The organism is Campylobacter sp. CFSAN093233 (assembly GCF_011068165.1).
In the GTDB taxonomy this organism is placed as follows: domain Bacteria; phylum Campylobacterota; class Campylobacteria; order Campylobacterales; family Campylobacteraceae; genus Campylobacter_D; species Campylobacter_D jejuni.
Genome location: NZ_JAAMWY010000007.1, coordinates 113104 through 169570 on the forward strand (window position 1 = coordinate 113104; position 56467 = coordinate 169570).

Sequence of the window (56467 nt, forward strand, 5' to 3'; positions counted from 1 at the left end):
TATCTCTCAACCTATCGTTAGACAAATGGGTCTTGTAGATGCTTTTTTAATATGGTCAATAGTAATTTTTATAGTGTGCATTGTGTTTTTATTTTTAAAGCAAAAACCTAGAATAAATTAGCAAGAAAAATCTTGCTAATTTTATTTATTACAAACCTACCGCACTTAAAGTTTGGTATTTACTCATATAAATTTGAGCTTCAATTTTTCTCATCGTATCAAGTGCTACTTGAACTACAATAAGTACAGAAGTGCCGCCAAAATGAAAAGGCACACCCATAAATTTCACCAAAACCCAAGGTAAGGTTGCAACAAGCCCTAAATAAATAGAACCTGATAAAGTTAAACGAGAAGCCACTTCGTTAAGATAACTTGAAGTTCCTTCACCTGGACGAATTCCAGGGATAAAACCGCCTTGTTTTTTCAAATTTTCTGCTATGTCTTTAGCGTTAAATACGATAGAAGCATAAAAATAAGCAAAGAAAATTACAAACAAGAAAGTTAGAACATGAAACAAATAACCATTTGGATTTAAAAAGTCATTAATGGCTTGTAGATAAGGATTTGTACTAGTTTGTAAAATTGTTGTTGGAAACATCAAAATCGCACTAGCAAAAATCGGTGGAATAACCCCACTAAGATTGAGTTTAATAGGAATATAATTCATAATGCGTTTGTTTTGATTTTGCATTACAACTTTACGAGAATAAGAAATAGGAATTCTTCTTTCTCCAAGTTCTATATAAATAATCACCCCTATGGTGATTAAAATCAAAGCAAAAATTGCAAAAGCGGTTAAGAAATTCATCTCGCCTGAATTGATTTGTCCTACAGTTCCTGAAATCGCTCTTGGAATACCTGAAACAATACCTGCAAAAATGATTAAAGAAATACCATTTCCTATACCTCTTTGTGTGATTTGTTCGCCAAGCCACATTAAAAGCATAGTTCCAGCAAGCATAGAAATAGCACAAAGTGCGATAAACATATTTAAATCTTCCACCATTATAGCCCCTGCACCACCACGACCGTGCAAGCTTTGCAAACCTATAGCAACGCCTATACTTTGAACCAAAGTAATCACAATAGTCGCATAACGGATAATTTGCATATATTTTTGCATACTATCACGCTCTTTTTTCATCTTACCAATATTTGGAAAAGTTGCTGCAAGAAGCTCCATAATAATAGAAGTAGTAATATAAGGCATAATACCTAAAGAAATGATAGAAAAGCGTTCAGCCGCTCCACCACTAAAAACATTAAATAAACCCAAAGCATTGTTTTGATTGTTATTAAAAAATTCCGCAATCACATCAGCATTGACGCCAGGAACTGGCACATAAGCCAGAACCCTATAAGCAAATAAAAATGCTAAGGTGATTAAAATCTTATTCGTCAATGCTCTATTCATTATTTTGATCCGGTGACGCTAATATTCTCGTCTTTGATTTTTGGTACTAAGTCTTTTGCACTTGCACCAATTAATTTGATTTTATTCACAGATTTTGAAATTTTGTGAACACTTTTAATGCTCTCAAATGTAATTTCACTAAGCTCTTTTACAGCTGTGATTTTTTCAACATTGATCACATAAGGTTTTTGAATTTTAGAAGTAAAACCTACTTTTGGTAGTCTTCTTTGAAGTGGTTGTTGACCCCCTTCAAAACCTCTTTTTTCATTATAACCTTTTCTAGCAGTTTGACCTTTACCCCCTTTAGTAGCAGTCTTACCCATGCCAGAACCTTGACCACGGCCAATTCTTTTAGTTTTACGCGTTGAACCCGCTGCTTTTGTTAAATTCATCTTCTTATCCTTTTAACATTGTTAAAGCTTTGATTGTAGCACGAACCACATTAGCTGAATTATTTGAACCCAAAGACTTGGTTAAGATGTCTTTAATACCTGCAAGTTCCACGATAGGGCGTGTAGAACCACCTGCGATAACTCCTGTACCTTCGCTAGCTGGTTTAAGTAAAATTCTACTTGCGTTGTATTTCACCTCTACATCGTGAGCGATAGTTGAGCCTTTAGTTTTAACTTCAACGATATTTTTAAACGCATCGTCAACAGCTTTACGGATGGCATCTGGAACTTCCTTAGCCTTACCATAACCAACACCTACTAAACCTTTGCGGTTTCCAACGATAACTAAAGCAGTAAATCTAAATCTTCTACCACCTTTAACAACCTTAGTAACTCTGCCGATATCGACGATTACTTCTTCAAATTCTTCTCTATTATATTTTTCCATCGATTTACCCCTTATAGCCTAATGCCATTTTCTCTTAAAGATTCAGCCAATGCTGCGATAACACCATGATATACATAACCATTTCTATCAAAAACAGCTTGTTCTATCTTTTTAGCTTTTAAAGTTTTAGCAAATTCAGCAGCGATTTTTTTAGCACCTTCTTTATTTGCTTTAACGCCAAGTTTGCGTCCATCAACTGCTGCTAAAGTTACAGCTTTTACATCATCAATCGCTTGGATATATAGAGTTCTGTTTGATTTAAATACAGAAATTCTTGGAAAATTTTCACAACCTGAAATTTTCGCTCTAATTCTTTTTTTTCTTTTGATTCTTAAAGTTAGTTTTCTTTTTAATACATTTGCTCTCATATTCTACCCTTACTTCTTAGATGTCTTACCAGCTTTGCGGATAATGCGTTCATCAGAATACTTAACGCCTTTTCCTTTATATGGCTCTGGTGGTCTAAATTCACGAATTTGAGCAGCAACTTGACCTACAACTTGTTTATCACTTCCTTTAACTGCAATAGTATTTTTATCCACTACAATTTCAATTCCTTCTGGAATATCATAATTAATAGGATGAGAAAAACCAAGGCTTAGTTCTAAAACTTTACCTTTTAAAGCTGCTTTATAACCAACTCCATTGATTTCAAGAGTTTTTGAAAAACCTTGAGTTAAACCTACAACGATATTGTAAGCTAAAGCTCTGTAAGTTCCCCAATAAGCTCTACTTTGTCTGTCTTCACCTTTTGGAGAAAAAAGAATATTATTATCTTTAATCTCAACATTTACATTTGCTTTAGTATCAAGTTCTTTTGCTAAATTTCCTTTTTTAAATTTAAGCAAATTTCCTTCTAATTTTACTTCTACTCCTGCTGGAATAGCAATCGGTTGTTTACCTATACGAGACATATTTTTCCTTTTTATTTGTCTAGGATATTTCTACTTTTTTAAAAGAATGGATACCCAATGCCATAAAAAGCAGATTTTTTACCAAATGGTACATAAAATTTCGCCGCCAACACCTGCTTTATAAGCTTCATCATTAGCTAAAACGCCATGACTTGTGCTAACTACGATAGTACCATAACCATTTTTAAAACGCTTGATTTCATCTTTACCTTTATAAACACGACGACCAGGCTTAGAAATTCTTTTAAGCTCATTGATAACACTCTTACCTTTTTCATCGTATTTTAAAACTACATTGATAAATTTCTTTTTATCTTCTTCAATAACATTAAAACTCTCAATATAGCCCTTAGCTTGAAAAATTCCAACTAAAGCTTCTACAACTTTAGAATGTAAAAGCTTGGTTGTTTCAAGCTTTCTCATTCCTGCATTTCTGATACGAGTGAGTGAATCTGAAATAATATCATTTATCATATTTTATCCTTACCAACTTGCTTTCTTAAGACCTGGAATCAAACCTTCGTTGCCCATTTTTCTTAAGCAAACTCTGCAAATTCCAAAATCTCTATAAACCGAATGCGGACGCCCACAAATTTGGCATCTTGTATAAGCTCTAACTTTAAATTTAGGCTTGCGTGCCGCTTTTGCAATCATTGATTTTTTAGCCATCTTACTTTCCTTTTGTAAATGGCACACCGATAAGTTCTAATAACTTTTGTGCCTGTTTGTCATTTTGTGCTGTTGTAACTATAGAAATGTTCATACCATGAGTTCTTAAAATTTTATCATACTCCACTTCTGGGAACATCAACTGCTCATCAAGACCGAAGTTATAGTTTCCGCGTCCATCAAAACCATCTCTACTTAAACCTCTAAAGTCTTTCACCCTTGGCAAAGCAATAGAAATTAATTTATCAAGAAAAGCATACATATTTTCTTTTCTTAAAGTTACCATTACACCCACAGGAAAACCTTCGCGAACTTTAAATCCTGCAACTGATTTTTTAGCTTTAGTAATCACAGCCTTTTGTCCTGCAATTAAAGAAATAGTATCTGCAACATTTTGCAATACTTTTTGATCTTTAGCCAACTCACCAGCACCTACGCTGATAACTACTTTTTCGATCACAGGGATAAGCATAGGATTTTTAATATCAAATTCTTTAACCAATGCAGGTTTAATGCTTTGATTATATTTTTCTTTTAATCTCATCATCGCTTACTCCTGAACTTTTGCCACATTGGAAATATCCATTGGCATTTCTTTATTGATAAAACCACCATTTGGGTTTTTCTCACTCGGCTTAATAGCTTTTTTAGCGATTTTACATCCTTCAACTACCACTTTAAGTGTTTTTGGATATACCGCTAAAACTTTACCTGTTTTACCTTTATCATCGCCTGTGATAACCTTAACGCTATCACCTTTTTTGATTTTTAATTTAACCGCCATTATAATACCTCCGGTGCTAGTGAAACGATTTTCATAAAGCCACCATATCTAACTTCTCTGCCCACTGGCCCAAAGATACGAGTTCCGATAGGCTCTCTTTTGTTGTCAAGAATAACCGCAGCATTTTCATCAAAACGAATCAAAGAACCATTATCTCTATGAATTTCTTTTTTAGTTCTAACGATAACCGCTTTTACCACTTGACCTTTTTTAACTTTTCCATTTGGTAAAGCTTTTTTAACAGATGCAACGATTACATCACCTACGGTAGCGTATCTTCTTTTGCTACCCCCTAAAACCTTGATACACATTAATTCTTTTGCACCGCTATTATCAGCAACTGCAAGTCTTGTAAAACTTTGAATCATTACTCAACTCCTGTAGCTAATACAGATTTTAAGCGAAATGATTTTCTTTTTGAAAGTGGTCTGCATTCTACTGCAACAACAGTATCACCCACTTTAACTTCATTTCTCTCATCATGAATTAGATATTTTTTAAAGCGTTTAACAATTTTTCTATATCTTGGATGAACCACTTTTCTTTCAACCAAAACACTTGCGGTTTTTTCACCAGCGATTTTAACAACAACGCCTTGAATTTCTCTTTTAAATGCCATTTTCTATCCTTATCTTAAAGCGTTAATTGCTGTATTTATTCTAGCAATGTCTTTTTTTACTTGGCTAATCTCTTTTGGATTAGTAAGTTGCATTGTTTTTAGCTTTTGTTTTAAAGTGAATAAAAGCACCTTTTTTTCTTTTAGCATTGTTGCAAGCTCAGCTGCTGTTTTATCTTTAATCTCAGTATATTTCATTTTGGCTCTCTCTTGTAACAAACTTAGTTTTAAATGGAAGTTTATGCATAGCTAAAGTCAATGCTTCTCTTGCCATTTCTTCGCTTACTCCTGCCATTTCATAAATAATACGACCTGGCTTGATATTCATTACCCATTCTTCAACAGCACCTTTACCTTTACCCATACGAGTTTCTAAAGGTTTTTTTGTCAAAGGCTTATCTGGGAAAACTCTAATCCAAGTTTTTCCTTGTCTTTTAACAAAACGAGTTAAAGCGATACGCGCTGCTTCGATTTGGCGTGAGTTAATGCGTCCTGCTTCAGTTGCTTTTAATGCAAATTCACCAAAAGTAAATTCTGTTCCACGATTAGCATAACCTCTGTTACGCCCTTTCATCATTTTGCGATATTTAGTTCTTTTTGGCATTAACATGATTATTTACCCCTTCTTGTGCGTCTTGGCTTTTTAGCTGGAGCACTTTCTTCAGTTTTTTCAGGTTGCATACCTTTGTGCAATACTTCACCTTTAAAGATCCATACTTTAACCCCTATGTTTCCATAAGTAGTTCTAGCTTCTGCAAAACCATAATCAATTTTTGCTCTTAAAGTATGAAGTGGAACGCGTCCTTCAAGATACCATTCTGTTCTTGCCATTTCAGCACCGCCTAAACGACCAGAAACTGAAACTTTAATCCCTTTAGCACCTGCTTTTTGCGCACCTTGAATTACTTTTTTCATCGCTCTTCTAAAAGCAATTCTTTTTTCAAGTTGAGTTGCAACACTTTCAGCAGCAAGTTGAGCTGAAGCTCCTGCTTTTCTTTCTTCTTTGATATTGATATTTACATCTTTACCGATTAAATCTTGCAATTCTTTTCTTAAATTATCAACATCACTACCTTTTTTACCGATGATGATACCTGGTCTTGCGGCAACTACAGTAACGCGAAGTTTTTTAGCAGTTCTTTCTACTAAAATTTGACTGATTCCTGCGTAATAAAGTTTTCTTTTTAAGAAAGCTCTGATTTTGTAATCTTCACCGATATTTTCTACTAAATTTGCTTTAGTCGGAAACCATCTTGATTCCCAATTTCTATTGATTCCTAGTCTTAGACCAATTGGATTAACTTTTTGTCCCATTAGCTTTCCTTTTTCGCTGTTGCTTTTTTAGTGCTTGTTGTTTTTTTAGCTGGAGCTTTTGTTGTAGTAGTCTTTTTAGCTGCTGGAGCTTTTTTAGCTACTGTTTTTTTCTCTTCAGCTTTCACTTCTGCTTTTGCCACTTCTACTAAAATATGTGAAGTTGGTTTTCTAATACGACTTGCACTTCCTCTAGCTCTTGGTCTAAATCTTTTTAATACCGCAGCTGCGTCAACACGACAACTTTTTACAACCACTTCGTTTGCTTCAAAGCCACCATTTGCTACTGCACTTGAAATTGCATTTGCGATGTATTTTGCACCTTTATTTGGCATAAATTTTAAACTAGCCATAGCTAATTCTGCATTCATCCCCTGAACTTCTCTAGCAATCAATCTTGCTTTAGTTGGAGATAATCTTATGAATTTAATTAATGCTTTACTCATATCTTATCCCTTACTTACCAATTTTCTTTTGCACAGAGCCTTTATGCCCTTTGAATGTGCGTGTTGGAGCAAATTCACCAAGTTTATAACCGATGTGATTTTCAGTAATATAAACCGGAATGAAGCTTTTACCATTATGAACATTAAATGTAAGTCCTATCATATCAGGAGTAATTGTGCTTCTTCTTGACCAAGTTTTAATTGGTTTATTATCATTAGCCTTTTTAGCAGCGATGACTTTTTTCATTACATGATCATCAACAAAAGGACCTTTTTTTAGTGATCTAGCCATCTTACTTTCCTTTTCTTCTTGAAATTATTAGCTTATCGCTAGCCTTTTTACGACGAGTTTTCGCACCTTTGGTTGGTTTACCCCACGGAGTTACTGGATGACGGCCTGAATTTTTCTTACCTTCACCCCCACCGTGCGGGTGATCTACTGGGTTCATTGCAGAACCACGAGTTTGCGGGCGTATACCTCTATGGCGATTTCTACCTGCTTTACCGATAGTTACATTAGCCCATTCTTCATTTCCAACTTCGCCGATACTTGCCATACATTCAGCTAAAACTTGTCTCATTTCGCCACTTGCAAGTCTTAAAATAACATATTTTTCTTCTTTACCCATAAGTTGTGCATAAGCACCTGCGGAACGGATCATTTGACCGCCTTTACCTGGTTTTAACTCAACATTATGAACAATAGTACCCACAGGAATGTTTTTAAGTTTCATTGCATTGCCTGGTTTAATATCAAGTCCGCTTTCAGCAGCTGAAACTATATCACCAACGCTTAATCCACGTGGTTGAAGAATATATCTTTTTTCCCCATCTTTATAAGCAATCAAAGCAATTCTACAATTTCTATATGGATCATACTCGATTGCTTCTACTTTGCCTTCTATACCGAATTTACGACGTTTAAAATCAATAATTCTGTAAAGTTTTTTAGCACCCGCTTCTTTATGACGACTTGTAATTCTTCCATAGCTGTTACGACCCGCGTGTGCTGGAAGTTTAACAAGTAGTGAGCGTACACTTGGTTTAGCTGTAATATCTTCAGAACTTAAACCTGTGATATATCTTCTACTTGGAGTATATGGTTTATAAGTTTTAATTGCCATCTTAAGCCTCCGTATTTTCTAAGCTAACACCTTCAGGTAGCTTAACATAGAATTTTTTGTAATCGTTTCTTTGACCTAAACGACCTCTAAAACGCTTAACTTTTCCATCCATTCTTAATGAATTGATGCTTTTTGGAGTTACACCAAAATACTCTTTTAAAACCGCTTTTAAGCCTGTTTTAGTCATCTTTGGTGAAGTTTGAATAACTACGACACCTTGCTCTTGCAAATTCAAACTTTTTTCTGTGTAAAGTATAGTCTTTATATCAGTAATATCTGCCATAATTATCCCTCTTTTGTAATAGATTCTAACGCTGATTTTTCTATGATAACAGCATTAAATACAGATACTAAATAAGCATTTACTTCAGTTACATCAACTACATAGCAATTTGCTAAATTTCTGTAAGCTAAAAGTGTTTTTTCATCTAGTAAATCTTTAACGATTAAAGCATCTTTGACGCCAAGTTTTTTAATCACAGCGTTTGCATCTTTTGTTTTACCACTTTCAATAGCCAAAGAATCAGCAGTAAATAACGCTCCCTTAGCTGCTTTATCTGCTAAAGCTCTTTCAAGCGCCAATCTTTTTTGTTTTTTATTTACTTTTTGGAAGTAGTTTCTTTCATTTGTTGGACCAAAAGCAACCGCACCGCCTACCCAAACGTTAGTTCTTGTTGAACCCGCTCTAGCACCGCCACGACCTTTTTGTCTCCAAGGTTTTTTACCACCACCACTTACATCACTTCTACCTTTAGTATGAGCTGTATTTGCTCTTAAACTTGCAAGGTAAGATTTTACATATAAGTAAAGATTGTGTGGATTTACTTCCGCATATTTTGAAGGTAAATCAAGTTCACCTGCTTTTTCTAATTTATCATTTAAAACAACTACTTTACTCATTTTGCAATCCTTATTTTACCCATAGCACCATTATAACCTGGTACTGCACCTTTAACTACTAAAATTTTGTTTTCAGCATCATAAGATACAACTTCGTTTTTAACGGTCACTTTAGTATTTCCATAGTGTCCTGCCATTTTCATACCTGGTTGAACACGACCTGGCCATTCTCTATTGCCAATAGATCCGTGGCGTCTGTGAAATCTAGAACCGTGACTTGCTGGACCCCCTGCGAAGTTATGTCTTTTCATAACACCGCTATAACCTCTACCTTTAGTGTTAAAGCTTACTTTTAAAATTTTTGCTTCATTTAATGGAGTTTCATCTAAATCTCCTGCTTCAGTATTTGCTACTTCTAAAGTCGCAAATCTATTGTATTCTGCAGAAAGATTATACTTTTTTTGTTGTCCTGCGACACATTTATTACTTGCTTTACCTTTTGGATATGCTACTAAAGCCTTTCCGCCTTCAACTTCACATACTTTTGCATTTACAACTCTTAGTAAAGTTACAGCGATACTTGGATTAGTAATTGTTCTGCTCATTCCGATTTTTTCTACAATATATTCCATATCTTATCCTTACTTACCCATAGCTCTTACTTCAACGCTTACTTCTGGCGCTAAATCAAGCTTAGTTAAAGAATCAACTGTATCTGGAGTCGCTGCTACTATATCTAGCATACGTGCGTGAATTCTTATTTCAAACTGCTCACGAGAATCTTTGTTAATGTGTGGAGATTTTAAAACTGTATAGCGTTTGATTTTAGTAGGCATTGGTATCGGACCTCTGATATCCGCACCTGTTCTTTTAACAGCTTCTACGATTGCTGCAACTGTTCTGTCTAGTACTCGATGGTCATAAGCTTTTAGCTTAAGCCTAATTCTTTCCATAATATTTCCTTTAAAAAGAACTCGTTAGTTAAAAACTAACCAATTTATAAAAATTGAAATGAGAGTATATAAAATCTTGTTTTCAAAGTCAAGGAATTTGATGAAATTTTTCTATTATTTTCCTTTTAAAAAGGATAAAAATAGAATTTTTAGAATTTAAAAATTATCATTATTTTTTAAATTTTTGCATATAATGGTCAATATCTTATTTCATTAAATTTCAAAAAATCTCTTAATTTTTCATATTCTCCATTTTCCAAATAGCGATGTTTTCCCGCCTTTAACATACCAAGATCTAAAGCCCCAAAAGCAACACGCTTAAGATCCATGACTTCAAGATCAAAATGTCCAAAAAAGCGTCTAAGCTCTCTATTTTTACCTTCATTTATAACCACTCTAAGCTTAGTATAACCTCCACTTGATCCAAAAATTTCAAAGTCTATAAAAGGAGCAAAACTCATAGAGGTGATTTTGGTTTTTGCGTGTGCGCCTTTTTTTTCATTTTTAATCTCAAGCCCATTTTGCATGGCTTCGATGACTTGTTTGCTCACCGTACCTTTAACTTTAAGGTAGTATTCTCTTTCTAAATCGCTATGCATTAAAGCATCAGCAATCACAGGAGAATCTGTAAGCAAAAGCAAGCCCTCGCTTGCATAATCCAGCCTACCTACGCTAAGCCAAGTACTAAATTGTCTTGGCAAGGTATCGTATATAGTTTTTCTTCCACGATCGTCTTTTTTACTGACAATTTCACCTTTTTGTTTATGGTAGATTATCACGCTAAATTGCGTTCTTTTTTGCACTCTTTTGCCCTTAACAAAGACTTTATCATCAAATTGAACTTCATCGCTTAAAAGGGCAATTTTGTTGTTTATTTTTACTAAGCCTTGTTTGATAAGTTCATCAGCTTCACGGCGTGAATAACGAGTGTTATGGGATATAAATTTATTAATTCTCATTTGATCTTCCTTAAAAGGGCGTTTTTGCCCTTTTTTACATTACAAAAATAGTTGGAACTATGGTTGGGTATTTTTTAATCTTTCTAAAGATATGTTTTCTTAAGACTTGGCGGATTTGATTTTCTAAAAATCTTGGATCATTGAGTACTTCATCTTTAACATTGATGAAAAATTGTCCTAAAACTTCAGCCATATCTTTGCTAAAAGCATGATCGTGTTTGTCAGCTACTAACCCATAGCTAAATACTCTTGGTTTATTGATCAGTGTTTTTGTGGCTTTGTCAATTTGTGCGATAATAACCACTATGCCACTATCTGCAAGTTTTTGGCGATCTATAACTACATCATCGGCGATTTGTTTGTTGATTTGATTATCTACAAAAACTTTACCTGTTTTTACGGTTTTTATGCGTTTGACATATTTTTGGCAAAGTTCTACTTGATCGCCATCACTCATAAGATAAATATTTCTTTCAGGGATACCGCACTTCATCGCTGTTTCTTTGTGTTTAGTGATGTGATTGTATTCTCCATGAACCGGTAAGAAAAATTTAGGTTTGGTAAGGGTTAGCATAAGTTTTTGCTCTTCTATACTAGCGTGTCCGCTTACATGAATTTCACTAAATTCTTGATACGCTACTTTAGCTCCTGCTTTTAAAAGATAGTCAAGCACCGCAGAAACACTTGCTTCATTTCCTGGTATGGCTTTAGCTGAAATAATCACTTGATCTGTAGGTTTGATTTTTATAAATTTATGCTCATCAGTTGCCATTCTATAAAGCGCACTCATGGTTTCGCCTTGACTTCCTGTAGTTACGATAAGCACTTCATTGTCTTTATATTTGCTTACTTCATCAGCATCGATGAAAATTTTTCTATCAAGTTTGATGTAGCCTAATTCCATAGTGGTATAAAGATTTCTTTCCATAGAACGACCGATCACACAAACTTTTCTGCCGTATTTTAAACCATAAGTGATAGCCTGATAAACACGGTGGATATTAGAACTAAAAGTACTCATGATCACCCTGCCTTTGGTACGTGCAAAAATTTGATCAAAAGTTGGCCCTACAGAGCTTTCACTTTTTGTATAACCTTCTTTGTACGAATTTGTACTATCGCTTAAAAGACATAAAACCCCTTCTTCTCCATAATGTGCCAAACGTCCTAAGTCTGTTGGATAGCCATCGATTGGGGTTTGATCAATTTTAAAATCACCTGTGTGGATAATAGTTCCTGCTTTTGTTTTGATCGCAAGTGCTGAAGCATCAATGATAGAATGTGTGATATGAATCCACTCTATATCAAATTCGCCTATCTCATAAACACGGCGTTTTTCTACAGGGCGAAACCATTTGCGTTCTGCTTTTAAGCCATGTTCTTCAAATTTGTTTGAAATCATTCCTAAAGCCAAAGGTGTAGCGTAGATAGGAAATTGGAATTCTTTAAAGAAATAAGGCACTGCACCGATATGATCTTCGTGTGCATGAGTGATCACTATACCACGAATTTTATCTTTAATTTTTCTTACATAGTCAAAATCAGGGATGATAATATCTACCCCATGCATAGTTCCATCAGGAAAACTCATACCTATATCTACTATAATTGCATCTTTATTGGTTTCAAAAACACTGATATTTCCACCAATTTCTCCTAAACCTCCTAAAGGAGTGATGCGGATTTTATGCTCGCTAGAATTATTATATTTTAAAGGGTGTAAGCGGTTTTCATGTGAAACACGGTTAGCTTCTATGCATTCTGCAAGAGCGATTTGCCAATCTTCATTACCTGTGAGTTTTGAAGGAAGATTGCGATTTTTCTTCTTTTTTTTCTCAGTTTTATTTTCTGAGTTTTCAGAATTTTCCTTGTTGGAATTTTGATCAATTTTTGGAGTATCATTTTCATTTTGCAAAGAATCAGCTAATTTTTTTCTACGATTTTTATATTTATAGCGTTTATTGTTTTTTGAATTTGAGTTCGGATTTTGTTCGTTTTTATTTATCTCTTTGTTTTCGTCCATATTCATCCTTTAATTTGTCATAAATTTTAAGGTATAAATCAACGCAAATTTCATGTGGTCTGATGTTTTCTTTTAAGCCAAGAGTGCTTAAAACTTCTAAAACTTTTGCTTTATATGTTTTTAAATTTCCTAAGAGTTGTTTTCTAGGAGCTTTAAAACAATCTTTTAGAAAATTTTTGAAATTTTCTATTTCGCAAAGTTCATCAAAATCCTTAGTTTTAATCAAACTCATCACCGCTGACATAACTTTTGGTGGAGGATTAAAACATTGTGGATCAACATCAAAAAGTATTTTTCTTTCGCAAATCATTGCACTTAAAACACCTAAGGAAGAAAACTCACTATTTCCTTCTTTAGCGCAGAATTTTTCAGCCATTTCCCTTTGTACCATTACAATAAGCCCTAGACAATTTTTATCTTCTAAAGCTTTTAATATAATGTGACTTGCAACATAATAAGGCAAATTTGCAACCAAAAAATATGGTTTTTCATCAAGACTAGGATTAAAAGCTTCGCTTGCGTCTTGATGGATCAAGTTAAATTTTCCACATTCAAGTTCTTTTTGAAATTTCTTTTTTAAAATAGGTATGAGATCATTATCGATTTCATAAGCTTTTACTTGAGAAATTTTTAAAAGTTCTTGCGTTAAATCACCTAAGCCAGGCCCAATCTCAATGATATTGTTCATCTCTTTGGGTATGGCTTGGATGATTTTTGCTAATACGCTTTTATCGATTAAAAAATTTTGTCCGTATTGTTTTTTTGCTTTAACCATAAGAAATAATTTTATCTAAAAATTCTTAATTAAGTCTTTTTAGGTAGAATTATTTTTGTAAAATTTCATAAGGATCAAAATGATTGTTTGTGCGGGTGGAAATGAAAATTTTTCTTTTGCAAAAGCTATAGGCATAGGTTTGGTTGAGTCAGCTTTTCATTTGAGTCAACTTTACTTCAAAGAAAAACCATCAAAACTTATATTTATAGGAACTTGTGGGCTTTATGATAAGGGAGAGATTTTAGAAATTTATAGAAGTTCGCACGCTTTTAATGTAGAATTTTCTAAAATTTCACATGCATTTTATACTCCTGCAAAATATGAAATTTGCTTAGAAAAAGAAAATGTTTCTCGTGAAACAATAAAAATCAATTCTTCAAATTATATTTGTCAAAATTCAAAAGCAGCAAAAGAATTTTCAAAATTAGGTTTTTTTGCAGAAAATATGGAAGCCTTTTCTGTTTTGAGCGTAGCTAAAAATTTAAATATTGATGCAGAGTGTATTTTGTGTGCAACAAATTTTTGCAATGAAAACGCTCACGAAGATTTTATAAAAAATCATCAAAAGGCAAAAGAAAAATTAGAAGAATACTTAAAAAAATATCATTATATTTAAAAATTCAAAAAAGGAAAATAATTTTGAAAGAGCTTGTTAATATTTTAGATTTTTTACCTGAAGAATTAGGAGAAAAAATCAAACCGATGTTTCGCGTGAAACAAATTTATCAATGGATTTATCAAAAATACGCCAATAATTTTTCCGATATGTCAAATTTACCAAAAGATCTACGTTTAGAACTTGCGCAAAATTTTCATTTCTCTCCCGTAAAATGTGTTAAAAATGAGCAAAGTAAAGATGGAAGTATAAAATATCTTTTTGAACTCGTTGATGGTTTAAGGATAGAAAGTGTGCTTTTGCCTATGAAAGAAGAAAAAATAGACGCAGAAGGCAAAAGAATTTCTCATGCGAGATATACTATCTGTGTTTCTTCTCAAGTAGGTTGTAAAAGTGGATGTAGTTTTTGTCTTACTGCCAAGGGTGGTTTGAAAAGAAATTTAAGTGCAGGTGAGATAGTCGGACAAATTTTATGGATCAAAAAACAAAACAATATCCCTTATGAACGCCGTGTAAATATAGTATATATGGGTATGGGCGAGCCTTTGGATAATCTTAAAAATGTTTCTAAAGCGGTAAAAATTTTAGCGCAAAATGAGGGACTTGCTATAAGTCCTCGCCGTCAAACCATCAGTACTAGCGGTTTGGCAAAACAAATCAAAGAATTAGGTCAAATGAATTTAGGTGTTTTACTTGCTATATCATTGCATGCGGTTAATGATGAGCTTCGAACCGAACTTATGTCTATCAATAAAGCTTATAATATCGCTGCGATTATGGATGCGGTGCGTGAATTTCCTATAGATCAAAGAAAAAGAGTGATGTTTGAATATCTTTTAATTGATGGTATCAATGATAAGCTTGAACACGCTAAAGAATTAGTCAAGCTTTTAAATGGTATTAAAGCCAAAGTGAATTTAATACTCTTTAATCCACATGAAGGAGGTTTATATAAACGCCCTAGTTTAGAAAACGCGATTAAATTTCAAGATTTACTCAGCAATAAAGGTGTAACTTGTACTATAAGAGAAAGTAAAGGGCTTGATATCTCAGCTGCTTGTGGACAGCTTAAAGAAAGGGCAAAAGAACAATGACAATGCTAGATATTTTTGAAATCATTTTTATAACAGCTGTTGTAATTATAGGTTTTGGTGGAATTGTTTTTGTAGTAACAAAAGAAAAAAAATAATTATTACACTTAATGGTGTCAAGGGGGAGACTTGAACTCCCGACCTCCGGCTTATGAGACCAGCGCTCTAACCAGCTGAGCTACCCTGACTAAAAATAAAAATATAATTATACTACTTTTTACTAAAAATTTTCTGATTTTTAAAAAAATAATTTTATTTTCAATATTTAAAAAATTTCTTTATTTTTAAAGCTTTTATAGATATAATAAACGCTTTATTTCATAGACAGGTGTCCGAGCGGTTGAAGGAGCACGCCTGGAACGCGTGTAAAGTGCAAGCTTTCGAGGGTTCAAATCCCTTCCTGTCTGCCATTCTTATTTTTAATATTTAAAATACTATTGTTTTGTCAAAAGTTATTTTATTGTTTATAAATTCTTAAATTTTTGATAAAATATTAAAAATTTTATTTATTAGGTTTTTTATAATGCTACAATCAAGACTTTTGATGAATTTAAGAGGAATAGGAATATCTTTTATACCAAGATATTTTTTTCAAATAAATTTAGATAAAATTTTTAATGATATTTTAAAATACAATATTAAAGACTTAGAAGAAATACAAACTCGAGTTAAATATTATAATCAAATAAATGAATTTTTTACACCTACAGCAAAGGAAAAAATAGGAAAATTTCCTTTTAAAAGCACCTCTTATGCTTTTGATGCTTATGAAATCAGTAAATACTTTAAAGATGAATTTTTATGGAATAAAGAATTTGGCGATGTAAGACATACTTTTAAAGAAGCAACTATTTGCAAATCGAGATCTTTGGAAAATAATATAAATAATATTTTATTAAAACTTGATAAAAATAGGCACTTTTGCTTTTTAAAAGATAACATAAACTATGAAAATAAAAAGGATATAGCAATATTTAGAGGAGCAGTATATCAAAATCATCGAAAAGAATTTTTTGATTCTTATTTTGGTAGAACTTTTTGCGATATAGGAGATACTTCAAAACAACCTAGCCAATGGAAAAAAAACTTTTTAAACAAAAAAGAACAAATGAAATATAAATTTATAATTTCTTTAGAGGGTAACGATGTAGCAAGCAACTTAAAATGGGCTATGAATTCTAATTCTTTAGTTTTAGCTCCAAAAATAACTTGCGAAACTTGGTTTATGGAAGGAACTTTAAAACCAAATTATCACTTTGCTTTGATTGATAATGAGAATTTGTCAGCAGTAATTGAATATTTTAAAAGTCGCCCAAAAGATGCATTGGAAATTATTAATAATGCTCATCAATATATTAAGAAATTTTTAGATAAGAAAAAAGAATTCCATATAGGAATTTTGGTTTTGACCAAATATTTTTATTATTCTAGACAACTTGAACTTAACAAAAAAAGAGATATTTTAGAATTAATCAAATAGTAAAATTACTCTCATTAATTCTCTAATTTTTCATAAAAAATAAATCTTTTTATACATATATTACATCATAAATTAAAAATTTGATTTTAGTTTTCAGCCAAAAACAAGTAATATTGCGATAAAATCTCAGACTTATAAAGGGGCATTAGCTCAGCTGGGAGAGCACAACGCTGGCAGCGTTGGGGTCAGCGGTTCGAACCCGCTATGCTCCACCATATGGTTCCGTAGCTCAGCTGGTAGAGCACTACCTTGACATGGTAGTGGCCGTTGGTTCAAGTCCAATCGGAGCCACCATCACCCTTCCTTATACAAAGGATTATCATGCAAAACACTATCATACAAAAAGCCGTCAATAAAGATTTAAATTCTATACTTGAAATCACAAAAGATGCTTTAAATGCTATGAAAACTATGAATTTTCACCAATGGGATGAGAATTATCCCAATGAAATAGTTTTTCAAGAAGATATACAAGCACAAGAACTTTATGTGTTTAAAGAAAATGATGAAATTTTAGGCTTTATCTGTATCAATGAAAAATTTGAACCTGAATTTTACAAACAAGTTATTTTTAACAAAAATTATGATGATAAAGCCTTTTATCTACACCGTTTAGCTGTCAAACAAAAGGCAAAAGGCAAAGGCGTGGCACAAAAACTTTTAAATTTTTGCGAAAATTTTGCCTTGGAAAATCACAAGGCAAGTTTAAGAGCAGATACTCATAGTAAAAATTTTCCTATGAATTCGCTTTTTAAAAAGCTTGATTTTAATTTTTGTGGAAACTTTGACATACCTAATTACCAAGATCCTTTTTTAGCTTATGAAAAAATTCTAAACCAAAAAGCTTTTTGAGTTTTTTTCATAGGCTTTGATTTGTGCTTCATGTTTTAAAGTTAAAGCTATATTATCAAGCCCTTCCAAAAGACAAATTCTGTGAAAATCATCTAAATCAAAAGAAAAAATCTTATCTTTAAAAAATACTCTTTTTTCCAACAAAGAAATTTCTATATTTTTATCTTGGGATTTTTTTAACTCATCAACTATTTCCAAAACCTCATCTTTAGCAAGTTCTATAGTGAGCAAACCGTTTCCTAAGGCATTGTTTTTAAAAATATCCGCAAAAGAAGGTGCGATAATAGCTCTAATACCATAATCAACCAAAGCCCAAGGCGCATGCTCTCTTGAAGAGCCACTACCAAAATTTTCAAAACTCACCAAAATAGAGCTATTTTGATATTCTTTTTTATTGAGATTAAAATCCATATTTAAAACACTTTCTTTATCATCTAAATAACGCAAATCATGGAACAAATGCTTGCCAAAACCTTGCTTAGACACTGCAAGTAAAAATTGCTTAGGTATAATTTGATCTGTGTCTATATTGGCATATTCTAAAGGACAAGCTATACCTTTATGTATAATAAATTTTTGCATATTAAACTCCTAAATACTTTCTATTATCACAAATAACACCTTCTATGGCACAAGCTGCCGCACTTGCAGGACTCATCAAATGAGTGATAGAACCTTTACCTTGTCTGCCTACAAAGTTACGATTTGAAGTTGAAGCAACTCTTTGACCTGAATTTGCTTTGTCATCATTCATACCAAGACACATAGAACACCCTGCATATCTCCACTCACACCCTGCCTCGATAAAAATCTTATCGAGTCCTAAATTTTCAGCTTCTTTTCTTACTTGCATTGAACCAGGCACGATTAAAGCTTTAACATTTTTATGAATTTTGCGCCCTTTTAAGATATCAGCGGCTATTTTAAGATCTTCTAAACGCCCATTTGTGCAAGATCCTATAAATACAATGTCGATTTTTACCCCTTCTATAACTTGATCTTGCTCTAAATTTACATAAGATAAAGCATCAAGCAAAGATTTTTGCTCACTTTGATTTTTAAAATCACTTATTTTTGGAATTTTTTCATCTATACCAATCACTTGCGAAGGGTTTGTTCCATAGCTAATTTGTGGTTTTATCTTGCTTACATCTAGAGTAATACTCTCATCATATTTTGCTCCTTCATCGCTTCTTAAACTCTTCCAATACTCGCAATACTTTTGAAATTCTTCTCCTTTAGGTGCAAATTCCTTTCCCTTAATATACTCAAAAGTGATCTCATCAGGAGCTATCATACCTACTTTAGCTCCAAATTCTATAGCCATATTACAAAGAGTCATTCTAGCTTCCATGCTTAAATTTTTTATAAGTTCTCCACAAAATTCTATAGCATAACCTGTGCCTTTTGCTGTGCCGTATTGTGCGATCAAATACAAAATCAAATCCTTAGCATAAACGCCTTTTTGAAACTGCCCTTTACATTCGATTTTCATAGTTTTAAGTTTGGCTTGTTTTAAAGTTTGCGTTGCCATGACATGCTCTACTTCACTCGTGCCTATACCAAAGGCTAAAGCTCCAAAAGCCCCATGTGTTGCCGTATGAGAATCCCCACAAACTAAAGTAACCCCAGGTAAAGTAAAGCCAAGCTCAGGACCTACTATATGAACTATGCCTTGATTTTTATCTCCAAGTCCTAAAAGCCTTACTCCAAATTCCTTAGTATTTTGCATCAAAGTTGTAATTTGCTCTTTTGCCATATCAGAACAAGCATTTAAATCCACGCTTTTAGTTGAAACATCATGATCTATGGTAGCCAAAGTTAAATCCGCTCTTGCCATTCTACGCTTAGCCATTTTAAGCCCTGAAAATGCTTGAGGGCTTGTTACTTCATGGATTAAATGTCTATCGATATAAAGTATAGGAAGTTCGTTTTTGCCTTCATAAACCACATGAGCATCAAAGACTTTCTCATATAAAGTTTTAGCCATTATTATTCTCCTTTAAAATTTCTAAAATACAATCCCCCATTTCATCAGTATTTAAATACGACTTAGCATTTAAATCCTTAGTCATTTTTCCTTGTGCCAATGCCAAAGATATAGCATTTTCTATATCCTGTGCGGCTTGTTCTTCTTTGAAACTATACTTTAACATCAAAGCCGCACTTAAAATTTGAGCTATGGGATTAGCTATATTTAAATGAGCTATATCAGGTGCACTTCCACCTGCTGGCTCATAAAATCCAAAACCTTTATCGTTTAAACTTGCTGAACTTAACAAACCCAAAGATCCATTAATGGCAGCTAACTCATCGCTCAAAATATCACCAAAAAGATTTGAACAAAGCATAACATCAAAAATGCTAGGATTTTTTACAATCTGCATCGCAGCATTATCCACATACATGTACTCTAAGTTTATATCTTGATAATCTTTTGCAACATTTGCCACCACTTCTCGCCACAAAATAGAACTTGCTAAAACATTTGCTTTGTCGATTAAATGCACTTTTTTCTTTCTTATTCTTGCACTTTCAAAAGCGATATGAGTTATCCTTTCTATCTCTTTTTTAGTGTAAATTTCAGTATCATACGCACTTTCTTTGCCTAAATCTTGCTTACCAAAATAAATCCCACCTGTAAGCTCTCTAACACATAAAATATCCACTCCTTTTTGGATAATCTCATTTTTTAAAGGTGAAGCATGAGTTAAACTTTCATAAATTTTACAAGGACGCAAATTTGCAAACAAATTAAAATGCTTTCTTAAAGGCAAAAGCGAGGCTCTTTCAGGTCTTTGATCTATGGGCAAATTATCCCATTTAGGCCCACCCACAGAACCAAATAAAATCGCATCACTTTGCTCACAAAGCTTTAAAGTTTCATCACTTAAAGCCACTCCATAAGCATCTATACTTGCACCGCCTATTTTAGCTTCATTAAATTCAAAACTAAAATTGTATTTTTGTGAGATAAAAGTTAAAATTTTTAAAGCCTCTTTCATTACCAAAGGCCCTATACCATCTCCTGCTAAGACAGCTACTTTATAAGTTTTCATGCCATTTTCCTTTCTTCTACTTTTAAAGAGCGATAAATCGCATTGTAAGCACTCACAAAAGCTTGTGCTGAAGCTTCTATAACATCTGTTGAAAGTCCTTTTCCATGGAATTTTCTCCCTTTAAATTCCAAATCCACATCCACTTGCCCTTGAGCATCTACTCCTGAACTTTTTGCATTGATACTATAAGCTTTTAACACAGGCTTTAAATTTGTTATCCTAGCAATGCAGTTAAAAACTGCTTCAACAGGACCATTTCCTGTGCAAGCTTCAGTTTTTAACTCTTCTTTAATACGCATACAAACACAAGCAGTTGGGATATTGCCACTAATCACGCTTAATTTTTCAATCACAAATTCATTTTCTTCTTCATTTTCATAGCTTAAAAACATCAAAGCTTCCAAATCATAATCATATACTTGACCCTTTTTATCCGCAAGGCGTAAAAAACGCTCATAAACATCATCTAAATTATAAGTATTTTCATCATAGCCTAAATTTTCAAGGCAAGTTTTTATCATAGCCCTTCCACTTCTTGCCGTCATTAACATACGATTGTCATGAATTCCTATGGCACTAGGGCTTATGATCTCGTAAATTTGCCTATTTTTAAGCACTCCATCTTGATGAATGCCTGAACTATGAGAAAACGCATTGCTACCCACTATAGCTTTATGCGAAGGTATGCTTTCATTAGTGATAGCTGAAACTAATTTTGAAGTTTTAAAGATATTTTCACATTTAATATCAGTATAAAAACCTTTTAAATAATCTTTCCTAGTTTTTATCGCCATAACCACTTCTTCTAAAGCACAATTGCCCGCCCTTTCGCCAAGTCCATTTATAGTGCACTCTATCTGTCTTGCACCTTGTAAAATAGCACTTAAGCTATTGCCCGTTGCCATACCTAAGTCATTGTGACAATGCACAGAAATGATAGCTTTGTCTATATTTGGCACTTTGTTAAATAAAATTTTGATGATATTAGCAAATTCACTTGGCAAGGTATAGCCTACGGTATCTGGGATATTTATAGTTTTAGCGCCTGCTTTTATCGCATTTTCCACCATAAAACAAAGATTATCTATCAGAGTTCTTCCTGCATCTTCGCATGAGAATTCTACATCATCAGTATAAGATCTTGCTCTTATAATCGCTCTTTTTGCCATAGACAAAATTTCATCAAAATCTTTTTTTAATTTATCTTGCATATGCAAAGTCGAAGTGGCTATAAAAGTATGAATTCTAAAATGCTTTGCCACTTTTAAAGCTTCATAAGCCATATCTATATCTTTATCCAATGCTCTAGAAAGTGCACAAATAGTTGAGTTTTTAACCTTAGAAGCGATCTTTTGCACCGCTTTAAAATCCCCTTGTGAAGATACCGGAAAACCTGCTTCTATAACGTCTACGCCTAAATTTTCAAGCGCTAAAGCGATTTGTAATTTTTGATTGATACCCAAAGAACTGCCTAAAGCTTGTTCTCCATCTCGCAAAGTGGTATCAAAGATTATGATTTTATTATCTTTCATGATTTAATCCTTTAAAACCAAACAGACTGAATGAATTAAAAATTCAAAAACTTAACAACAATGATAAAAAATTAAAAATGTAAAAAATGATTAAAAATAAAATTGAGTTTTAGAGTGAGAGTTGCAGTAGCAGATTAAAAGTATTGTCTTTACTTTTTTGTTGGACTGAATTTGAAATTTCAAAAATTTGTTTCATCTTTTCCTCCTTTGTTAAAATTAATACTTAATGTATCATATTTTTAGTAAATGTGTTTGTAAAATTCTTAAATTAAGAAAATTATTGATATAATTGTAATTTTAAGTAACAAAAAGGAAGTTGATGTTAAAAGAACTCTTAGAGATTAAAAAAGAAATGGAACCTGTTATCCACGAAGCCAATGTGAAATTAAATGTCCTAGCTCGTGAAGTCATAGTCCGAAAAAAAGAATACGAAATTTATGGGCCTATGGTAGATCGTGTTTATCTTGATAATGCCATTTATGTTAAAGTTATGTCAAGTGGACGCGATGTAAAAACAGACAATGTGACTATAAAAAATGGTTTTTATATGGTTTTTGTTGCCCCTGAAAAAGAAAGTACAAAAGATATCAAAAATAAACTCAAAGTAGCTTATGAAGGACTTGATAACAAATTTATCGCTACACTTATACGATCTTGCCAACGCTTTAAAGAGATCATAAACAAAACCCAAGCTACACTTGCTAAAGCTTCTAAAATGAATGTAGTAGTAAAAACGAATTTAGGTGAAGCAAGTGCTGCTCTAAAATTTAACATCACTATAGAATATACTAAAGAGAATCAAAAACTCACTCGTGAAAATTCAAAATCAGCAGGAAGTTTCAGAGATACTAAAACTTATATCAATCTTGTAGTAGAAAAAAATACAGATTCTCAAATTTGTGAAAAACTACTTGATGATGTTGAAAAATACTTTATCGGTGGAGGTTGATTTCATTAATGCAAGTTATAAAAACTTGCATTAGATTAAAATTTATAATTATATCCTAAATATACACCATAATTTGTTTGTTTAGGATCGTAAAAGTTTGAACCCACTTTATTTTGATAAAAATTTCTAGAATTATAATGAATTTGCTCTGCTTTAAAGCCTAATTCTATTTCATTATGTGGTGTCAAATCATATAAAGCACCTATTTTCGCTCCATAAAAATAACCGTCAAAATTTTGCGACAAAGATAAAAAGCTTGTTTTTAAGGTAAGATCTGTTCTTGCATATCCTCCATACACACCTAAAACAGCTCTGGTTTTTTCAAAAAGCTTAGGAGTAAAATCATAACCTGTTAAAAATTTATGTGTAGTAAAATCACCTTCGATTTGAATTTTAGGAGTTTTGATAAAATCACTAAATTCATCAGAATAATTATAACCAGCATAAATTCTATGATTTTCATTTAAACGATATCCAAGTTTTAGACCAAACGATGGTATATTACCTGAAATATCTCCATTAAAATTTTGCTTTGTATTCTTATGTTTTAACTCACTTTTTACTTGAGCATGCATCCAAGCTGCATCAGCACCTATAAAAAAACCAGAATTCTCATCTGCTAAAGCCAAATTTGAAAACAAAGTAGTACTTGCGATAATGCTTAATAATTTTTTATTCATAACCTAACTCCTTATAATAAAATTCGATCTAAAAAATTTAGATCTTTTTATATTATATATTCTTCAAAGATTAAATAAGAATTTTTGATAAAATACTTAATCTTTGCATAAAAATATGTTAATATTTTACTCAAATATTATTTTGGCACTACCATATCGCTACGACATTCTATCACCGTATGTACATTTCCACGCGGGTTAAAATCCCCCACAACTTTAATCCATTTTGGTTTTAATTTATCTTTTAAAGTATTGTAAATTTCATTGATACTTGCTTCATGTGAAACATTTCTATACATAAAAGTATTGATATAAAGTTTTATCGCCTTAAGCTCAACCACAAATTTATCAGGCATATACTCAAGATAAATCGTCGCAAAGTCAGGATAACCCGAACGCGGACAACAACACATAAATTCAGGTAAAGTGATTTTAATGATATAGTCATTTTTCGCATCATTTGGCCAAATTTCCATATTTTCTACATCAAATTCTTTGATTTCTTTTTCACCATAACGCATAGATTTTCCTTAAATTTAAATTCAAGCAAAAATTATAACAAAATAAGTTTTTAAAACGATTATGATACAGATAAGAAAATGCAATTTTATTGCAACTCACCCCTAGCAAGAGTGAGTTAGCAATAAATTGAAGGCAGTTCAAGCCTAAGCCTAGTATTACAAGACTACCAAGATAGGCTTGTAAAGCAAGGCTTGCTCCCTTAAAGGGAGCAAAAAACAATATTTTATAGAATACTAAGCTTAAATTATTGTTTAAGCTGGATTAGAGTTTGAAGCATTTGATCACTCGTTGAAATGGTTTTTGAATTTGCTTGATAACCTCTTTGAATGATAATAAGCTCTGTTAAAGAACGACTTAAATCCACATTTGACATTTCAAGAGCTGAGGTTTTCATTTCACCACGACCTCCTGTTCCTGCTTCGCCTACTACGATATTACCACTATTTGCAGTGACTTTAAAAAGATTTCCACCAATTTCCTCAAGACCTGAGTTATTTGCCACTGAAGCCATTGCTATTTTTGCTACAGCAAAGGTTTTGCCATTAGTAAATTCACCTAAGATATTACCTTTGTCATCCACACGGATAGCATCAGGTTTTAAGTTACCTGAAGTATAACCATCAGTTGCCTGTCCTGTTAGAGTTGAAGCAGAATTTGAGCTTACAAGGCCATCATTGCTTCCACTTGTTCCAAAGGAAAGTTTGATTTGTTGATTTGGTGCAGCACCGTTATTTGGTGAAAAATTTATCGTTTTTGGTGTATAATTAGCTAAAGATCCATCATTATTAAATCTTGCTGTTCCTACGATGATATTTGTAGGACCTTCACCTGTAGTGTTAATCTCTGCAGGTTCTGGTACACGGATGATCATTTGCCATTCATTACCCCCATCTTGAGTGGTGCTTTGCTTAACAAACTGCACTTCTAAAGTGTGTTTTGAACCTAAGGAATCGTAAATTTCAAGTCCTGCTGAAAAAGCAGAAAGCTTAAGTTGTTCGCTTTCTTTGATCTGACCTCCGACTGTTAAAACTCCGTCAAAAGCTTTAAAAATTTTAGTAAAGGCATCATTGGTACTTACAGTTCCTTGTTTATTACTATAAGCAGTTATATTAAAACTCATATTTTTTGGATTTGTTGTAGCAGCACCAGCACCAGCACCAGCATTAGCTGGTATAGTAGAAGTTTCATTTGCGTTAGAAATAGCAAAATTACCATTTTCAGTTACCACTACTTTTACAGCTTGATTGATATCATTAGCATCATATCCTGAACTTCCATTTCCATCATAGTCTACTCCATATCTAGCATCTCTTTGCAAAAGCTCTCTTAAATCTTCTGTGGTTCTAAAAGTTCTTTCAGTAGCATTTTTTAAACTTCCTTGTATAGCATCCCAATAATTAGCAGAAGCAGGATCTGTAGGTCTTTGATTACCATTAGCAATAAAATTTGGACCACCATCTGGATTATACATAGGAGGAATATCAACTGGGGTAGAGCTATAAATATATTTATGAGCCGTTATTATTTGTATGCTCTCTGCGTTACCATTCACATTAGCTGCTGTTGGAATCCATACAGAGTTAGCATTGTTTTTAGCACTTGTTGCTGTAAAATTATTATTTCCGGCATTCCAAGTGATTGCATGTCTTTCCCCTGCAGTATTAGCTTGATTAACAGTTAAATTAATATTTTTCATATTGTCAGTAGTACCATCGGCATTATCGTTGACAAATTCTATACCTGAACCATCTGCTTTTTTTACAGCTTTAACTCCTGTTCCATCTCTTGTATCCGTTGGTGCAGTAAAGGTATTGATATAAGCTATAGCTTCATCTAAACTTCTAATATTTGCATTTTGTATATTTACACCATTTAAGGTAATATCCAAAATTACAGCATTATCTTTATCACCCCAAAAAATAGATCCATTTTGATTAGTATGGTTATTAGGATCAAAAACATTAACATTAGCTGGCTTATCTGTAGTAAATTTTGCATCCGCATAAGACACCCAAATTCCTTGACCTTCTCTTAAATTTAAACCCTGTCCATTAGCATTAAAAAGTGATCCCGCATCCACACCCTTTTCCGTCACTTCTACAGCATTCTTAGAAGTCGTGTAAAACTGAGTAGTTCCTGTATCATTTTCATCTTCTGCTCTTTGGGTTTTAGTATTCCATCCATGAACAGAATCAAGTGCATAAAGATTTCTACTTGAAGTTCCTATATTTAAACCACTATTTAAATTCGCTTTGATGGCTACTTCTGTGGATTTTGCTGCAGGGATATGCATACCTGGATCGATAAAAATATTTTGTGGAGTTCTTGAACTATCTATAGTTTGATCATCCCAGTTGATATTCCACCCTTGAACTACAAAGCCGGCATTATTGACAAAATTTCCATAAGCATCAAGTTTAAAATCCCCGCTCCTTGTAAGATAGTTTGTAAGCCCCCCATCATCACTCACCATAAAAAAACCATCACCATTTATAGCCACATCAGTGTTTTTATCTGTGGTTTGAACTGAACCTTGAGAATGAATTCTAGTTGTAGAACTTACTGAAACGCCAAGACCAATTTGAAGTGGATTAGATCCACCTCTTCCATCAGTTGGAGCTGTAGCGATTTTCACAGTTTGGCTAAACATAGTCCCAAAATCTGCACGGGAGTATTTAAAACCAGTGGTATTAACATTTGAAATGTTATTACCTTCAACATCCATCGCAACTTGATGTGCTTGTAGTCCGCTTACGCCAGACCAAAGTGATCTCATCATCTTAAATCCTTTATAAAATATTGCTTTAAAAAATTTAACGCTTTGGCTTTAAAAAACTTTTGCGTTTATGTGAAGTTTACAAGCAAGTTCTGTTCCAACTTTTGAAATTTTTTATGAATTTTTTAAAAATTTATAGAAAAAATTTAAAGGTATTTTGGGAGTTTATGAAGCTTTGGGCTTTTGTGTAATAAAAATTACTAAAATCACACCCTAACTCTTAAATTTGCTGCATGGGTTAAAGCTACTGCAATAGCATCTGTGATATCCAAAGGCTTGATATCTTTACTAAGTCCTAAAAGCCTTTTTACCATAAAAGCAACTTGTTCTTTAGTTGCTTTGGCTTTTCCTGTAACGGCTTTTTTTACTTGTAAGGGAGTGTATTCTGCAAAATCTCCATGAATTTGAAGAATTTTTAAAGATAGGGCTCCGCGAAATTGTGCGAGTTTTAAAACGGTTTTTGGATTGTAAGCAAAAAAGATATCTTCTATAGCCACTTCATCAAAAGAATGATTTTTAAAAATCAAGTCCAAACCCTCGCAAAGCTCTGTGATTTGATACTGTAAGGTACTTGGCTTTATCTTTATAAGTCCTGCTTCTATGAGAATGTTTTTTCCTTTGTCAGCTTCTATGATAGCATAACCGCAATTTCTTGAACCTGGATCTATACCTAAAATTTTCAAATTCATACCTTTTGAAAAATAAAATACAAAAGCGGATTTTAACCTTTTTTTATGAAATTTAAGATAAAATTTATACATTATGCAAAATTTAAAGAGAGATTATGAATCCAAGCCAAATACTTGAAAATTTAAAAAAAGAATTAAGCGAAAACGAATACGAAAACTATCTATCAAATTTAAAATTCAACGAAAAACAAAGCAAAGCAGATCTTTTGGTTTTTAACGCTCCAAATGAACTCATGGCTAAATTCATACAAACAAAATACGGCAAAAAAATCGCGCATTTTTATGAAGTGCAAAGCGGAAATAAAGCCATCATAAATATACAAGCACAAAGTGCTAAACAAAATAACAAAAGCACAAAAATCGACATAGCTCATATAAAAGCACAAAGCACGATTTTAAATCCTTCTTTTACTTTTGAAAGTTTTGTTGTAGGGGATTCTAACAAATACGCTTATGGAGCATGTAAAGCTATAACACATAAAGATAAGCTTGGAAAACTTTATAATCCTATCTTTGTTTATGGGCCTACAGGACTTGGAAAAACACATTTACTTCAAGCAGTTGGAAATGCAAGCTTAGAAATGGGAAAAAAAGTTATTTATGCTACGAGTGAAAATTTTATCAATGATTTTACTTCAAATTTAAAAAATGGCTCTTTAGATAAATTTCATGAAAAGTATAGAAACTGCGATGTTTTGCTTATAGATGATGTGCAGTTTTTAGGAAAAACCGATAAAATTCAAGAAGAATTTTTCTTTATATTTAATGAAATCAAAAATAACGATGGACAAATCATCATGACTTCAGACAATCCACCCAACATGCTAAAAGGTATAACCGAACGCTTAAAAAGTCGTTTTGCACATGGGATCATAGCTGATATAACTCCACCTCAACTAGATACAAAAATAGCCATCATAAGAAAAAAATGTGAATTTAACGATATCAATCTTTCTAATGATATCATAAACTATATCGCTACTTCTTTAGGGGATAATATAAGAGAAATCGAAGGTATCATCATAAGTTTAAATGCTTATGCAACCATACTAGGACAAGAAATCACACTCGAACTTGCCAAAAGTGTGATGAAAGATCATATCAAAGAAAAGAAAGAAAATATCACTATAGATGACATTTTATCTTTGGTATGTAAAGAATTTAACATCAAACCAAGCGATGTGAAATCCAATAAAAAAACTCAAAATATAGTCACAGCAAGACGCATTGTGATTTACCTAGCTAGGGCACTTACGGCTTTGACTATGCCACAACTTGCGAATTATTTTGAAATGAAAGACCATACAGCTATTTCACATAATGTTAAAAAAATCACAGAAATGATAGAAAATGATGCTTCTTTAAAAGCAAAAATCGAAGAACTTAAAAACAAAATTCTTGTTAAAAGTCAAAGTTAAGTGAAAGGATGTGAAAAATAAATTCTAGAGTGTGAAAAAAAGAAATTAAGCAAAGTATGATAAAATACAAATTTGATTATTTTGCTTTGAAGAATTTCACAATTTCAACAAGCTTATTATTACAACGAATTTAAAATTAAAATAAACCAAGGAGAAAAAATGAAGTTAAGTATCAATAAAAATACTTTAGAATCTGCAGTGATTTTATGTAATGCTTATGTAGAAAAAAAAGACTCAAGCACCATTACTTCTCATCTTTTTTTTCATGCTGATGAAGATAAACTTCTTATTAGAGCTAGTGATTATGAAATAGGTATCAACTATAAGATAAAAAAAATCCGCGTAGAATCAAGTGGTTTTGCTACTGCAAACGCAAAAAGTATTGCAGATGTTATTAAAAGCTTAAACAATGAAGAAGTTGTTTTAGAAACCATTGATAATTTTTTATTTATAAGACAAAAAAGCACAAAATACAAACTTCCTATGTTTAATCATGAAGATTTTCCAAATTTTCCAAATACAGAAGGAAAAAACCAATTTGACATTGATTCAAGTGACTTAAGTCGTTCTCTTAAAAAGATATTACCAAGTATTGATACAAACAACCCAAAATACTCCTTAAATGGTGCATTTTTAGATATAAAAACAGATAAAATTAACTTCGTAGGAACTGATACAAAACGCCTTGCAATCTATACTTTAGAAAAAGCAAATAATCAAGAATTTAGTTTTAGTATCCCTAAAAAAGCTATCATGGAAATGCAAAAACTTTTCTATGAAAAAATAGAAATTTTTTATGATCAAAATATGCTTATCGCTAAAAATGAAAATTTTGAATTCTTTACAAAACTTATCAATGATAAATTTCCAGATTATGAAAAAGTTATACCAAAAACTTTCAAACAAGAACTCAGTTTTTCAACTGAAGATTTTATAGATAGTCTTAAAAAAATCAGCGTTGTAACTGAAAAAATGAGACTTCATTTTAACAAAGATAAAATCATCTTTGAAGGTATAAGTTTAGACAATATGGAAGCAAAAACAGAACTTGAAATTCAAACAGGAGTAAGTGAAGAATTTAATCTTACTATAAAAATCAAATATTTACTTGATTTTTTAACTTCTATAGAAGAAGAAAAATTCACTTTAAGTGTAAATGAACCTAATTCAGCATTTATAGTCAAATCCCAAGGACTATCAATGATTATCATGCCTATGATTTTGTAATAAAACAAGTAAAAGATAAAGGAAAAATATGCAAGAAAATTACGGTGCGAGTAATATTAAAGTCCTAAAAGGCTTAGAAGCTGTTAGAAAACGCCCAGGTATGTATATAGGAGATACAAACATAGGCGGACTTCATCATATGATTTATGAAGTTGTGGATAATTCTATCGATGAAGCTATGGCAGGACATTGTGATACTATAGATGTAGAAATCACTACTGAAGGAAGCTGTATAGTTAGTGATAATGGTCGTGGTATTCCTGTTGATATGCACCCAACTGAAAATATGCCAACTTTAACTGTTGTTTTAACTGTCCTACATGCAGGGGGAAAATTCGATAAAGATACTTATAAAGTTTCAGGCGGTTTGCACGGTGTTGGGGTTTCGGTTGTAAATGCACTCTCTAAAAAACTTGTAGCTACAGTTGAAAGAAATGGAGAAATTTATCGTCAAGAATTTTCAGAAGGTAAAGTTATCAGTGAATTTGGTGTGATAGGAAAAAGTAAAAAAACAGGAACAACTATAGAATTTTGGCCTGATGATCAAATTTTTGAAGTGACTGAATTTGATTATGAAATTTTGGCTAAAAGATTTCGTGAACTTGCATACTTAAATCCAAAAATCACTATAAATTTTAAAGATAACCGCGTAGGCAAACATGAAAGTTTTCACTTTGAAGGTGGAATTTCTCAGTTTGTTACAGACTTAAATAAAAAAGAAGCTTTAACTAAAGCAATTTTCTTTAGCGTAGATGAAGAAGATGTGAATGTTGAAGTAGCTTTGCTTTACAATGATACTTATAGTGAAAATTTACTCTCTTTTGTAAATAATATCAAAACTCCAGATGGTGGAACACACGAAGCTGGTTTTAGAATGGGTTTAACTCGTGTGATAAGTAACTATATAGAAGCAAATGCAAGTGCTAGAGAAAAGGATAATAAAATCACGGGTGATGATGTGCGTGAAGGTTTGATCGCTATTGTGAGTGTAAAGGTGCCTGAACCACAATTTGAAGGACAAACCAAAGGAAAACTTGGTTCAACTTATGTGCGTCCTATAGTTTCAAAAGCAAGTTTTGAATATTTGACTAAATATTTTGAAGAAAATCCTATCGAAGCTAAAGCTATAATGAACAAAGCCTTAATGGCAGCTAGAGGAAGAGAAGCAGCGAAAAAAGCTAGAGAATTAACGCGTAAAAAAGAAAGTTTAAGCGTAGGAACTTTACCAGGGAAATTAGCTGATTGTCAAAGTAAAGATCCAAGTGAAAGTGAAATTTATCTTGTGGAAGGGGATTCTGCAGGAGGTTCTGCAAAACAAGGTAGAGAAAGATCTTTTCAAGCTATATTGCCTTTGCGTGGTAAAATTTTAAATGTTGAAAAAGCAAGATTAGATAAAATTTTAAAATCTGAGCAAATTCAAAATATGATTACCGCTTTTGGCTGTGGTATAGGTGAAGATTTTGATCTTTCAAAACTTAGATATCATAAAATCATCATCATGACAGATGCGGATGTTGATGGATCACATATACAAACCTTGCTTTTAACTTTCTTCTTCCGTTTTATGAATGAACTTGTAGCAAATGGACATATTTATCTAGCACAACCACCTTTATATCTTTATAAAAAAGCTAAAAAGCAAATTTATTTAAAGGATGAAAAAGCTTTGAGCGAATACCTGATAGAAACAGGAATAGAAGGTTTAAACTATGAAGGTATAGGAATGAATGATTTAAAAGATTATTTAAAAATCGTTGCAGCTTATCGTGCGATTTTAAAAGATCTTGAAAAGCGTTTTAATGTGATTTCTGTGATACGCTATATGATAGAAAATTCAAATTTAGTTAAAGGAAATAATGAAGAATTATTTAGTGTAATCAAACAATTTTTAGAAACACAAGGACACAATATCTTAAATCATTATATCAACGAAAATGAAATTCGAGCTTTCGTTCAAACTCAAAATGGCTTAGAAGAACTTGTGATCAATGAAGAACTTTTCACTCATCCACTATATGAAGAAGCAAATTATATTTTTGATAAGATTAAAGATAGAGGCTTGGAATTTGATAAAGATATTTTAGAAGTTCTTGAAGATGTTGAAACCAATGCTAAAAAAGGTGCTACTATACAACGCTATAAAGGTTTAGGGGAAATGAATCCTGAGCAACTTTGGGAAACCACAATGGATCCAAGTGTAAGAAGACTTTTAAAAATCACTATTGAAGATGCACAAAGTGCAAATGATACCTTTAATCTCTTTATGGGTGATGAGGTTGAACCAAGACGCGATTATATCCAAGCACACGCTAAAGATGTAAAGCATTTGGATGTGTAAATTTATCATTGAAGAAATGATTTCTTCAATGAGTTTTGTTTTGTAAGAGTATAGCTAGAGGAATTCTTCTTCTTGTATCGTATTTTTCTCCATAATATTTTTCAAGATAATTTAAAATTTTTTCTTCATCTTCAGGTTCTATTTCCCAAAGTCCTTCACTATCTTGCATCCATCTTATAGCTGCTAACCAAGCTTTTCTACTTGCATGCATATTAGTAATGAGATTGGATCCATGACAAGCTAAACAATTTGCTTCCACTAAAGGTGAATCAGGATCGATAATCAATCCTGTATCAGGGTTAATTTCAAGATTTTGAGCCCAACTTGCACTTAAAAACAATGCTAAGATCAATATAATTTTTTTCATACTTAAACTCCATAAATATTAACTCTATGGCATGCATTATTGATATATCCTCCTGGATTCCACTGTGCTAAAACCATAGGTTGACTGTTACCTTGACTATCGATAGCTCTTGCCCAAATTTCATAATATCCTTTTGTTGGTATTGATATTTGAGCACTCCATTTTTGCCATGCTAATCTATTTAATGGTTTTTCTACCTTTGCTTTAGTCCATGTTACGCCATAATCATTGCTTATATAAACTTCACTAACTTCAAGTTCTCCAGCCCAAGCTTTACCTCTAACTTCAAATTTTTTATTTGCTTTTATTTCAGAACCATTTTTGATATTAGTAATTACAGATCTTATAGGCATTGATTCTATGATTTTCATCTCGCCTTTATAGTTAAAATCTCCTGGTTTTACCGGATTTACAGGAACTTTATAAGAACCTTCCATTTTTTCACCATCATGAATTTTATTTCTTACTGAAATTTTATAAAGCCATTTACCACTTGTACTTGCAGGGTAACCACCACAAACAAGTCTAAGTGGATAGCCATTGACTAAAGGAATATCTTTGCCTTCATAAGCCCAAGCTATTAGAGTTTCATCTTGTAAAGCTTTAGAAATAGGAACTCCTCTACTAATAGGTGAAGTTTCTTCACCATTTAATTTTGTATCTATGCCATAATATCCGATATAAACCGCATCATTTTTGATGCCACAATCTTTTAAAATATCTTTTAAACGTACTCCTGTCCATCTACCGCAAGCTACTGCACCATAACCCCATTGAGTTCCTTTTGTGCTAGGTATAACTTCGGATCTACCATTTCCACCGCATTCAACTGTTAAGGCATAAGTATAGGTTTTAAATTTCTTTTTTAAATCTTCTATGGTGTAAGATTTTTTATTGATAATGCTTTCTCCATCGATTTCTAAAGTCCAACCTTTGTGAAGTCTTTCTTTTATCGTTTCTAGGCTTGGTGGTAAGCCATTATTTCTAACAAAGAAATTTTCAGGTTTGGTAAAATCAGAATCAAGAGCATAAATTTCAGTTTCTGCTGTTAATGGTTTTTCGCCATGGTAGATAAGATCTTTTTTACCTTCTATTTTAAAATCAGGCAATTCTTTTGCCAAAGCCTTACTTCCTAAAAAATTCTCAAAAGAAAAATTTGACAATACACTGATGCCAAGCAAACCAAATCCTATATTTTTTAAGAAATTTCTGCGATCTTCTTTTTGATTGTTTTGTTTCATTGAAATATCCTTATATTTTTATGATTTTTTTATTTTATTATAAATTTTAGGAATTTAAATAATTGATTATATTAATCTTTTTGATTAAAAAAAATAATTATTTTTATAATTTTGCATATTAAAATAAAATCATTATATGTTCGAGTTTTATTACATTTTAACTAAGTTTTTTCTACAATTAAATTTTTAAAATTATTTAAGGAATAATTTTGACTTTACTTACTAATCCTATCATTATCAGTGTTGTTTTGATGACTTTACTTTGTTTGTTTCGTTTTAATGTACTTTTGAGTCTTTTGATCTCAGCTCTTGTTGCAGGTGTATTTTCTCATCTTGAACTCGTAGATACTATGAATATACTTATAAGCGGAATGAAAGAAAATTTAAAAACAGCTCTTAGCTATATACTTTTAGGGGCCATTGCCGCAGCGATTTCAAAGACAAATTTAACTGCATATTTGATTAAGATAGTAAGTCATTTTATATCTCATAAAAAATATTTATTGCTTTTGTCTATAGCTTTGATTTCTTGTTTTTCTCAAAATTTAATTCCTATTCATGTGGCTTTTATACCTTTGTTGATTCCACCTCTTTTAAGTCTTTTTAATAAACTTAAAATCGATCGTAGAGCGGTTGCTTGTGCTTTAACTTTTGGACTTACTACGCCTTATATGGTTTTGCCAGTAGGCTTTGGACTTACTTTTCAAGATCTTTTAAAAGATAATTTAAATGCAAATAATGTAAGTGTATCTTTAAATGATGTTACAAATACTATGTATTTCGCTGCTATTTGTATGATAGCAGGACTTTTTCTAGCGCTTTTTGTGTTTTATCGTAAGTCAAGAGAGTATCAAGAAGTAGAAATTGCTAAAGTGGATTTAGAAAATCTTGAAATGACGCGTAAAGAATGGGGTGTTTTAGCTGGGCTTGTTTTAACTTTAATTTTGCAAATTTTGACTATGAATTTACCTTTATCAGGGCTTTTGGGTTTTGTTTTAATGGTTATTTTGGGTGGAGTTGAATTTTCAAAAGTCAATGAAGTTTTTGATGATGGGCTTAAAATGATGGGTTTTATAGCTTTTGTTATACTTGTTGCTGCAGGATATGGAGAAGTTTTAAAAGAAAGTGGATCAGTAGTAGATCTTGTAAATTCAGTCGTTCCTTGGATGGAGCAAAGTAAATTTTTAGCAGTATTTTTCATGCTTTTAATAGGACTTATCATCACTATGGGTATAGGTACTTCTTTTGGAACTATACCTATCATAGCTACGCTTTTTTGTCCTATTTGTTTGGAACTTGGTTTTAGTACAGCACTTATTATATTTATCTTAGGAGTAGCAGGAGCTTTAGGAGATGCAGGAAGTCCAGCCAGTGAAACAACCATGGGAACTACTGTAGGATTAAATGCTGATAAACAACACGATCACATTAAAGATACTTGCATACCAACTTTTATTTTTTATAATGGCCCATTATTGATTTTAGGTAGTATTATCGCCATGTTTTTATAATTTTTACAAATCTATCAAAATATTTTTTAATTTATTTATTTTTAAGATAAAAATTATATCGATTTTAAAAAAATGTATGCTATAATCCTTATAAAGCTAACAAAATTTAAATCAGTCTTATAAGGAGAGCAAAATGGATTTAGAAAATATCCTAGAAAATAATCAAAGCATAGGTTTATATCACCCAAAGAACGAACACGATGCCTGTGGTATCGCTGCAGTTGCTAATATACGCGGTATTGCTTCTTATAAGGTTATTTGTGATGCTTTAGAAATTTTGATGAATCTTGAGCACCGAGGTGGTGCAGGAGCTGAAGAAAATTCAGGTGATGGGGCGGGGATTTTGATCCAAATTCCACATGATTTTTTTAAAACTCAAGAATTGGGTTTTGAACTTCCTAAAAAGGGTGATTATGCCGTAGCACAGATGTTTTTATCACCCAATACTGATGCAAAAGAAGAAGCAAAAGAGATATTTTTACAAGGTTTAAAGGATAAAAAACTTGAATTTTTAGGTTTTAGAGAAGTGCCTTTTAATCCTAGCGATATAGGTGCAAGTGCTTTAAAAGCTATGCCTTATTTTTTACAAGCCTTTGTGAAAAAACCAAGTAAAATAAGTGCAGGACTTGAGTTTGAAAGAGTGCTTTATAGTACGCGTCGCCTTATAGAAAAAAGAGCTATTAATGTGCCAAAATTTTATTTTTCAAGTTTTTCTTCACGCACCATAGTTTATAAAGGAATGCTTCTTTCAACTCAATTGAGCGATTTTTATCTTGATTTTAAAGATGTCAATATGAAATCAGCCATCGCTTTGGTGCATTCTCGCTTTTCGACTAATACCTTCCCAAGTTGGGAAAGAGCCCATCCAAACCGTTATATGGTGCATAATGGAGAGATTAATACCATACGCGGAAATGTTGATAGCATAAGAGCTAGAGAAGGCTTGATGCAAAGTGAGTATTTTGAAAATTTAGATGAAATTTTTCCTATCATAGCTAAGCCTAGCAGTGATTCTGCAATGTTTGATAATACTTTAGAATTTTTAGCTCTAAATGGTCGTACTTTAGAAGAAGCTTTTATGATGATGGTGCCAGAACCTTGGCATAAAAATGAAAATATGGAAAGCAAAAAGCGTGCTTTTTATGAATATCATTCTTTATTGATGGAGCCTTGGGACGGGCCTGCTGCTATAGTTTTTACTGATGGAGTGATTATGGGGGCGAGTTTGGATAGAAATGGTTTTCGTCCTTCAAGGTATTATCTTACAAAAGATGATATGCTCATACTTTCAAGTGAAACAGGGGCTTTAAAACTTGATGAAAAAAATATCAAAGCCAAAAAACGCTTAGAACCTGGAAAACTTTTACTCGTTGATACAGCAAGAGGTAGGGTTATAGCTGATAATGAAATCAAAGAGCATTATGCTAATGCTAAGCCTTATAAAAAATGGCTTAAAAATTTAGTTGAACTTGAAAAACAAAAAAGCGGAGTTTATAAACATCAGTTTTTAAAAGAAGATGAGGTTTTAAAACTCCAAAAAGCTTTTGGTTGGAGTTATGATGAGCTTAAAATGAGTGTGGCTGCTATGGCTCAAAATGGTAAAGAAGCTATAGCAGCTATGGGTGTAGATACTCCTTTGGCTATACTTTCTAAAACTTATCAACCTTTGTATAATTATTTTAAACAACTTTTTGCACAAGTAACTAATCCTCCTCTTGATGCCATAAGAGAAGAGATTGTTACTTCTACAAGGATTTATCTAGGAAGCGAAGGCAATTTATTAAAACCTGATGAAAACAATGCAAAACGCGTAAAAATAGCCTTGCCTGTGATAAGCAATGAAGAACTTTTTGAAGTTAAGGCTTTAAATAAATTTCAAGTTAAAGAATTTTCTATACTTTATGATTATTCTAAAAAAACTTTAGAAAAGGCTTTAGATGAGCTTTGCGTTAAGATAGAAGATGAGGTTAAAAAAGGTGTTTCCATTATCATTTTAAGCGATAAAGGAGTGGATGAAAAAAACGCTTATATCCCCGCTTTGCTTGCTGTTTCTGGAGTGCATAATCATCTAGTAAGAAAAAATTTAAGAACACACACAAGTCTTATTATCGAAAGTGGTGAACCTAGAGAAATTCATCATTTTGCATGTCTTTTAGGTTATGGTGCGACTGTTATTAATCCTTATTTGGTTTATGAGAGCATACAAAAACTCATTGTCAATAAAGATTTAAATTTAAGTTATGAAAAGGCGGTAGAAAATTTCATCAAGGCAAGTTCAAGTGGCATAGTCAAAATTGCTTCTAAAATGGGAGTTTCTACCTTGCAAAGTTATAATGGCTCTGCACTTTTTGAATGTCTGGGCTTAAGCTCTAAAGTGATTGATAAATACTTCACTTCTACAACTTCACGCATTGAAGGTATGGATTTAGAAGATTTTGAAAAAGAGCTCATTGCTTTACATAAACATGCTTTTAACGATACGCATAAGGCTTTAGATTCTAAAGGAATTCATGGTTTTAGAAGTGCTAAAGAAGAACATTTAATCGATCCACTTGTGATTTTTAATCTTCAGCAAGCCTGTCGCAACAAAGACTATAAAAGCTTTAAAAAATACTCGGCTTTAGTAGATGAAAAACAAGTTAATTTGCGTTCTTTGATGGAATTTGATTTTAGTGAAGCTATCAGTATAGATAAGGTTGAAAGTGTAGAAAGTATAGTTAAACGCTTTAGAACAGGAGCGATGAGTTATGGTTCTATTTCTAAAGAAGCACACGAGTGTTTAGCACAGGCTATGAATAAAATAGGTGCTAAATCAAATTCAGGTGAAGGTGGCGAGGATGAAGAACGCTATGAAATCAAAGAGGGTGTGGATAAAAACTCAGCCATTAAGCAAGTAGCAAGTGGGCGTTTTGGCGTGGATTTAAACTACTTAAGTCATGCAAAAGAAATTCAAATCAAAGTCGCTCAAGGTGCAAAACCAGGTGAGGGCGGACAATTAATGGGCTTTAAAGTCTATCCTTGGATAGCTAAGGCTAGACATTCTACTGCAGGTGTGACGCTTATTTCCCCACCTCCTCATCATGATATTTATTCTATTGAGGATTTGGCTCAACTCATTTATGATTTAAAACATGCGAACAAAGACGCTAAAATTTCAGTAAAACTTGTAAGCGAAAATGGCATAGGAACGGTTGCTGCAGGTGTGGCTAAGGCAGGCGCGAATTTAATCCTTGTTTCAGGTTATGATGGAGGTACGGGTGCAAGTCCTAGAACTTCTATACCGCATGCTGGAATTCCTTGGGAGTTAGGCTTAGCTGAAACGCATCAAACTTTGATCTTAAATAAGCTTAGAGATAGGGTAAGATTAGAAACTGATGGAAAGCTTATGAATGGGCGTGATTTAGCCATAGCAGCACTTTTAGGAGCTGAAGAATTTGGTTTTGCAACCGCGCCTTTGATTGTTTTAGGTTGTACAATGATGAGAGTTTGTCATCTAAATACCTGTCCTTTTGGTATAGCCACTCAAGATACAGAACTTAGAGATCGTTTCAAAGGCAAAGTAGATGATGTGATTAATTTCATGTATTTTATAGCTGAGGAGCTTAGAGAATACATGGCAAGGCTTGGTTTTGAACGCCTAGATGATATGATAGGTCGCGTGGATAAACTCCGCCAAAAAAGTGTGCAAGGTAAAGCAGGAAAGCTAAATTTAGATAAAATTTTAAAATCCTTGCCTACTTATAATAGAACCGCTGTGCATTTTAAAGATTATAAAGACAATAAACTTGAAAAAACGATTGATTATAGAATTTTACTACCACTTTGTAAAAATGCTGTGGAGAAAAAAGAGCCTATCAAACTTTCTTTAGAAGTAGGAAATCAAAGTCGTACTTTTGCAACTATGCTTTCAAGCGAAATTTTAAAAACTTATGGAAAAGATGCTTTAGATGAAGATAGTATCCATATCAAAGCTATAGGCAATGCAGGCAATAGCTTTGGAGCGTTTTTGTTAAAGGGTATTAAACTTGAGATTGTAGGCGATAGCAATGATTATTTAGGCAAGGGTTTAAGTGGTGGTAAAATCATAGCAAAAATTTCAAATGAAGCCACTTTTTCACCTGAAGAAAATATCATCGCAGGAAATGCTTGTTTATACGGAGCTACAAAAGGTGAAGTGTATTTAGATGGTATAGCAGGGGAAAGATTTTGTGTAAGAAATTCAGGGGCTTTGGCTGTGGTTTTAGGAACAGGCGTGCATGGTTGTGAATATATGACAGGTGGACAAGTTGTAGTTCTTGGAGATGTGGGTGCGAATTTCGCTGCTGGTATGAGTGGGGGCGTTGTTTATATCTTTGGAAGACACAATGAAGCTCATGTAAATACCGAGCTTGTGGATATTAAAGATCTTAATGCTAAGGATGAAAAAGAATTAAAAGCTGTGATAGAAAAACATATCACTTATACAGATTCTAAAAAGGCTAAAGATATTTTAGAAAAATTCGATAAAAAAGACTTTTTTAAAGTCATGCCAAGAGATTATGAAAAGATGTTAAAAATGCTTGATCTTTGTAAAAATGAAAAAGATCCAAATTTAGCAGCATTTTTGAAAATCACACAAAAATAAGGAGTAAAAATGGGAAATGCAAGAGGTTTTTTAGATTTTAAAAGAATGGATTTTAAAAAAATTGCTCCTAAGGAAAGGGTTTTAAATTACAAAGAATTTACTATACCTTTGGATAAAAAAGAACAAGAAATTCAGGGCGGACGATGTATGGATTGTGGTGTAGCCTTTTGTCATACGGGTGTGATGAGCGAAGGAAAAGATGTGGGCTGTCCTTTAAACAATCTCATTCCTGAATGGAACGATCTTATTTATCGTTCTTTATGGAAAGAAGCTTATGAAAGACTTGATCTTACCAATCCTTTTCCTGAATTTACCGGTCGTGTTTGCCCTGCTCCTTGTGAGGATTCTTGTGTGTGTGCGATAAATGGCACAAGTGTGAGTATCAAAAATAATGAATTATCCATTATAGAAAATGCTTTTAAAGAAAATTTAGTAAGAGTAAATAAACCTAAGCAATACAATGGCAAAAAAATCGCTGTCATAGGAAGTGGGCCTGCTGGTCTTGCTTGTGCTAATACTTTAAATTCACTAGGTTATAAAGTAAGTGTTTTTGAAAGAAGTGATAAAATAGGCGGACTTTTGATGTATGGTATCCCTGATATGAAGCTTGATAAAAGTATAGTTCAAAGACGGGTGGATTTGCTTAAAAAAAATGGGATTGAGTTTAAAGTGAATGAAAATATAGACAGCAAAGATAAGGTTTCAAAACTTCTAAAAGAATTTGATGCTTTGGTGCTTTGTACAGGAGCAAGTAAGCCTATAGATCTTGATATAGAAGGTAGAAAGCTAAAAGGGGTTGAATTTGCCCTTGATTTTTTAACGCAAAATACCAAAACTTTGTTAAAAACAGGCAAGGGTGCAGATACGGCCAAAGGTAAAAATGTCTTGGTTATAGGAAGCGGGGATACAAGTGTGGATTGTATTGCTGTGGCGACAAGACAAGGGGCTAAATCTATAGTGCGTTTTGAAAGAAGTCCAAAAAGACCTTTGCAAAGAAGCCAAAACAATCCTTGGCCTTTAAAAGCTGACATTTTTACTACTGATTATGGTTTAGAAGAAGCCATTGCTGTATATGGCAAAGATCCTAGGGAATATCAAAAAATGACAAAGAAATTTTTAGGAAAAACTCATGTAGAATGTGTTGAAGCAAATGATTTAAAACGCGAGTTTAAAGAAGGCAAAGCTATAAATGTTGAAATTTCAAATTCTAAAAAAACTTATAAAGCGGATTTAGTGCTTTTAGCTATGGGTTTTAGCGGGTGCGAAGAAGCTATCGCTAAAAATTTTGGAGTGAAATTAGATGAGAAAAACAACATAAGCACAGAAAATTTCCAAACCACTCATAAAAAAATCTTTGCTTGTGGAGATGCTAGAAAAGGACAATCTTTAGTTGTTTGGGCTATAAAAGATGGTATAGAATGTGCTTTGAGTTTGCATCAAAATTTAGCAAAATAATCATAAAAGTTTAAAACTTTTTCGGTGGAGTTTGCAAATTCCAAATTTAGCTATAAATTCTTTATGAGCTTTTGTGCCATAGGCTTTGTTTTTTTCAAATTCATAACAAGGAAAGTCTTTAGCTAAGAAATTCATCACCCTATCTTTACTAACTTTTGCGAGTATGCTAGCTGCACTTACTTGCAAAATGCTAGTGTCGGCTTTGATTTGTGTTTTTATCCCGTTTATACCTAGGTTGGTGTTTCCATCATATAAGAAGTTATTTTCTGTTTTAAAATGCTTTTTTATAAGTTTTAAGCCTTTTTTTAAACAAGTGCTTAAGCCTAGTGCGTCGATTTGTTCTGAAGAAAAAGCAAGTATGAGATAGTTTGAATTTTTGATGATGATTTCATAAAGTTCTTCGCGTTTTTTTTCGCTTAGTTTTTTAGAATCACACAACCCATCAAGTTGTTTGTTCAGTTTGCAAGCTGCCATCATCATAGGACCTGCTAAAGCACCGCGTCCTGCTTCATCAATACCGATTAAATTTATATCAAATTCGTTTAAAAGTTCTTTTGTGTCAAATAAAGTTTTCAAATTTTTCTAAAAAGAAGGGTAAAAATGCCCTTTTATTCTACTGTGATATCATTTTTGATTTTTTCAAAAAGCTTATCACCTATGCCTTTAACTTTTTTAAGATCATCAATACTTGTAAAATTTGCTTCTTTGCGGTATTCTAAAATCGCTTTAGCCTTAGCTTCGCCAATACCATTTAAACTTTTTAATTCTTTTAGTGTTGCAGTGTTGATATTTACAGCACCAAAGAGAAAAGCTGTTAAAGCAAAAAATAAAAATAGTAATTTTTTCATTTTCTTATCCTTTTATTAAAAAATAATTATAATATTATCTTAAAAAGGATAAGAATTTCTTAACTTAACCCAAAAATTCGCGTTTAAAATACTCTTTTGGTGCTTTACATAAAGGACAGGCTGCTGGAGCTTTTTTGCCACGATGTATATGTCCGCATACTTCACAAACCCATAATTCTTCTACTTCACTATTAAAAAATTCTTCTTCTTCGAGCATTTTTTTAAGCGCTAGATATTCTCTTTCGTGTTCGATTTCTACTTTACCAATAGCTGTAAATAATCTCGCTATAGCCTTTTTGCCTTCATCTTCAGCGATTTTTGCAAAATTTGGATACATAGTTGTGTGCTCATAGTTTTCACCTTCTGCAGCAGTTACTAGGTTTTTTGTAGTTACTTCTAAAGGTTTGCCATCAACGATTTCATGATAAGCTTTAAATTCTGCTCTTGCATGCCATTTTTCATTTTCAGCCGCTTCTCTAAAATGTCTAGCAACCGCATGCCAACCTTCTTCTTCAGCCACATCAGCAAATAAATCGTATTTGTTTCTTGCCATAGATTCGCCTGCAAAAGCTTTCATTAAATTTACTGCAGTTAAATCTGTAGTGATACATTTCATTTCTTCACCACAACAACTAAGCTTACCTCCACCTACATTTTGAACTTCTACTTCATTACCACATTTTTGGCATTTATAGGTTTCATATTGTCTCATTTTGACTCCTTTTTTGATTATCAAAAAGCATTGTATTATAAAAAAATATTTTTGTCAATTAATAATTTTTATCATTTATGAAAATGTATATCAAAATAAATTTCACAAAAATTAAGCTTTGCTAAATATAATTTTAAAAAATTATTATCAGGAGTTACAATGAGAAGCGATGCGATAAAAAAAGGACATTTAAAAGCACCTAATCGTTCTTTACTTCGTGCTTGTGGTTTGAAAGATGAAGATTTTGACAAACCTTTTATAGGTGTAGCAAATAGCTATATAGACATAATCCCAGGACATTATTTTTTAAATGATTATGCTAAAATCATTAAAGATGAGATACGCAAAAATGGTTGTGTGCCTTTTGAGTTTAATACCATAGGTGTAGATGATGGTATAGCTATGGGACATGAAGGTATGCTTTATTCTTTACCAAGTCGTGAAATCATCGCAAATTCCATTGAAACAGTGATGAATGCTCATCAACTTGATGCTTTAATCTGTATTCCAAACTGCGATAAAATCACTCCTGGTATGTTAATGGGAGCTTTAAGAGTAAATGTTCCAACCATTTTTGTAAGTGGTGGACCTATGGCTTCAGGAGTAACCAAAAAAGGAGAAAAGATCAGTCTTAGCTCTGTTTTTGAAGCCGTAGGGGCTTATGAAGCCAAAAAAATTAGCGAAGAAGAATTTAAAGATATAGAATGTTCAGCCTGTCCAAGTGGTGGATCTTGCTCGGGAATGTTTACAGCAAATTCTATGAATACCTTATGCGAAGCTATGGGTATAGCACTAGAAGGTAATGGAACCATCTTAGCTTTAAGCAAAGAAAGAGAAGAGCTTTTAAGAAAAGCAGCGCGTCGTATTTGTGAAATCGCCTTAGATGAGCGTTTTAAAATTCGCAATATCATCACTCAAAAAGCCGTGCGTAATGCTATGGTAGTAGATATGGCAATGGGTGGAAGTAGCAATACTGTTTTACACATGCTTGCCATTTCGCGTGAAGCAGGGGTGGCACTAGATATTAAAGATTTAAATTTCATCTCAAGTAAAGTTGCACACATAGCAAAAATAGCCCCATCGCTAAATAGTGTTTATATGGATGATATTCATAAAGCAGGGGATGTGAGTGCAGTTATGGCTGAAATTTCAAGCAGACAAGGACATATTTTAGAACTTGATGCACTGACTATCACAGGAGAAAGTCTCGAAGAACGCTTAAAAAATGCTAAAATCAAAGATGAAAATATCATTCGCAAAGTAGACAATGCTTACTCAAAAGTAGGTGGACTTGCTATTTTGTTTGGAAATTTAGCTGAGCAAGGTTGTGTTATAAAAACCGCAGGAATAATCGGAGAAAGAAAATTTAAAGGCAAAGCTGTTTGTTTTAACTCTCAAGATGAAGCTATAAAAGGCATTATCAAAGGCAAGGTGAAAAAAGGAAATGTTTGTGTGATACGCTATGAAGGTCCAAAAGGTGGCCCTGGTATGCAAGAAATGTTAAGTCCTACTTCACTTTTAATGGGTATGGGTTTGGGTGCTGATGTAGCTTTAATCACCGATGGTCGTTTTAGTGGGGCTACAAGGGGTTTAAGCGTCGGTCATATTTCCCCTGAAGCAGCTGAAGGTGGTCTTATAGGACTTTTAAAAGATGGAGATGAAATAGAAATTGATGTAGATGCTTATACCATCCATGCAAATTTAAGCGAAGAAGAAATCACTCAACGCAAAAAAGAATTTGTATTGCCTCAAAAAGAAGTGCCTTCAAGATGGCTTAGAATGTATCAAAAACTTGTTAGCAATGCTAGTAAAGGTGCGGTTTTAGATATGGAATGAAAGGAAACCTTTCATTCTTCTATTTCTTTGGTTATACGATTTCTTATATCTCTACGAACTATTTCCATACCCCACAGCCAAACAATATGGCCAAAAATTTCAGATAGGTGTTCATCAAAAGGAATTTCACAAAGTGGTGGAACTTCTGCAATTAAAGGCATTACAATAACATGGGCAAAAAGATAAACAAAAAATCCAAAAACTGCACCTTTCAGTAGGTAAGCCTAGTTGTTCTAGAAAAATTTTAGGTGGAGTAACACGTTCTAAAGCATCTGCTGGCCAAAAAACATTGGGATTTCTTGGAGGAAAAGGTACTTCCCAACCCCATTTAACAATAGCTCCGAAAATACCCGCTAATATACCTATAAAAAAGGCTAAAGTATAGCGCTTTTGAAAGTATTTTTTCATAATAACTCCTTTATGTTTTATACAAAATAAAATTTGAATTTATAATATTTTTATTTAAAACATATTGAAAATAGGAGTATAAAAATCTTATTTAAATTTTAAAATATTCTCTTAAACTTTCGCAAATTTCAAAAAAATTCACCCCATCTATGGTAGGATTTTCTTTAAAAAACTCATGCATTCCTAAAAAACCACTTTCAAGTTCTTTAGACTTTACACCATAACTTATACTAAGTCCTGCTTCTATATAAGCAGCAATTTTATCGCAGTATTTAAGCGCCTTACCATCTATAGCACCAAATTCATTTTCATTAAAAGAGCTTAAACTTCCGCTGCAAAGCTCGATTTTAGCATTTTTATAAGTGCGATTTTCAAACTCATTTTTTACAAAATTTGACTCACCGTTTCTACCTTCTCTAATGCCTAAAATATAAGAAAACTCACCCCTTAAACCCTCAGGTACAAAGGGTAAAATTCTTTCATTAATAAGTTTCATTTCATAATCATTTATGATATCATGAAGTCCATCAATGCCGTATTTTACAGGGCTGATAATATCACGTGTTAAAGACTCTGGCAAATCATGAAACAAAGCACAATAAAAATTATTCTCAAGTCTTTTATCGCAAGCCTTGATTTTTAGTGAGTAAAAATATCCTAAAATCGCCACCACAAGCATATGTCCTAAAACCGCGGTTTCTGGTATGCGTGGAGTTTGAGCCCAACGTTTTTGAAAGCGAAGTCTTCCGCTAAGATCAATAATTTTGGCTATTTTTTGATTTAAAGCGATTTTTCTAGCTCCTATAAGCTCATAGTAATCTTCTAATTCTTCTTCAACTTTGTTTTTAATCTCATCAATATCATTTAAAAAAGCTGAGGTTTGATAAACTATGTTAAATTCCCATCTTGTAGCAAAATATGAAGCTGCTTTTAAGATAAGTCTTTCTTTAGCATAAGCATTACCATTTAAATACGCTTCAAAACGCTTTAGAAATTCCCCATCTTCTATATCTTCTATCATAGGTTCGATTTTGCTTAAAACCCAAGCATTAACTTCAGCTTTTTTTTGACGCACGATTTCATGATACACATCAGGGCGTATATCAGTTACCACAACACGACTTAAAAACTCAAAAATTCCCCCTTCTATAATCACTCTCATATCCACATCTTTTTCCATTTTAGCGATAAAATATGCGATGATGAATTTATGAGCTTGTTTGTCAAGTTCAACCAAATTTGCCATTCTTGGATAATCATTCCAACGACTGATAGAAGCGGCTTTAAAAATGTGTTCTATGAGTTTTATGTTTATCATGCTTTTGCCTTTTTGCAATTTAAATTTAAAAATTTTCGTTAAAATTGTGAAATTATAGCAAATTTAAGGATAAAAATGAGTAAAAAAGCACTTTGTATCATAAGTGGCGGTATGGATAGTACTTTGTGTGCTTATCTGGCCAAAAAAGAAGGTTATGAAATCATCGCTTTGCATTTTGACTATGAACAACGCACTCAAGAAAAAGAAAAAGAATGTTTTAAGCAAATTTGCAAGGCTTTAAAAGTAGAAAAATCTTATATTTTAGATGTGAGTTTTATCAAAGATATAGGGGGCAATGCCTTAACCGATAAAAGTATAGACATCCCTAAAAATGAGCTTTGTACAAGCGATACTCCACCTATCACTTATGTGCCTTTTCGCAATGGAATTTTCTTAAGTATAGCAGGATCTTTGGCTGAAAAGGAAAATTGTGAGAGTATTTTTATAGGGGTGGTAGAAGAAGATGGCAGTGGTTATCCTGACTGTACTGATGAGTTTATACAAAAGGCACAAGAATTTATCAATGAAGGTACGAGTAAGAATTTCAAAGTTTGTATAAAAACTCCGCTTGTTAGACTAAACAAAGCTAAAATTGTAGAACTAGCCTTAAAAGAAAATGTACCTTTAGAACTTACTTGGTCTTGTTATGAGAGTGAAGATGAAGCTTGTGGGGAGTGCGATAGTTGTTTGCTTCGTTTAAGAGGTTTTGAAAAAGCAGGATTTAAAGATAAGATTAAATATAAGTCCTAGTTTTCACTAGGACTTAAAGCTTAGTTTAAAGTATAAAGCTTGTTTGCTCCATCTTGATAAGAAAGAATATTGATTTTTCCATCTTTAAAGAAAATGCTTCTAGCATTAGTGATAGAGCTTGGGAAAGCGATAGTTTTCACTACTTCTTCTTTGACTGGATCAATTACGGCAATCACATTGTGATTTTTGCTAAGTGCATAAATTTCCCCATCTTTAAAAGTCATAGAAGTTACATAAAGATCGCCTAAAGTTTTACCTTCTTTAAGATTTGCTTTTGGAGTAAATTCTCCTGAAAGAACACGATCTTTTAAAGAAACTTTAGAGATTACAAAAGTTTTAGCGTCTTTGTTGTTTGGAACAGTTGCAAGATAAAGATAATTTCCATCTGTAGTCATACTTGCTACATGGTTAAATTTTGCTCTTACGGTATCAAGTCTTCCGCGACCTAAACTTTCGCCTTGACCTTTAAATTTATCATTGCCTTTTACAAAGTCAGCGTATTGTTTAGCGATATCTTCTTCACTTGCATTAGGATTTTTTGCAAATCTTAAGAAAGATTTGTTTGAGCCCATAAGAATGAATTTATCGTTCATATAAGGTATGATACCGATGATTGGATCGATAGAAGCTGAAAAATAAGGATCAAGTTCAAAACCTTCTTTAACGCTAAAATTATTATCTAAGAAAGCTACATCCCATTTAGAACTTGCTACAAATTCGTTATTGATATAATCAAGAGTATTGATGGCTTTGTCAAAATTTATAGTTTGTTCATTTATGATTTTAAGCTCATCATTGATTTTTGCAAATGGAGCATTGTTGATATCATTATCAAATTTTATGCCAAGTTTTTCACTTGCAGGTGCAAAAGCATAATCAGGAGCTTTAACATCGCGTTTTCCTAAGAAAGAAATATTTTGCCATAAACCATTCCAACCTTCTTTACTCCAAATGATGTATTTTGGATTTAAACTAAATCTTACAGGATCGCCTTGTCCTACATAAGGAGGAATACCTGTGCTAACAAAGGCTTGGAAAACATTTGATGCTACGATGATAGCACTGATTAAAACTGCTGCAAAGCTAAATTTAGTATATTTTCTAAACTTTTCTCCATTTAGTTCAGCTTCAAAAGCATTAAATTTAGGAGCAAAAGCAAAAATCACACCTAAGAGCAATACAACAGCCCAAAATACTACTTCAGCCCAAAAATAAGTATGGATACCAAAAACTGCTAAACCAAAACCTTGATCTAAATCTCTATGAGCGTGATTACCATAGTGAGCAAAAGATTGATAAAGCCCTACTGCTGTCATGATTAAAAGAGCAGCAAGGTATTTACCTTTCATACCATAACGAACAATGAAAAGCGCCATTACACCGATAAAGATCATTGCTTCTCTTTGTCCCCAGCAAAGCGTGCAAGGACTATCGCCCAACATATAACCAAATATCAAATTTGCAATACCTACAGGCAAGAGTATAATCAAAAAGCCTGCTAAACACATTAGTGTGTAGAAATTTTTTGTTTTATTGATTTCGTTCATTTAGCCCTTCCTTACAGATTCATTATTGTTAATAGTGCGCCTGTTTTGTGGCCAACATAGAAAAAAACCATTAAAAGCCAAGCTACCATTACCAAACCAAAAGCCAAATTTTCTTTTTCTGGTTTTTTGATAATCAGTATCAAGGCGATTAAAACTAATAAAAGTTCAAGAAACTCCATAGTATCTCCTTTGAAATAAAAACTGCTAATTTTACTTGAAAAACATAAATTAAAAATAAAATTTTTATTGAAATTTCACGTTAAGTTAAATTAACGTGAAAAAAGTTACTGAAAGCTACTTAATTTTTCGGAGAGTTTAGAGGCACCATTTAGAACATTTTGAGAGATATTATTGATTTCACATGATAAATCTTTAACAGAATTTGCAAGTTCGTTAACTTTATCTATATTTGTTCCTAAGATAAGCATTTTATCTTTTACTTCCATGCTTTTATCTTTCATGGTTTGGGTTGATTCTATAGAGCTTTCCAATTTATGCATAGAATTTACAAGTTCTTGTTGTAAATCATTGGTTTTTGAAGAGGTTTCTTTCATAGAATCATGGATAAGATCCATTAAGGCTTTGTTGTCATTGATTTGTTGGACTATAGTATTAACAGTAGCATTGATGTTTAAAAGAGATTTACTTGTTTTATCAGCAAGCTGTCCAACTTCATCGGCTACAACAGCAAATCCACGCCCATGTTCGCCTGCTCTTGCAGCTTCGATAGCTGCATTTAGGGCAAGTAAATTAGTTTGATCAGCTATGTCTTTAATGGAGTTTGTGATTTCTATAATATTATCCGCACTTTGGGTTAGATTGTCCATATTGGCTACTATATTTTGTTCTTTTTCATTGTTTTCATTTATTAAATTTACAAGTTCAGATAGAGTAAGTTCTACTTTATCCATTAGTATGTGCATATCTTGCATATTTTCTATACTTTCTTGTGCTAAATTTCCCGCAAGATTGATATGATCATCTAAAACATGAGTGATTTCTTTAACTCCTTGAATTTGTTCATGTTGCGAATTAGAGCTGTTTTCAAGCATCATAGAGTTGTTTTTGAGTTTTTGTGAATTTTGATGACTTGATTTAGCATTTTCTATGGCTTCTATGATTGAGTTTTGAACGGTGGAAATAAATGAATTAATATATTGAGCACTTTGTCCAAGCTCACTTTTTGGATCTATATTTAAACGAGAGTGTAGATTGGCTTCTTTGCTAGCTAAATTAGCGCTTAGTTTTTCTAAAGTATGAATTGGCATGATGACTTTTTTTAGTGTTAATAAAATAAAAAATACAAATAATACAAGAGTAATTCCAAATACTGCTAAAGCGATATAAAATTTAAATAAATTAGATTGTTCTATAGTATTTTGGGTAAAAGTGTTAAGTTGTTTTAACTCTTTCATGAGAGAATTATTCTCATAAATAGAAGAATTATCTTGCATAATAGAAATTTGCTTTACAATCATGTTATAGTGTTTTAAAAAAAGTTGTAAATTTTCACTTTTTGTATCATTTTTGATTTCTTTCATAAGATTGTTGAGTTGATTTAGTGTTGTTTTTTGTAAAATATTTTCAGTTGAAAGAACGCTTAACATAGAACTCATTGTTTTATAGTTGTTTTTATTTGTTTCATGGTTTTGTTCCAATTCTTCAAAATAATTTTTAGCTAGTTCAAATAAATAAAGTTTTGAATTTACTGCTATGGAATTTGCGGATTTAAAATAATTAAGCTGGATTAGTTTGGCATTAAAAATTTCTTCTGCTTTGTTTATGTCAATCCCAAAAGTTTTAAGTTTTGTAAAGTTTTCTTGCATTTTTTTTATCGCTTGAACACTTGGATCGTAGTTGATAAAATTAAAACTATTTTGAAAAACAGAATTGATTTTTTCATCTGAAATTTCTAGTTGTTGAACTATGTTTATCAATTCTTTATTATCTTTAGATGAAGAATAGTTATTAAAAATAATACCTAATAAAACAAGAATGAAAGCTAAAACTAGTGTAGATAAAATAATAAATTTTATCAAAAATGAACTTTTTTTATTTGTCATGATATTCTCCTGTTAAGCTTTCTAAGAATGCAACTATATTGTCAACTGTTTCTTGATCTAAAAATTTTCCTAGTTGATAGTAAGCCATAAACTGAACACAAGCATCTAAAGTAGGTATAGATCCATCATGAAAATAAGGTGCGGTTTTGGCTATATTTCTAAGACTAGGAACTTTAAATATCATTTTATCAGCTTCTCTTTTTGTGATTTCATAGCGCCCTAAATCTTCTTGGTTTGGGTATTCTTCAAAAATACCGATTTTTTGAAACATATTCCCACCTATATTTTGACCTTGATGACAAGAGATGCAGCCATTAGCTTTAAAATCTTCGTAACCTTTTTTAGCTTGAGTTGAAATAGCATTTTGATCCCCGCTAAGATAGCGATCAAAAGGAGAATTTGGGGTGATTAAGGTTTTTTCAAATTCAGCAACTGCAAGAGCTATGTTTTCTACTGTAACTTCTCCATAAAGTTTTTTAAAAGTTTTTACATAATTTTCATTTGAATTAACTTTTTGTAAAAGAAGTTCAGGACTTAGCCCCATTTCTTTTGGATTGAAAAAAGGTCCCATAGCTTGTTCTGTTAAATCTTTAGCTCTGCCATTCCAAAATTGCACAAAATTAAACACAGAATTAAAGGTTGTAGGAGTGTTAAAGGGTTTATCGAGTTGATTATCAACTCCTATTGAAAATTCAAGCCCATCAACACCGTGTTGATCAAGCCTATGGCAAGTATTGCACGAAACTTTTCCATCTTTAGATAAACTTTTATCCATATAAAGACTTTTTCCAAGTTCAGCTTTTTCTTTATCATAAGAGATGGAATTTGGAATAGGGGTTATCATATCTACTGCAAAGACTATATTTGCATAAGATAAACATAAAATCATTATTATTTTTTTCATGATAAATTTTTGCCTTAATTTAAGTTTTTAAAATGCCATTATAGTATAATTTTAGTAAATTATTTAATAATTGATATTTTTTATTTTATTACAAAGTTCTCCTAAATTTTCTATAACGCAACGTACTTTATCTCCTGATTTTAAAAAAGTAGGTGGATTTAACCCCATACCTACTCCACTAGGAGTTCCCATAGATATAATACTTCCAGCTTTTAAAAGCATGCCTGCACTAAGTTCTTCTAAGACATAAGCAATATCAAAAATAAACAATTGAGTGTTAGAGTTTTGGCGTAGTTCATCATTGACATAGCTTTGAAGTTGGAGTTTAGGAGGATAAGAAATTTCATCTACGCTTGTGATATAAGGTCCCATTATAGTGCTACCTTCAAGACTTTTTGCTCGGTAGAATTGTTTGTGGCGTTTTTGAAGTTCGCGAGCTGAAATTTCATTGATAATAGTATAGCCAAAGATATAATCTTTTGCATCTTTAGCTTTGATTTTATAAGCATCTTTACTTAAAATAAATGCAAGCTCACATTCATAATCAAGCTGAGAAGTTACATCTGCATGTAAAGGTATATCGCCAAAAGGTGGTGTAGCTTGATTGCAACGTTTTCCAAAATATACAGGATATTCTCTTTCTTCAAATTTTTCACCCTTAAATTTGGCAGATTCTTTGGCATGATCTAAAAAATTAATCCCAAGACATATAATATCTTGACGAGGTTCTATAATAGGGGCTAGATAATTTTCTTGTGGAATTTCATAGGCTATTTTAGAATCCAAGTCTGTAAGTTTGTGTTTAAATTTATCAAAATGGATAATAAATTCATTCATATCATTAGTTTCAATGCCAAGATCATCAAAACTTACAATTTTTCCACTAGAATTTAGTACTCCTAGATTGGGTTTTTGACCCTGTATAAAATTAACAAATTTCATTTGGAAAATCTCGCTTTTTTATTTAATTATACTTAAAGTTTTAGCAAGAATTATTTTTTTGTTTTAAAATTTAGTAAAAAAGTGATTGATTGTAGCGTAGTGAAACATCATTTTATTTTATAGAATTGTTGAAAATTTCTTTTATGTTTATTTTTGAGTTGATATTAAAATTTTGATTTTTATATTGAAATTTCAAACGATAAGAATGCAAACACAAACGCAAGGCACCTGTAAGTTTTAAGCGTTCTTTGGGGGTTAATTTTTCATCTAAAATACTTTCGATTTGTTCTTTGCTAAGTCCATAAAGTGGATCGCCTAAAATGGTATGGTTTTTATAGTGTAAATGCACTCTTATTTGGTGTTGTCTGCCTGTTAAGGGTTTGCAGAGTAAAAGAGTAGCGTTGATTTTAGGAAAGTATTCTAAAATTTCAAACTCAGTGATAGCTTGTTTTCCTTCCTTACAAATTTGCATCCTTGTTTTTACATCATCGTAGTTTTTGGCTAAATTTATGGCTTTATCAATTATAAAATTTTCTTCTATTTTTCCGTTAGCTAGAGCAAGGTATTCTTTTTGAACCAGTTTTTTTTCAAACAAAGCTTTAAGATCAATTTGAGCTTTTTTATTTTTGGCTACAAGTATAAGTCCGCTCGTTTCTTTATCAAGTCTGTGTGCTACGCAAGCTTCTTTTCCCCAAAGATGCCAAATTTCATCACTAAGACTGTATTTACAATGTCTACCATTTGGATGACTTAAGATCCCACTTTCTTTTTCAAGTATGGCAAAGTCTTCATTTTCAAAGACAATTTCTACTCCTTTGGGATTGTTTTCATAGACTATAAGCTCTACTAAACCATTTAAAATTTCATTCTTTTCTTCTACTAAAATTCCATCACAAAAAAGTCTTTTTTTGTCTATGAGTTTTTGTGCTTCATTTATGCTAATTTTTAAATTTTCCATAAGGACTTGAAATGCCTTTTTTCCATTATTTGAGAGTTTTATTTTTATGTAAGCCATTTAATAACTTTCTTAGGATAATTTGATATAATTTCTGTTTTTTAAAATATAAAATTATAGCTAAAAAGGTTTCAAAGATGGTTGAAAGATATAGCAGAGAAATCATGGCTAAAAAATGGGACATGCAAGCAAAATACGATGCGTGGTTAAAAGTAGAATTAGCCGCTGTAAAAGCTTGGAATAAACTCGGTCTCATTAATGACACAGACTGCGAAAAAATTCTTAAAAATGCAAAATTTGATATTGCAAGAATAGACGAAATAGAAAAAACCACAAAACATGATGTTATAGCTTTTCTTACAAGTGTAAGTGAAAGTTTGGGAGAAGAGAGTCGTTTTGTGCATTATGCAATGACAAGTTCTGATTGTATAGATACAGCTGTTGCTTTACAGATAAAAGAGAGTTTGGAGCTTATTTTAGAAGATGTTTCTTTGCTTTTAGAAGCGATCAAAAAGCGTGCTTTGGAGCATAAAAACACCTTAATGGTAGGAAGAAGTCATGGAATTCATGGAGAACCTATTACTTTTGGTTTGGTGTTAGCCATTTGGTATGATGAAATTTCGCATGCAAAAGAGCTTTTAGAACATGCAAAAGAAGTGATAAGCTATGGAAAAATCAGCGGTGCAATGGGAAATTTTGCTCATGCTCCTTTAGAATTTGAAGAAGAAGTTTGTAAAAATTTAGGTCTTAAGGCCGCTCCTGTTTCAAATCAAGTGATCCAAAGAGATCGTTATGCTCAGGTTATTTCTGCTATTGCGATTTTAGCTTCAAGTTGTGAGCAAATCGCTGTAGCCATAAGACATTTTCAAAGAACTGAAGTTTATGAGGCTGAGGAGTATTTTAGTGTAGGACAAAAAGGAAGTTCAGCTATGCCACATAAAAGAAATCCTGTTTTAAGTGAAAATATCACAGGACTTTGTCGTGTGCTTAGATCTTTTGTAACTCCAGCTTTGGAAAATGTTGCACTTTGGCATGAAAGAGATATATCTCATTCTAGTGTTGAAAGATTTATTTTGCCTGATGCTTTTATCACGGCTGATTTTATGCTTATGCGTCTTACAAATTTGATTGATAAGCTTTTAGTTTATCCTGAAAATATGATGAAAAATTTAAATCTTACAGGCGGGCTTGTATTTTCAGGGAGGGTGCTTTTAGAGCTTCCATTTAAAGGCATTAGTCGTGAAGAAGCTTATAAAATAGTTCAAAGAAACGCTATGAAAGTTTGGGCAGATTTGCAAAATGGCAAGGCTGCTATCAATGAAAAAAATGAAAGTTTGTTTTTGTTAGCGCTTTTAAGCGATGAAGATTTAAGAAAAAGTTTGAGCGAAGAGGATGTAAGAAAATGTTTCGATTATAACTACTATACAAAAAATGTTGATGTAATTTTTAAAAGAACATTTAAATAAAAAGCAAGGAAGGCAATGAAAGTTATTAAAAGAAATGGTCGTACAGAAGAATTGGATGTTTCTAAGATCAAAAAATGCACCTCTGATGCTGTAAAAGATTTAGAGGGTGTGAATTTAAGCGAACTTGAACTCGATGCAAAGATTCAATTTCGCGATGGAATTTCAACTGAAGAAATTCAAAAAACTTTAATTAAAACTGCAGTAGATAAGATAGATATTGATTGTCCAAATTGGACCTTTGTTGCAGCTAGACTTTTTTTATTTGATTTATATAAAAAAGTTAATGGTATGAATCGCTATAATCATTTGTGTGAGTATTTTGAAAAAGGTGAAAAAGAAGGAAGAATTTTACTTGGTCTTAAAGAAAAATACGATTTAGATGATTTAAATGCTTATATTAAACCTGAACGCGATATGCAATTTACTTATCTTGGTATTAAAACTTTATATGATAGATACTTGATTAAAGATAGTAAAGGTATGCCTATAGAACTTCCTCAGCAAATGTTTATGGCCATTGCGATGTTTTTAGCGCAGAATGAATTTAATCCTCAAGAATGGGCGAAGAAATTTTACGATCTTATTTCTAAATTTGAACTCATGCTTGCAACTCCGACTTTATC

The 56467-nt window shown here is 32.4% G+C and carries 61 protein-coding genes, 4 tRNA genes and 1 pseudogene (2 of these 66 running past the window's edge); 20 read left to right on the plus strand and 46 right to left on the minus strand.

From position 1 onward, the window contains the following. Positions 1-121: the end of an MFS transporter gene (locus tag FBF15_RS06880; protein WP_038816672.1), read on the plus strand. Its footprint begins 1151 nt before the window's first position; 121 of the gene's 1272 nt are visible here — the last part of the coding sequence; its start codon lies off the left edge, out of view; it ends in the stop codon at positions 119-121. A gap of 27 nt (positions 122-148) precedes the next feature. On the opposite strand, the gene secY is transcribed toward FBF15_RS06880, so the two are convergent. The 24 genes from secY to rsmA all read right to left on the minus strand — a co-directional run bounded on the left by secY (position 149) and on the right by rsmA (position 13668). Continuing rightward, complete coding sequence (gene secY, locus FBF15_RS06885; RefSeq protein ID WP_165434616.1) at positions 149-1414, minus strand: preprotein translocase subunit SecY; 1266 nt, start codon at positions 1412-1414, stop codon at positions 149-151. Further along, a complete protein-coding gene (gene rplO / locus FBF15_RS06890; protein ID WP_038816671.1) occupies positions 1414-1806 on the minus strand; it encodes a 50S ribosomal protein L15 in 393 nt (130 codons plus the stop codon). Before rplO ends, secY begins: the two co-directional genes overlap by 1 nt. Before the next feature lie 4 nt (positions 1807-1810). Further along, positions 1811-2254 (minus strand): 30S ribosomal protein S5, encoded by a 444-nt coding sequence (rpsE, locus tag FBF15_RS06895; protein ID WP_002779428.1) that lies wholly within the window; start codon positions 2252-2254, stop codon positions 1811-1813. Positions 2255-2265: 11 nt separating this feature from the next. Beyond that, complete coding sequence (rplR, locus tag FBF15_RS06900) at positions 2266-2622, minus strand: 50S ribosomal protein L18 (RefSeq protein ID WP_002785535.1); 357 nt, start codon at positions 2620-2622, stop codon at positions 2266-2268. Positions 2623-2631: 9 nt separating this feature from the next. Beyond that, the gene (rplF, locus tag FBF15_RS06905) at positions 2632-3168 is read right to left on the minus strand and encodes a 50S ribosomal protein L6 (protein WP_002851302.1); all 537 of its coding nucleotides are present in this window, start codon (positions 3166-3168) and stop codon (positions 2632-2634) included. 78 nt (positions 3169-3246) lie between these two features. Then, entirely contained in the window at positions 3247-3642 is a 396-nt protein-coding gene (rpsH, locus tag FBF15_RS06910) for a 30S ribosomal protein S8 (RefSeq protein ID WP_002851353.1), read from the minus strand. A gap of 9 nt (positions 3643-3651) precedes the next feature. Further along, complete coding sequence (locus tag FBF15_RS06915) at positions 3652-3837, minus strand: type Z 30S ribosomal protein S14 (RefSeq protein ID WP_002851478.1); 186 nt, start codon at positions 3835-3837, stop codon at positions 3652-3654. Position 3838: 1 nt separating this feature from the next. Further along, entirely contained in the window at positions 3839-4384 is a 546-nt protein-coding gene (gene rplE / locus FBF15_RS06920; RefSeq protein WP_002851453.1) for a 50S ribosomal protein L5, read from the minus strand. 3 nt (positions 4385-4387) lie between these two features. Continuing rightward, complete coding sequence (gene rplX / locus FBF15_RS06925) at positions 4388-4621, minus strand: 50S ribosomal protein L24 (protein WP_002779437.1); 234 nt, start codon at positions 4619-4621, stop codon at positions 4388-4390. Next, positions 4621-4989 (minus strand): 50S ribosomal protein L14, encoded by a 369-nt coding sequence (gene rplN, locus FBF15_RS06930; protein ID WP_002779438.1) that lies wholly within the window; start codon positions 4987-4989, stop codon positions 4621-4623. The genes rplX and rplN overlap by 1 nt, the downstream gene beginning before the upstream one ends. Next, positions 4989-5240: a 30S ribosomal protein S17 gene (gene rpsQ, locus FBF15_RS06935; RefSeq protein ID WP_002851549.1), complete on the minus strand. Its 252-nt coding sequence runs from the start codon at positions 5238-5240 to the stop codon at positions 4989-4991. The genes rplN and rpsQ overlap by 1 nt, the downstream gene beginning before the upstream one ends. 9 nt (positions 5241-5249) lie before the next feature. Then, positions 5250-5435, minus strand: coding sequence for a 50S ribosomal protein L29 (gene rpmC, locus FBF15_RS06940; RefSeq protein ID WP_002851566.1), 186 nt, complete (start codon positions 5433-5435; stop codon positions 5250-5252). Beyond that, positions 5422-5847 carry a 50S ribosomal protein L16 gene (gene rplP / locus FBF15_RS06945; RefSeq protein WP_002779441.1) on the minus strand — a complete coding sequence of 142 codons (426 nt, stop codon included), beginning with the start codon at positions 5845-5847 and terminating at the stop codon, positions 5422-5424. Before rplP ends, rpmC begins: the two co-directional genes overlap by 14 nt. Before the next feature lie 2 nt (positions 5848-5849). Then, the gene (gene rpsC, locus FBF15_RS06950) at positions 5850-6551 is read right to left on the minus strand and encodes a 30S ribosomal protein S3 (RefSeq protein WP_002851138.1); all 702 of its coding nucleotides are present in this window, start codon (positions 6549-6551) and stop codon (positions 5850-5852) included. Next, entirely contained in the window at positions 6551-6994 is a 444-nt protein-coding gene (gene rplV / locus FBF15_RS06955; protein WP_002855723.1) for a 50S ribosomal protein L22, read from the minus strand. The genes rpsC and rplV overlap by 1 nt, the downstream gene beginning before the upstream one ends. A 10-nt stretch (positions 6995-7004) precedes the next feature. Then, positions 7005-7286, minus strand: a complete 282-nt coding sequence (gene rpsS / locus FBF15_RS06960) for a 30S ribosomal protein S19 (protein WP_002851509.1) — start codon at positions 7284-7286, stop codon at positions 7005-7007. Position 7287: 1 nt separating this feature from the next. Beyond that, positions 7288-8118, minus strand: coding sequence for a 50S ribosomal protein L2 (gene rplB, locus FBF15_RS06965; RefSeq protein ID WP_002860131.1), 831 nt, complete (start codon positions 8116-8118; stop codon positions 7288-7290). A gap of 1 nt (position 8119) precedes the next feature. Continuing rightward, entirely contained in the window at positions 8120-8401 is a 282-nt protein-coding gene (locus tag FBF15_RS06970) for a 50S ribosomal protein L23 (RefSeq protein ID WP_002856384.1), read from the minus strand. A gap of 2 nt (positions 8402-8403) precedes the next feature. Beyond that, positions 8404-9018 (minus strand): 50S ribosomal protein L4, encoded by a 615-nt coding sequence (rplD, locus tag FBF15_RS06975; protein WP_002791636.1) that lies wholly within the window; start codon positions 9016-9018, stop codon positions 8404-8406. Then, positions 9015-9590, minus strand: coding sequence for a 50S ribosomal protein L3 (gene rplC, locus FBF15_RS06980; RefSeq protein ID WP_002779987.1), 576 nt, complete (start codon positions 9588-9590; stop codon positions 9015-9017). Before rplC ends, rplD begins: the two co-directional genes overlap by 4 nt. 9 nt (positions 9591-9599) lie before the next feature. Then, positions 9600-9911: a 30S ribosomal protein S10 gene (gene rpsJ / locus FBF15_RS06985; protein WP_002779353.1), complete on the minus strand. Its 312-nt coding sequence runs from the start codon at positions 9909-9911 to the stop codon at positions 9600-9602. Between the two features lie 197 nt (positions 9912-10108). Continuing rightward, complete coding sequence (locus FBF15_RS06990; protein WP_002859704.1) at positions 10109-10870, minus strand: pseudouridine synthase; 762 nt, start codon at positions 10868-10870, stop codon at positions 10109-10111. A 34-nt stretch (positions 10871-10904) separates the two neighbouring features. Beyond that, positions 10905-12899 (minus strand): ribonuclease J, encoded by a 1995-nt coding sequence (locus FBF15_RS06995; protein ID WP_002860132.1) that lies wholly within the window; start codon positions 12897-12899, stop codon positions 10905-10907. Continuing rightward, positions 12868-13668, minus strand: coding sequence for a 16S rRNA (adenine(1518)-N(6)/adenine(1519)-N(6))-dimethyltransferase RsmA (gene rsmA / locus FBF15_RS07000; RefSeq protein WP_002860133.1), 801 nt, complete (start codon positions 13666-13668; stop codon positions 12868-12870). The genes FBF15_RS06995 and rsmA overlap by 32 nt, the downstream gene beginning before the upstream one ends. Before the next feature lie 79 nt (positions 13669-13747). Here rsmA and FBF15_RS07005 point away from each other — a divergent pair, with 79 nt between their 5' ends. Genes FBF15_RS07005 through FBF15_RS07015 form a run of 3 tightly spaced genes read left to right on the plus strand, consistent with a single transcriptional unit; the run spans position 13748 to position 15473 of the window. After that, positions 13748-14284, plus strand: coding sequence for a hypothetical protein (locus FBF15_RS07005; protein ID WP_002860134.1), 537 nt, complete (start codon positions 13748-13750; stop codon positions 14282-14284). Positions 14285-14307: 23 nt separating this feature from the next. Beyond that, entirely contained in the window at positions 14308-15378 is a 1071-nt protein-coding gene (gene rlmN, locus FBF15_RS07010; RefSeq protein ID WP_038816670.1) for a 23S rRNA (adenine(2503)-C(2))-methyltransferase RlmN, read from the plus strand. Further along, positions 15375-15473, plus strand: coding sequence for a hypothetical protein (locus FBF15_RS07015; protein ID WP_002867513.1), 99 nt, complete (start codon positions 15375-15377; stop codon positions 15471-15473). Before rlmN ends, FBF15_RS07015 begins: the two co-directional genes overlap by 4 nt. Positions 15474-15486: 13 nt before the next feature. Here the strand turns inward: FBF15_RS07015 and FBF15_RS07020 are convergent. After that, a tRNA-Met gene (locus tag FBF15_RS07020) sits at positions 15487-15563 on the minus strand. A gap of 134 nt (positions 15564-15697) precedes the next feature. Between FBF15_RS07020 and FBF15_RS07025 the strand changes: the two genes are divergently transcribed. From FBF15_RS07025 to FBF15_RS07045, 5 genes are all read left to right on the plus strand, one after another. Then, positions 15698-15785: transfer RNA gene (locus FBF15_RS07025), tRNA-Ser, on the plus strand. 113 nt (positions 15786-15898) lie between these two features. Continuing rightward, entirely contained in the window at positions 15899-16855 is a 957-nt protein-coding gene (locus FBF15_RS07030) for a glycosyl transferase family 90 (protein WP_032582173.1), read from the plus strand. A 139-nt stretch (positions 16856-16994) separates the two neighbouring features. Next, a tRNA-Ala gene (locus FBF15_RS07035) sits at positions 16995-17070 on the plus strand. Between the two features lie 3 nt (positions 17071-17073). Next, a tRNA-Val gene (locus FBF15_RS07040) sits at positions 17074-17149 on the plus strand. A 27-nt stretch (positions 17150-17176) separates the two neighbouring features. Further along, the gene (locus FBF15_RS07045) at positions 17177-17707 is read left to right on the plus strand and encodes a GNAT family N-acetyltransferase (protein WP_038817107.1); all 531 of its coding nucleotides are present in this window, start codon (positions 17177-17179) and stop codon (positions 17705-17707) included. Here FBF15_RS07045 and leuD read toward each other — a convergent pair. The 4 genes from leuD to leuA are packed head-to-tail and all read right to left on the minus strand — an operon-like array spanning position 17687 to position 22298. Beyond that, complete coding sequence (leuD, locus tag FBF15_RS07050; protein WP_002853150.1) at positions 17687-18289, minus strand: 3-isopropylmalate dehydratase small subunit; 603 nt, start codon at positions 18287-18289, stop codon at positions 17687-17689. The two genes, FBF15_RS07045 and leuD, sit on opposite strands and share 21 nt — an antisense overlap. A gap of 1 nt (position 18290) precedes the next feature. Further along, positions 18291-19703 carry a 3-isopropylmalate dehydratase large subunit gene (gene leuC, locus FBF15_RS07055; RefSeq protein ID WP_072233177.1) on the minus strand — a complete coding sequence of 471 codons (1413 nt, stop codon included), beginning with the start codon at positions 19701-19703 and terminating at the stop codon, positions 18291-18293. Beyond that, positions 19690-20766, minus strand: coding sequence for a 3-isopropylmalate dehydrogenase (gene leuB / locus FBF15_RS07060; RefSeq protein ID WP_165434617.1), 1077 nt, complete (start codon positions 20764-20766; stop codon positions 19690-19692). The genes leuC and leuB overlap by 14 nt, the downstream gene beginning before the upstream one ends. Continuing rightward, positions 20763-22298, minus strand: a complete 1536-nt coding sequence (leuA, locus tag FBF15_RS07065; RefSeq protein ID WP_038817105.1) for a 2-isopropylmalate synthase — start codon at positions 22296-22298, stop codon at positions 20763-20765. The genes leuB and leuA overlap by 4 nt, the downstream gene beginning before the upstream one ends. A 319-nt stretch (positions 22299-22617) precedes the next feature. Between leuA and FBF15_RS07070 the strand changes: the two genes are divergently transcribed. Then, a complete protein-coding gene (locus FBF15_RS07070) occupies positions 22618-23247 on the plus strand; it encodes a hypothetical protein (RefSeq protein WP_002853105.1) in 630 nt (209 codons plus the stop codon). Between the two features lie 35 nt (positions 23248-23282). Here FBF15_RS07070 and FBF15_RS07075 read toward each other — a convergent pair whose 3' ends face one another. From FBF15_RS07075 to ruvC, 4 genes are all read right to left on the minus strand, one after another. Next, positions 23283-23927, minus strand: coding sequence for an outer membrane beta-barrel protein (locus tag FBF15_RS07075; protein ID WP_002890434.1), 645 nt, complete (start codon positions 23925-23927; stop codon positions 23283-23285). A 137-nt stretch (positions 23928-24064) separates the two neighbouring features. Then, positions 24065-24448, minus strand: coding sequence for a preQ(1) synthase (gene queF, locus FBF15_RS07080; RefSeq protein ID WP_002834281.1), 384 nt, complete (start codon positions 24446-24448; stop codon positions 24065-24067). Positions 24449-24693: 245 nt separating this feature from the next. Further along, the gene (gene flgE, locus FBF15_RS07085) at positions 24694-27228 is read right to left on the minus strand and encodes a flagellar hook protein FlgE (protein ID WP_038817104.1); all 2535 of its coding nucleotides are present in this window, start codon (positions 27226-27228) and stop codon (positions 24694-24696) included. Between the two features lie 203 nt (positions 27229-27431). Next, positions 27432-27914 carry a crossover junction endodeoxyribonuclease RuvC gene (ruvC, locus tag FBF15_RS07090; protein WP_010891952.1) on the minus strand — a complete coding sequence of 161 codons (483 nt, stop codon included), beginning with the start codon at positions 27912-27914 and terminating at the stop codon, positions 27432-27434. Between the two features lie 95 nt (positions 27915-28009). Between ruvC and dnaA the strand changes: the two genes are divergently transcribed. The 3 genes from dnaA to gyrB all read left to right on the plus strand — a co-directional run bounded on the left by dnaA (position 28010) and on the right by gyrB (position 32897). Beyond that, the gene (dnaA, locus tag FBF15_RS07095) at positions 28010-29332 is read left to right on the plus strand and encodes a chromosomal replication initiator protein DnaA (RefSeq protein WP_038817103.1); all 1323 of its coding nucleotides are present in this window, start codon (positions 28010-28012) and stop codon (positions 29330-29332) included. Positions 29333-29491: 159 nt separating this feature from the next. Beyond that, positions 29492-30559: a DNA polymerase III subunit beta gene (gene dnaN / locus FBF15_RS07100; protein WP_002872305.1), complete on the plus strand. Its 1068-nt coding sequence runs from the start codon at positions 29492-29494 to the stop codon at positions 30557-30559. A gap of 28 nt (positions 30560-30587) precedes the next feature. Continuing rightward, positions 30588-32897: a DNA topoisomerase (ATP-hydrolyzing) subunit B gene (gene gyrB, locus FBF15_RS07105; RefSeq protein WP_002859723.1), complete on the plus strand. Its 2310-nt coding sequence runs from the start codon at positions 30588-30590 to the stop codon at positions 32895-32897. Positions 32898-32922: 25 nt separating this feature from the next. Here gyrB and FBF15_RS07110 read toward each other — a convergent pair whose 3' ends face one another. Then, positions 32923-33264: a monoheme cytochrome C gene (locus FBF15_RS07110; RefSeq protein WP_002853099.1), complete on the minus strand. Its 342-nt coding sequence runs from the start codon at positions 33262-33264 to the stop codon at positions 32923-32925. A 2-nt stretch (positions 33265-33266) separates the two neighbouring features. Continuing rightward, entirely contained in the window at positions 33267-34505 is a 1239-nt protein-coding gene (locus FBF15_RS07115; RefSeq protein ID WP_002888412.1) for a sulfite oxidase, read from the minus strand. A gap of 203 nt (positions 34506-34708) precedes the next feature. Here FBF15_RS07115 and FBF15_RS07120 point away from each other — a divergent pair, with 203 nt between their 5' ends. From FBF15_RS07120 to FBF15_RS07130, 3 genes are all read left to right on the plus strand, one after another. Then, positions 34709-36016 (plus strand): Na+/H+ antiporter family protein, encoded by a 1308-nt coding sequence (locus tag FBF15_RS07120; RefSeq protein WP_072227286.1) that lies wholly within the window; start codon positions 34709-34711, stop codon positions 36014-36016. 133 nt (positions 36017-36149) lie between these two features. Continuing rightward, entirely contained in the window at positions 36150-40640 is a 4491-nt protein-coding gene (gene gltB / locus FBF15_RS07125) for a glutamate synthase large subunit (RefSeq protein WP_002908214.1), read from the plus strand. A 9-nt stretch (positions 40641-40649) separates the two neighbouring features. Then, positions 40650-42095, plus strand: coding sequence for a glutamate synthase subunit beta (locus FBF15_RS07130; RefSeq protein WP_002868986.1), 1446 nt, complete (start codon positions 40650-40652; stop codon positions 42093-42095). Here FBF15_RS07130 and FBF15_RS07135 read toward each other — a convergent pair whose 3' ends face one another. From FBF15_RS07135 to FBF15_RS07145, 3 genes are all read right to left on the minus strand, one after another. Beyond that, entirely contained in the window at positions 42096-42671 is a 576-nt protein-coding gene (locus FBF15_RS07135; protein ID WP_002853153.1) for a ribonuclease HII, read from the minus strand. It lies immediately after the preceding gene. 32 nt (positions 42672-42703) lie between these two features. After that, positions 42704-42943, minus strand: coding sequence for a ComEA family DNA-binding protein (locus FBF15_RS07140; RefSeq protein ID WP_002855574.1), 240 nt, complete (start codon positions 42941-42943; stop codon positions 42704-42706). A gap of 64 nt (positions 42944-43007) precedes the next feature. Next, complete coding sequence (locus FBF15_RS07145) at positions 43008-43655, minus strand: ferritin family protein (protein ID WP_002853081.1); 648 nt, start codon at positions 43653-43655, stop codon at positions 43008-43010. 159 nt (positions 43656-43814) lie between these two features. Between FBF15_RS07145 and ilvD the strand changes: the two genes are divergently transcribed. Next, positions 43815-45491, plus strand: a complete 1677-nt coding sequence (gene ilvD, locus FBF15_RS07150; RefSeq protein ID WP_165434618.1) for a dihydroxy-acid dehydratase — start codon at positions 43815-43817, stop codon at positions 45489-45491. An 11-nt stretch (positions 45492-45502) separates the two neighbouring features. On the opposite strand, the pseudogene FBF15_RS07155 reads toward ilvD, so the two are convergent. Continuing rightward, positions 45503-45899, minus strand: a pseudogene (locus tag FBF15_RS07155) (DUF1440 domain-containing protein). Positions 45900-45990: 91 nt separating this feature from the next. Beyond that, the gene (locus FBF15_RS07160; RefSeq protein ID WP_038816757.1) at positions 45991-47217 is read right to left on the minus strand and encodes an HD domain-containing protein; all 1227 of its coding nucleotides are present in this window, start codon (positions 47215-47217) and stop codon (positions 45991-45993) included. 75 nt (positions 47218-47292) lie between these two features. Between FBF15_RS07160 and queC the strand changes: the two genes are divergently transcribed. After that, positions 47293-47967, plus strand: a complete 675-nt coding sequence (gene queC / locus FBF15_RS07165; RefSeq protein ID WP_002779268.1) for a 7-cyano-7-deazaguanine synthase QueC — start codon at positions 47293-47295, stop codon at positions 47965-47967. Between the two features lie 20 nt (positions 47968-47987). Here the strand turns inward: queC and dsbI are convergent, their stop codons facing one another. The 6 genes from dsbI to FBF15_RS07195 form a co-directional block, all read right to left on the minus strand. After that, a complete protein-coding gene (gene dsbI, locus FBF15_RS07170) occupies positions 47988-49514 on the minus strand; it encodes a disulfide bond formation protein DsbI (protein ID WP_165434619.1) in 1527 nt (508 codons plus the stop codon). Between the two features lie 11 nt (positions 49515-49525). Further along, entirely contained in the window at positions 49526-49693 is a 168-nt protein-coding gene (dba, locus tag FBF15_RS07175) for a disulfide bond formation protein Dba (protein WP_002779270.1), read from the minus strand. 105 nt (positions 49694-49798) lie between these two features. Further along, complete coding sequence (locus FBF15_RS07180; protein ID WP_002865311.1) at positions 49799-51577, minus strand: methyl-accepting chemotaxis protein; 1779 nt, start codon at positions 51575-51577, stop codon at positions 49799-49801. Further along, positions 51567-52481 (minus strand): cytochrome-c peroxidase, encoded by a 915-nt coding sequence (locus FBF15_RS07185; protein ID WP_002868317.1) that lies wholly within the window; start codon positions 52479-52481, stop codon positions 51567-51569. The genes FBF15_RS07180 and FBF15_RS07185 overlap by 11 nt, the downstream gene beginning before the upstream one ends. A 63-nt stretch (positions 52482-52544) precedes the next feature. Next, positions 52545-53423 carry a fumarylacetoacetate hydrolase family protein gene (locus FBF15_RS07190; protein ID WP_002857697.1) on the minus strand — a complete coding sequence of 293 codons (879 nt, stop codon included), beginning with the start codon at positions 53421-53423 and terminating at the stop codon, positions 52545-52547. 112 nt (positions 53424-53535) lie between these two features. Beyond that, on the minus strand, positions 53536-54438 hold the full coding sequence (locus FBF15_RS07195) for an RluA family pseudouridine synthase (RefSeq protein WP_002877921.1): 903 nt from the start codon (positions 54436-54438) through the stop codon (positions 53536-53538). 77 nt (positions 54439-54515) lie between these two features. On the opposite strand from FBF15_RS07195, the gene purB reads away from it, so the two are divergent. Both purB and FBF15_RS07205 read left to right on the plus strand, forming a co-directional pair. Further along, a complete protein-coding gene (purB, locus tag FBF15_RS07200) occupies positions 54516-55844 on the plus strand; it encodes an adenylosuccinate lyase (RefSeq protein WP_165434620.1) in 1329 nt (442 codons plus the stop codon). Between the two features lie 15 nt (positions 55845-55859). Beyond that, a protein-coding gene (locus FBF15_RS07205) for a ribonucleoside-diphosphate reductase subunit alpha (protein ID WP_002867496.1) crosses the window boundary here: on the plus strand, positions 55860-56467 show its beginning. It continues 1762 nt past the right edge of the window; the window shows 608 of its 2370 coding nt (coding positions 1-608); it begins with the start codon at positions 55860-55862; its stop codon lies beyond the right edge, outside the window.

Excerpts from the sequence above, each read along its gene's own strand:
- secY (WP_165434616.1), bottom strand. The coding sequence starts at position 1,414 with ATGAATAGAGCATTGACGAATAAGATTTTAATCACCTTAGCATTTTTA.
- rplO (WP_038816671.1), bottom strand. The coding sequence starts at position 1,806 with ATGAATTTAACAAAAGCAGCGGGTTCAACGCGTAAAACTAAAAGAATT.
- rpsE (WP_002779428.1), bottom strand. The coding sequence starts at position 2,254 with ATGGAAAAATATAATAGAGAAGAATTTGAAGAAGTAATCGTCGATATC.
- rplR (WP_002785535.1), bottom strand. The coding sequence starts at position 2,622 with ATGAGAGCAAATGTATTAAAAAGAAAACTAACTTTAAGAATCAAAAGA.
- rplF (WP_002851302.1), bottom strand. The coding sequence starts at position 3,168 with ATGTCTCGTATAGGTAAACAACCGATTGCTATTCCAGCAGGAGTAGAA.
- rpsH (WP_002851353.1), bottom strand. The coding sequence starts at position 3,642 with ATGATAAATGATATTATTTCAGATTCACTCACTCGTATCAGAAATGCA.
- FBF15_RS06915 (WP_002851478.1), bottom strand. The coding sequence starts at position 3,837 with ATGGCTAAAAAATCAATGATTGCAAAAGCGGCACGCAAGCCTAAATTT.
- rplE (WP_002851453.1), bottom strand. The coding sequence starts at position 4,384 with ATGATGAGATTAAAAGAAAAATATAATCAAAGCATTAAACCTGCATTG.
- rplX (WP_002779437.1), bottom strand. The coding sequence starts at position 4,621 with ATGGCGGTTAAATTAAAAATCAAAAAAGGTGATAGCGTTAAGGTTATC.
- rplN (WP_002779438.1), bottom strand. The coding sequence starts at position 4,989 with ATGATTCAAAGTTTTACAAGACTTGCAGTTGCTGATAATAGCGGTGCA.
- rpsQ (WP_002851549.1), bottom strand. The coding sequence starts at position 5,240 with ATGGCATTTAAAAGAGAAATTCAAGGCGTTGTTGTTAAAATCGCTGGT.
- rpmC (WP_002851566.1), bottom strand. The coding sequence starts at position 5,435 with ATGAAATATACTGAGATTAAAGATAAAACAGCAGCTGAGCTTGCAACA.
- rplP (WP_002779441.1), bottom strand. The coding sequence starts at position 5,847 with ATGTTAATGCCAAAAAGAACTAAATATCGCAAAATGATGAAAGGGCGT.
- rpsC (WP_002851138.1), bottom strand. The coding sequence starts at position 6,551 with ATGGGACAAAAAGTTAATCCAATTGGTCTAAGACTAGGAATCAATAGA.
- rplV (WP_002855723.1), bottom strand. The coding sequence starts at position 6,994 with ATGAGTAAAGCATTAATTAAATTCATAAGATTATCTCCAACTAAAGCA.
- rpsS (WP_002851509.1), bottom strand. The coding sequence starts at position 7,286 with ATGGCTAGATCACTAAAAAAAGGTCCTTTTGTTGATGATCATGTAATG.
- rplB (WP_002860131.1), bottom strand. The coding sequence starts at position 8,118 with ATGGCAATTAAAACTTATAAACCATATACTCCAAGTAGAAGATATATC.
- FBF15_RS06970 (WP_002856384.1), bottom strand. The coding sequence starts at position 8,401 with ATGGCAGATATTACTGATATAAAGACTATACTTTACACAGAAAAAAGT.
- rplD (WP_002791636.1), bottom strand. The coding sequence starts at position 9,018 with ATGAGTAAAGTAGTTGTTTTAAATGATAAATTAGAAAAAGCAGGTGAA.
- rplC (WP_002779987.1), bottom strand. The coding sequence starts at position 9,590 with ATGGAATATATTGTAGAAAAAATCGGAATGAGCAGAACAATTACTAAT.
- rpsJ (WP_002779353.1), bottom strand. The coding sequence starts at position 9,911 with ATGGAAAGAATTAGGCTTAAGCTAAAAGCTTATGACCATCGAGTACTA.
- FBF15_RS06990 (WP_002859704.1), bottom strand. The coding sequence starts at position 10,870 with ATGAGAATTAATAAATTTATATCCCATAACACTCGTTATTCACGCCGT.
- FBF15_RS06995 (WP_002860132.1), bottom strand. The coding sequence starts at position 12,899 with ATGAATATGGACGAAAACAAAGAGATAAATAAAAACGAACAAAATCCG.
- rsmA (WP_002860133.1), bottom strand. The coding sequence starts at position 13,668 with ATGGTTAAAGCAAAAAAACAATACGGACAAAATTTTTTAATCGATAAA.
- FBF15_RS07005 (WP_002860134.1), top strand. The coding sequence starts at position 13,748 with ATGATTGTTTGTGCGGGTGGAAATGAAAATTTTTCTTTTGCAAAAGCT.
- FBF15_RS07015 (WP_002867513.1), top strand. The coding sequence starts at position 15,375 with ATGACAATGCTAGATATTTTTGAAATCATTTTTATAACAGCTGTTGTA.
- FBF15_RS07030 (WP_032582173.1), top strand. The coding sequence starts at position 15,899 with ATGCTACAATCAAGACTTTTGATGAATTTAAGAGGAATAGGAATATCT.
- FBF15_RS07045 (WP_038817107.1), top strand. The coding sequence starts at position 17,177 with ATGCAAAACACTATCATACAAAAAGCCGTCAATAAAGATTTAAATTCT.
- leuD (WP_002853150.1), bottom strand. The coding sequence starts at position 18,289 with ATGCAAAAATTTATTATACATAAAGGTATAGCTTGTCCTTTAGAATAT.
- leuB (WP_165434617.1), bottom strand. The coding sequence starts at position 20,766 with ATGAAAACTTATAAAGTAGCTGTCTTAGCAGGAGATGGTATAGGGCCT.
- leuA (WP_038817105.1), bottom strand. The coding sequence starts at position 22,298 with ATGAAAGATAATAAAATCATAATCTTTGATACCACTTTGCGAGATGGA.
- FBF15_RS07070 (WP_002853105.1), top strand. The coding sequence starts at position 22,618 with ATGTTAAAAGAACTCTTAGAGATTAAAAAAGAAATGGAACCTGTTATC.
- FBF15_RS07075 (WP_002890434.1), bottom strand. The coding sequence starts at position 23,927 with ATGAATAAAAAATTATTAAGCATTATCGCAAGTACTACTTTGTTTTCA.
- queF (WP_002834281.1), bottom strand. The coding sequence starts at position 24,448 with ATGCGTTATGGTGAAAAAGAAATCAAAGAATTTGATGTAGAAAATATG.
- flgE (WP_038817104.1), bottom strand. The coding sequence starts at position 27,228 with ATGATGAGATCACTTTGGTCTGGCGTAAGCGGACTACAAGCACATCAA.
- ruvC (WP_010891952.1), bottom strand. The coding sequence starts at position 27,914 with ATGAATTTGAAAATTTTAGGTATAGATCCAGGTTCAAGAAATTGCGGT.
- dnaA (WP_038817103.1), top strand. The coding sequence starts at position 28,010 with ATGAATCCAAGCCAAATACTTGAAAATTTAAAAAAAGAATTAAGCGAA.
- dnaN (WP_002872305.1), top strand. The coding sequence starts at position 29,492 with ATGAAGTTAAGTATCAATAAAAATACTTTAGAATCTGCAGTGATTTTA.
- gyrB (WP_002859723.1), top strand. The coding sequence starts at position 30,588 with ATGCAAGAAAATTACGGTGCGAGTAATATTAAAGTCCTAAAAGGCTTA.
- FBF15_RS07110 (WP_002853099.1), bottom strand. The coding sequence starts at position 33,264 with ATGAAAAAAATTATATTGATCTTAGCATTGTTTTTAAGTGCAAGTTGG.
- FBF15_RS07115 (WP_002888412.1), bottom strand. The coding sequence starts at position 34,505 with ATGAAACAAAACAATCAAAAAGAAGATCGCAGAAATTTCTTAAAAAAT.
- gltB (WP_002908214.1), top strand. The coding sequence starts at position 36,150 with ATGGATTTAGAAAATATCCTAGAAAATAATCAAAGCATAGGTTTATAT.
- FBF15_RS07130 (WP_002868986.1), top strand. The coding sequence starts at position 40,650 with ATGGGAAATGCAAGAGGTTTTTTAGATTTTAAAAGAATGGATTTTAAA.
- FBF15_RS07140 (WP_002855574.1), bottom strand. The coding sequence starts at position 42,943 with ATGAAAAAATTACTATTTTTATTTTTTGCTTTAACAGCTTTTCTCTTT.
- FBF15_RS07145 (WP_002853081.1), bottom strand. The coding sequence starts at position 43,655 with ATGAGACAATATGAAACCTATAAATGCCAAAAATGTGGTAATGAAGTA.
- ilvD (WP_165434618.1), top strand. The coding sequence starts at position 43,815 with ATGAGAAGCGATGCGATAAAAAAAGGACATTTAAAAGCACCTAATCGT.
- FBF15_RS07160 (WP_038816757.1), bottom strand. The coding sequence starts at position 47,217 with ATGATAAACATAAAACTCATAGAACACATTTTTAAAGCCGCTTCTATC.
- queC (WP_002779268.1), top strand. The coding sequence starts at position 47,293 with ATGAGTAAAAAAGCACTTTGTATCATAAGTGGCGGTATGGATAGTACT.
- dsbI (WP_165434619.1), bottom strand. The coding sequence starts at position 49,514 with ATGAACGAAATCAATAAAACAAAAAATTTCTACACACTAATGTGTTTA.
- dba (WP_002779270.1), bottom strand. The coding sequence starts at position 49,693 with ATGGAGTTTCTTGAACTTTTATTAGTTTTAATCGCCTTGATACTGATT.
- FBF15_RS07180 (WP_002865311.1), bottom strand. The coding sequence starts at position 51,577 with ATGACAAATAAAAAAAGTTCATTTTTGATAAAATTTATTATTTTATCT.
- FBF15_RS07185 (WP_002868317.1), bottom strand. The coding sequence starts at position 52,481 with ATGAAAAAAATAATAATGATTTTATGTTTATCTTATGCAAATATAGTC.
- FBF15_RS07190 (WP_002857697.1), bottom strand. The coding sequence starts at position 53,423 with ATGAAATTTGTTAATTTTATACAGGGTCAAAAACCCAATCTAGGAGTA.
- FBF15_RS07195 (WP_002877921.1), bottom strand. The coding sequence starts at position 54,438 with ATGGCTTACATAAAAATAAAACTCTCAAATAATGGAAAAAAGGCATTT.
- purB (WP_165434620.1), top strand. The coding sequence starts at position 54,516 with ATGGTTGAAAGATATAGCAGAGAAATCATGGCTAAAAAATGGGACATG.